This is a genomic window from Zeimonas sediminis (assembly GCF_023721795.1).
GTDB classification, from domain to species: domain Bacteria; phylum Pseudomonadota; class Gammaproteobacteria; order Burkholderiales; family Burkholderiaceae_E; genus Zeimonas; species Zeimonas sediminis.
On record NZ_JAMQYE010000001.1, the window covers coordinates 445,762 to 501,365 of the forward strand.

The window sequence follows — 55,604 nt, forward strand, 5'->3', positions numbered from 1 at the left end:
GCAATGGGCGCGCATTCGGCGAGCAGTTTCCGGCCCCAGTCGGCCACCCCGATCTCCTCGGACGCGGCGCCGTTCGCCCCCAGGCGCCTGAGCTTGAGCCCCGGGTCGCGGCCGTGCTGTGCGACCCGGTGCTGGTTGTACGAGATGCCGGCGATCTCGTCGGGCGTGTCCTTCGGACTCTCCGCGAGCAGGCAGTGCAGCAGGAACACGTCGAGGAAATGCATCGTGGCGGCGCCGATGCCGACCGGCTCGAACGGGTCGAGGTCCAGGCAGCGGACCTCGACGTATTCGACGCCGCGCTCGGCCAGCGCGTGCAGCGGTCGTTCGCCCGAGCGGATCCGCCGCTTGGGCCGGATCGTGCCGTAGAACTCGTTCTCGATCTGCAGCAGCGTCGTGGCCAGTTGCCGGTACAGCCCGCCGCCGTCGTGGATGCCGATCGCCTCGTAGGGCGGATAGGGCTCGCTCAGCGCGCGGCGCAGCGAGGCGGCGTAGCTGTCGAGGCAGTTGAAGCTCACCGCGAGCGAGGCCTGCGCGTCGCTCTGGTAGCCGAGCGGCCCCATTCGCAGCGAGGTCGCGTGCGGCAGGTACATCGTGCCGCCGGCGAGCGGCTGCAACCCGTGCTGCCGGCCCTCGACGAAGCTGCGGCAGACCGCCGGCGACGCCCCGAACAGGTAGAGCAGCAGCCACGAATGGCGCCGGAAGTTGCGGATCAGCGAGAAATAGGCGGCGCTGCGGTAGTCCTGCTCCCCGGCCCGGCTGCCGTCGGCCCGCATCAGCGCCGGCCAGGCCGAGGACGGCAGCGAGAAGTTGTAGTGGATCCCGGAGATCGTCTGCATCCGGCGGCCGTAGCGGTGCGAGAGCCCCTGCCGGTAGACGGTCTTGGCGCGCCCGACGTTCGAGCTGCCGTAGCGGCCGAGCGGGATCCGGTCCTCGTCGGGCAGGCCGCAGGGCATGCTCGCGCCCCACAGCAGCTCGTCGCCGATGTGGCGGTACACGAACTGGTGGATCCCGGTGATCTCGGCCACGCAGGCCTCGGCCTCGCGGTGCACGCCGGTGATCAGCTCGAGCTGCGATTCGCTGAAGTCGGTGGTGATGTTCGGGTGGGTCAGCGCCGACCCGAGCGCCTGCGGATGGGGCGTGTCGGCGAGCATCCCGTCGGGCCGGGTGCGCAGGCTCTCTTTCTCGATGCCGCGAAGCAGCCCCGTAAGGGCCTCGGGCGGCAGCGCGTTGAGGCGGGTGTCAAGAAGCGTCAAGGGGTGCTCCGATGGCCCAGGGGAGCCGGATCTCTGGAAGTCGGGGGCGCAATTCTGGCAGAGCCCGAGCGAGTCTGCCCGGATTGTCGCTCAGCCGCCGGCCGGTTGCCGCCCCGGCGTCGCTCGGCTGCCGGTCTGCGTCGCCTAGTTGCCGCCCCGGCGTCGCTCAGCCGGTGCGGGGCCGGCGGCCGAGGTGCGCCACCACGTCGTCCTTGCCGGCGAGCTGGCGGGCGTAGCGGTCGAGCAGCTTGCCGATCCGCTCGGTCGCATAGCCGAGCTGGCTGAAGGCCACGCCGCGGTCGAAGGCCTCCTCGTAGCGCGCGATCAGGCCGTCCTGCAGCTCGAAGCGGGCGATGCCTTCGAACACGATCGTCCGCCCCGCGCTCTCGGGCTCCTTCGAGCGGTAGCTGAACAGGTAGCCGGCGTAGCCCGAACGCCCGTCGCAGACCGGATTCCGGAACTCCCAGAAGAAGTCCTCACCGCCGACGTGGAATCGATCGAGCATCGCGGCGATCTCCTCGCGTCCGCGGTGCAGGCCGAAGAAGTAGTCGTCGTAGCAGCCGTCGGGCGTGAACAGCCCGGCCAGGCCGGCCGAGTCGTGCGCGCCGACGGCGCTGGCGAAGCGTTGCAGCAGGTTCTCGAAATCCATGCGTGTTCCTCTCGATCGGGGCGGCGAGCGCGCGATACTGGCGCGCGCCTTCCAGGCGCTCGATTGCGGCCCTCGCCGGCTCAGCGCATCCGCGACGCCAACTGCACCGTGGGGCCGGCCTTCATGAACGCGCCCCAGCCGCGATGGTGCAGCGTGCGCGCATTGCGGCGCCGCGGGTCGATCCAGGCCGCGACCACCTCGAGCACGAAGAAGTCGTAGCTTGCCACCATCTTCGTGTCGGCGATCCGGCACTCGAGGTTGGCGTGGCAGGCGTCGATCAGCGGCGCCTGGACCAGACTGGCCGGCGAGGTGCGCAGGCCGAACTCGGCGAACTTGTCGATCTCGCTCCCCAGCGTGTTGCCGCAACCGACCACCGCGTCGGCCAGCGCGGTCGACGGAATGTTGATCGTGCACGCGCGGCCGGCCCTGAGCAGCTCGTGGCTGTAGTGGCTGCGCGCGACCACGCAGCCCACCAGCGGGGGCTCGAACTCCATCATCGTGTGCCAGGACATCGTCATGACGTTGCGCCGGCCCTTGTGGGCGGTGGCGAGCAGCACCACCGGGCCTGGCTCGAGCAGGCCGTACGCGTCGGCGAGCGGCAAGGCTTCCTTCGTTCGCGACATCCGGATCCCCTCCTCCTGCGTTTCCCTCTACCCGTTCAGCCCGTCCAGTCCGTTCAGTCCGTTCAGTTCGGTCGCTGCCCGACGTAGCGCACGACCCTGGCCGCGCCCCTGTGCCCCGGCCCCTCGTCGAGCTCGACCTCGCCGGCCCAGGCCAGTTCTTCGCGCAGCAGGCCGTCGAAATCCTCGCGGATGTCCTCGAGCGGGGCGAGCATGTCCGGGTCCTTCGGCCCGCCGCTGGAGCGCCCGAGCTGGCTGCGGTCGAAGGCCTCCAGGATGAGCCAGCCGCCGGGGGCCAGCGCCCGGGCGAGCGCGCGATGGACGACGCGCCGCAGCGCCGACGGCAGGTGGACGAAGGTCAGTACGACCGCATCGGCGCTGCCGGGCTCTGCCCGCCAGTCGGCCAGGTCGGCCTGCAGCGTGGTGATCTGCGCGCCCTCGCCGGCCGCCAGCGCCCGCGCCTTTTCCAGGCCGACGCCGGACGAATCGATCGCCAGCACGTTGTGCCCCCGCAGGGCGAGCCACACGCTGTTTCGCCCCTCGCCGTCGCCGGGCAGCAGCACGCATCCGCCCGGTTTCAGGCGACTCGCCTGCTCGATCAGGAAGGCGTTCGGCGCGGTGCCGTACTTGTAGCCTGGTTCGGCATAGCGCTGGTCCCAGAAATCGCTCATCGAGGGGCGTCCTCCTCCTTCTGGTTCGCCGCGGCGCGCTCCGCCTGCTGGAGCGCGCGCAGCTTTCGATAGAGCGAACGTTCGCTGATTCCGAGTTGCCTGGCCAGTTCCGCTCGGCTGCCGTGGTGGCTGCGCAACTGCTCGCGAAGCGCCGCCAGTTCCAGGGCCTTCAGCGTGGAAGTCGCCGGCGCGGCCGGGATGGACGGGCCCGGGACGGACGGGCCCGGGACGGACGGGCCCGGGACGGACGGGCCCCGGGCGGGCGATTCCCACCCGGAGACCGGCTTGCAGGTCTCGAGCGCCTGCTCCACCTGGGCGAGCTCGATGCGCGGCCCGTCGCAGAGCAAAGCGGCGCGCTCGAGCAGGTTCCGCAGCTCGCGCACGTTGCCGGGGAAGTCGTATCCGGCCAGCCGTTCGAGCGCCGCGGCGGAGAGCCGCAGCCGGCGCGCCGGCGACACGCGTTCGAGCAGGGCCTCGGCCAGCGCCGGGATGTCGTCGCGCCTTTCGCGCAGCGCCGGCAAGTGGATCGGGAACACCGCGAGGCGGAAGAACAGGTCCTGACGGAAGCCGCCCTCGGCGATCATCGCCTGCAGGTCGCGATGGGTCGCCGACACGATCCGCAGGTCGGCATGGCGCAACTCGGTGCTGCCGACACGACGGTAGGTTCCCGATTCGAGCAGCCGCAGCAGCTTGACCTGCATCGTCGGCGGAATGTCGCCGACCTCGTCCAGGAATAGCGTGCCGCCGTCGGCAGCCTCGACCAGGCCCGCGCGGGCGGCCGTCGCGCCGGTGAAGGCGCCGCGCTCGTGCCCGAACAGCTCGCTCTCGAACAGGTTCTCGGCCAGGCTCGCGCAGTCGACCACGACCAGCGGTCGGGACGCCCGGGCGCTCGCCGCGTGGATCGCCCGCGCCACCAGCTCCTTGCCGGTGCCCGACTCTCCGTGCAGCAGCACCGCGGCGCTGGACGGCGCCACCCTTGCGACCAGCGCCATCAACTTGCGGAAGGCCTCCGACCGGCCGATCAGCTCGCCGCCCTCGCCCGGATCGCGAGAGACCTTCAGGGGCTCCATCTTCTCGACGAAATAGGCGATCTCGCCCGAGGCGTCTCGCACCGGCGTCAACTCGATGTCGACGTAGGCCTCGCCGCGCGGCGTGTGGTGCAGGTGCAGCACCCGCTCGCGCTGTCCGCTCTCTCGCGCGCGCGCCAGCGGGCAGGACTCGCCGGACTGGTCGCAGGGCGCCTCGAAGCGATGCGACACCGCGTGGCAGGTGCGGCCCAGCGCCGACCCGTCGGGGCTGAACTCGCGCCGGTAGGCGGCGTTGGCGGCAAGGATCCGGTAGCCACGGTCGAACAGGATGTGCGGCTCGGGCAGGCTCTCGAGAAAGGACACCAGTTCGGGCGACAGGGACATCGCTGCCTCGCGGGAGTCGGGAGCACGGCTTTCGATGATACGCCGGGACTGACGCCGGACTGCCAATTCTGGCGGTCGAGATCGCGAGCCTTCTCGTCCAGTAGTCATGCCAGAAATGGCGTACAGCGCTGCTCGTTTTGTCAGTCTCCAGGAAAATTTATGGAGAAACGAGCTTAAAACTTGTCTATAAGTATCTAATTAATATGAAGAGTACCTCCATTAACGAGAGGGTGCGATTCCTGAGTTCATCCGGACCAGATCTCGACACGAAGCAGGCCCGAGATGAACGAACGAAGCCGGCCCCCGCGAACCTGGAGGTGCCGCCTCACCGCTACCCGAGCGAGAACCGGCTGACGATCGGGGAGGACGATGCCGCCTGATCGTTGTATCGTCGCCCCGATACGCCCTCGAACCGGAGATGCCCCGTGAGCGCTACGCGCCTGCAGATCGAGACCTTCCTCGACGAAGACTCCTCGACCTTCACCCATCTGGTGCTGGATACGTCCACCGGCCAGTGCGCGGTCGTCGATCCGGTGCTCGGCTTCGACCCGGCCTCGGGCCGCACCGACGACTCGGGCGCGCGCAGGATCGCGCACCGGATCCATGAACTCGGCGCGAAGCTGCAGTGGATCCTCGAAACGCACGCGCACGCAGATCACCTGAGCGCCGCGCCCTTCCTCAAGCGGGCGCTGGGCGGAAAGATCGGCATCGGCGAGCGGATCCGGGAGGTGCAGAAGGTCTTCGGCGAGCTGTTCGGCGAGGGGCCCGGATTCGCCCGGGACGGCAGCCAGTTCGACCGGCTGTTCGCCGACGGCGATGGCTTCGCGATCGGCTCGCTGCCGGTGCGCGCGCTGCACACGCCCGGGCACACGCCCGCCTGCCTCGCCTACCTGATCGAGGACGGCGAAGACAGCGTGGCCTTCGTCGGCGACACGCTGTTCATGCCCGACTACGGCACCGCGCGCTGCGACTTCCCGGGCGGAGACGCGTCGGCCCTGTATCGCTCGATCACCCGGTTGCTGGCGCTTCCCGCGCGCACGCGGCTGTTCATGTGCCACGACTACCCGCCCGAGGGTCGGGCGCTGCGCTGGGAGACCACGGTCGCCGAGCAGCGCCGCGACAACATCCACGTGCGCGACGGCGTCGACGAGGCGACCTTCGTCGCGCTGCGCGAGCGTCGCGATGCCGGGCTGTCCACGCCCCGGCTGATGCTGCCGGCGATACAGGTGAACATGCGCGCCGGCCGCTTCCCGGAGCCGGCCCCCAATGGCGTCAGCTACCTGAAGCTGCCGATCGACGCGCTGGGCAGATCCCGCGCCTAGCACGCGGTCGACGGGAACCTCGACGAGGGAGAGGCGCGAATTGCCCGCCGGCCAGTTGAAGCTCTACATCGGCAACCGCAACTATTCGTCGTGGTCGATGCGTCCCTGGGTGCTGATGCGCCAGGCCGGCATTCCCTTCGAGGAGCGCCTGGTCCGCTTCGATTCCTTCGAGCCGGAATCCGCGTTCAAGCGCGCGCTGGCCGGCATCAGCCCGACCGGCAAGGTGCCGGTCCTGGAGGCGGAGATCGACGGCGAGTCGCTGCGGGTCTGGGACACGCTGGCGATCGCCGAGCTGCTCGCCGAGCGCTTTCCCGACCGGCGTCTTTGGCCGGTCCGGGCCGCCGAGCGCGCGATCGCCCGGTCGGTGGTCGCCGAGATGCACGCCGGCTTCACGGCGCTGCGAAGCTGCTTCCCGATGAACATCGAGGCCAGCCTGCCCGAGGTCGGGGCAAGGCTGCTCGCGGAGCGGGCGGACGCCGCGGCCGACCTCGCCAGGATCGGCGAGCTTTGGCGAAGCTGCCTGGCCGCGTCCGGCGGCCCTTTCCTGTTCGGCGAGTTCGGCATTGCCGATGCCTTCTTCGCGCCGGTGGTGATGCGGATCCGGACCTACGCACTGCCGCTGGAGGAGGTATGTCGCCTCTACGCGCAGCGCGTCGAGCGCTCCCCCGGCGTGGCCGCCTGGATCGAGCTGGCGCTCGCCGAGAAGGACTTCCTGCCCTTCGAGGAGCCCTACCGAAGCGCGCCCGGCTGAGGCCGGGGCGGCGCGCGCGGTGAGCCCGGCGGCGCCCCCGCCGGCGCTCGCTCAGCTCTCCAGTTGCTGCGCGATCCGCCCCTCCAGGTCGCGCCCCTTGAAGGACGTCAGGTCGATCGCGGCGCTGTGCGCCACCAGCTTCGCCGTGGGCGCGTCGAGCAGGCCGCGGATCGCGCCGAGCATGGCGGGCGCCGCGAACAGCACGATGCTGCCGCAGCGATCGGCGTGGGCGCCCTGCTGAACGTAGTCCGCGATCTGGCGGGCGAAGCGCTCGACCTCCTTGCCCTTGAGCTCGACCGCCGGCTGGTAGGCGGTGTGCCCGCCGCCCTGGGTCATCGTGCTGCCGGGCTGGTCGTCCGTGAGTTCGGCGCTCTTGAGCCGGCTCTCGGGGTGCACGTAGGACTCGAGCAACTGCAGCGGGTCCTTCGGCTTGGCCCGCTCGAAGATCTGGGCCTGGAACGCGTTGGCGACGACGATCCACGTGGGTTTCATGCTGGGTTCTCCATGGTCGGTGGTGTTGGTTCGACCGCGGGCATCGGCCGCGACGGCGCGGCCCGCGCCCCGGTCAGCGTTTCGAAGGGTGACGCGAGCGCCAGCGGGCGTAGAGCCAGGGCACGACGGTCAGCAGCAGGGAGCGGGCCGGCAGCGAGGTCGAGGCCGCTCCCAGCGATTCCCGCAGCAGCCGGATCGGGCGCGTCGTGTCGCGAAGCTCCTGCGCGAGCCGCTCGCGCATCAGCATCGACTCGGCCACCAGCAGCCGCTTGCGCAGCGCGCGCAGGTCGTCGGGGGCCCGGCTCATCGCTGCCCCGCGGCCGGTCGATCGACCTTGCCCGGCTCGGCCGAAAGCCGGCGGCGATCCTGCTCGAACTGCGCGACGGTCTCGGCGAACAACGGCGGCCGGTCGCCCGACAGCCGCGCGAGCCACCAAAGCAAGCCGCCGCCGGCCGCGCAGAAGACGATCGCGAAGGCCGCGAGCGCGAGCACGCGGTGGGTTTCCCAAAGCGCGACGATCACCGCGATCGCCCCGAAGGCCGCGCCGACGCTCAGCAGCAGCGCGGCGCCGATCGCGATCGCGATCGCGCGGACGAAGTGGTCGATCTCGTCCTGCAGCTCGAGGCCGGCCAGCTCGAGCCGGACGCGAACCGTGCCGAGCAGCGATGCGAGGATTCGCCGGATCATCGCGGGCGCGCGTGAGCCGGCTCAGCGCCGGTTCAGCAGAAGGCCGATCACGACCCCGATGCCGGCCGCGATGCCGATCGAGGTCCAGGTGTGCTCGCGCACGTACTCGTCGCCTGCCTGCGCGGCGGACTTCGCCTTGTCGGCGACACGGCCTTCCAGGTCGGACAGGGTCTGCCGCGCCGCATCGACCTGGTCGCGCAGCCTGCCCTTGAGCTCGACCAGGTCGTCGCCGACGTCGGACGCCGAGTCGCGGACCAGTTCGTCGAGCTCGGCCATCACGGTCTTGATGTCGGCGACCAGCTTTTCCTTCTGTTGCGCGCGTTGTTCGTTCATGGAAGCTCCCTTGATGCGTTGTAGCGGTCGGGCAGCGCCCGGCCACCTGCGCATGATGACCCTGACGGCAGTCTCAGGCGTTGTCCTGTCTCAATGTCCGTTCGCCTCGTCCGGCTTTCGGCATCAGCTGGATGCTGCGCCCTCGCAGCCTGAGCGGCACCGGATCGCCTTCCCGCAGCCCTTGCCGCTCGGCGATGTGGCGGGCCACGGTCAGCGCCATCGGCAGGCCCGGGCGGTCGAAGGGCTGCACGGTCACGTGCAGCTGCGCGCCGAGCGCGATGATCCGGGTGATGCGGGCGTCGAAGCGGGTGTCGCCGGGCGGCATCGGCCGGAAGGCCGACAACAGCAGCACGCCGTCGGCGGGGATCGCCCAGGCGATCTCGTCGCCGGGCGCCAGCGCCTCGGCCAGCGGCGCCTGCACCGCCAGCCCCTCCCAGTCGATCCAGGTCGACTGCGCGGCCGCGTCGTGGCGGATCACGCGCCCGCCGAAGATGTTCTTCATGCCGGCCAGCCGTGCCACCTCGACGCTGCTCGGCCGGTGCAGCACCTCGAGCGGCGCGCCCTGCTGCAGGATCCGGCCCCGCGACAGCAGCGCCAGCCGATCGGCGAGCAGGGTTGCCTCGTCGAGGTCGTGGGTGACCAGCAAGATCGGGATCTCGAGCGTGCGGCGCAGCTCGGCCAGCTCGCCATAGAGCTTCTCGCGGGTCACCTTGTCGACCGCCGAGAAGGGCTCGTCGAGCAGCAGCACCGAAGGCTCGCGGGCGAGCGCGCGGGCGACCGCGACCCGCTGTTGCTGGCCTCCGGAGAGCTGGCGCGGCAGGCGATCCTCGAGCCCTTGAAGGTTCACGCTGCGCAGGTGCCTGGCGGCGCGGGCCCGTCGGTCCGGGGCCGAGCGGGGGATCGCTTCGAGCACGTTGTCGATCGCGCTCAGGTGCGGGAACAGCGCGTAGCTCTGGAAGACCATGCCGACCGCCCTGCGCCGGGCGGGCAGGTGGATGCCGGCATCGGTGTCGAGCCAGCACTGGCCGGCACAGTCGACCTTGCCCCATGCCGGACGGTACAGCCCGGCCACCGAGCGCAGGATCGTCGTCTTGCCGCTGCCCGACGGGCCGACCAGCGCCAGCAGCTCGCCGGGCCCGCAGCGCAGCGACAGGTCGAGCGGGATCGGCCCGGCCTGCCGCAGTTCGAGTGCCAGCGCCGCCGGCGGCGGCGCTCCGGCCCCGGGGCCCGCGCCGGGCACGCTCGCCGCGACCGCGACCGCGACGCTGCGGGAGTCGGTCTCAGCCATGGCGCCTCGCGAGCCGGCCGCCGGCCACGTAGGAGACCGCGATCGCGGCGAGCGAGATCGCTAGCAAGGTGGCCGACATCCGCGCGGCCGCCGCGTCGTCGAAACCCTGGACCCGGTCGTAGATCGCGATCGCGATCGTCTGCGTTTCGCCGGGAATGTTGCCGCCGACCATCAGCACGATGCCGAACTCGCCGAGCGTGTGCGCGAAGGTCATGACCAGCGCGGTCAGGATCCCGGGCCAGGCGAGCGGCAGCTCGATCCGGCACAGCGCGCGCCACCAGGTCAGCCCGCAGCAGGCGGCCGCCTCGCGCACCTGCCGCGGGATCGCCTCGAAGCCGCGCTGCATCGGCTGGACCGCGAAAGGAAGGTTGAACAGCACCGATGCGGCGACCAGTCCCTCGAAGCTGAAGGCCAGCGGCTTGCCGAAGACCGACTCCCAGAGCGCGCCCGGCGCGGACTCGGCGCCGATGCCGACCAGCAGGTAGTAGCCGAGCACCGTCGGCGGCAGCACCAGCGGCAGCGCGAGCAGCGCCTCGATCCAGCCCTTGCCGGCGAAGCGGCTGACCGCCAGCCAGCGCCCCAGCAGCAGCCCGATCGGCAGCAGCACGACCAGGGTCCAGAAGGCCAGCCACAGCGAGAGTTTCAGCGCGACCCAGTCCAAGCCGCTCCCTCCCCGGTCTTCCCGCTGCCGGCCTTGCCGCCGCCCTGAACCTTCCCCCTTCCCCCTTCGCCCTTCCCTTCCTCTCCCCCTTCCCCCTTCCCTTCCTCCGGCGGCCCGTAGCCGTAGCGCGCCATCACCGCGCGCGCCGCCGGCTGCAACAGCCAGTCGTGAAACGCGCGCGCCGTCTCGCCGGCGCCCTTCAGCAGCACCATCCGCTGGTTCAGCGGCTGGTGCCAGGCCGCGGGAATCAGCGCGAAGTGGCTGCCGCCGGCCAGCGCCGGCGCGAGCGCCAGCGAATGCGCGACGATCCCGCCCTGCGCGCTGCCGGACGTGGCGAACTGCGCGGCCTGGGCGACGTTCTCGCCCATCACCAGCCTTGGCCGGATCGCCTCCCAGAGCCCGGCGTGCCTGAGCGCTTCCTCGGCGCGCTTGCCGTAGGGCGCATGCTCGGGGTTGGCGATCGCGAAGCGCTTCAGGCGCCCGTCGACCAGCGCCGCGGCCAGGTCGCGCAACTCGCCGTCCGGTTTCAGCGGCGAGCCGCGCGGCACGATCAGCACGAGGCGGCCGACCGCGTACAGCGTGCCGCGGTCGAGTGTCAGCCCCTTGTCGGCGAGCCGGAACACCATCGCCTCGTCGGCCGACAGGAAGAGCTCGAAGGGCGCGCCCTGCTCGATCTGCCTGGCGAAGTTGCCCGACGAGCCGAAGCTCAGCCGCAGCTTGCGGCCGGTTTCGCGGGTGAACGCGGCGGCGAGCTCCTCGATCGCGAACTTCAGGCCCGAGGCGGCCGCGACCGTCGGCACCGGCTCGGCGCGGCCGGGCGCCGGGCCGGCGGCGAAGGCGGGCGGTGCAGCCAGGCCGCCGGCGAATCCGCAGGCGGCCAGGCCTGCCAGGCGCCGCAGCAGGCGCCGGCGCCGGGGCTCGCGCCGCATGCTCAGGCGAGCGCCTCGACGATCGTCACGTTCGCCATGCCGCCGCCCTCGCACATCGTCTGCAGGCCGAGGCGCTTGCCGCCCTGCCGCAGGGCGTGCACCAGGGTCGTCATCAGCTTGGTGCCCGAGGCGCCCAGCGGGTGTCCCAGCGCGATCGCGCCGCCGCGCGGGTTCAGTCGCGCCGGGTCGGCGCCGGTGGCCTTCAGCCAGGCCAGCGGCACCGAGGCGAAGGCCTCGTTGACCTCGTACAGGTCGACGTCGCCGATCTTCAGGCCGGCGCGGGTGAGCGCCCGCTCGGTGGCCGGGATCGGCGCCTCCAGCATGATCACCGGGTCGTGGCCGAGCACGCTCATGTGGCGGATCCGCGCCAGCGGCTTCGCGCCCAGCGCCTTCAGCCCGCGCTCGCTGGCCACCATGAGGCCCGAGGCGCCGTCGCAGATCTGGCTCGCGTTGGCCGCGGTGATCACGCCGCCTTCGCGCAGCAGCTTGACCGAGCGGATCGCGTCGAGGCTCGCGTCGAAGCGGATGCCCTCGTCCACCCGGTGCATCTCGGCGGTTTCGGTGCCGTCGGCCGTCCGCACCGCCACCGGCAGGATCTCGTCGGCGAAGGCGCCCGCCTGCGTGGCGGCGATCGCGCGCTGGTGGCTCGCCAGCGCGTACTCGTCGAGGGCGTCCTTCGACAGGCCGTACTTCGCGGCCATCATCTCGGCGCCGTCGAACTGGCTGAACTGCGCGACGTCCGGATAGCGCTTGCGGATCGCCGGGCTCATGTATTCGCCCATGCCGGCCTTCGCGGCCAGCACGTGCGGCGAGAACATCGGCACCCGCGTCATGCTCTCGACGCCGGCCGCGATCACCACGTCCATCGTGCCGGCCATGACCGCCTGCGCGGCGAAGTGCAGCGCCTGCTGCGACGAGCCGCACTGCCGGTCGACCGAGGTGCCGGGCACCGATTCGGGCAGGCAGGAGGCCAGCACCGCGTTGCGCGCCACGTTGGTCGACTGCTCGCCGACCTGGCTCACGCAGCCCATGATCACGTCCTCGACCAGCGCCGGGTCGGCGCCGGCGCGCTCGACCAGACCGTCGATCACGCGGGCCGCCAGGTCGGCAGGGTGCCAGCCGGAAAGACGGCCGCCGCGCCGCCCGCCGGCGGTGCGCAGCGCGGCCACGATGTATGCGTCGTTCATGCTTTCGGATCCCCGATCTTCTTCGCAGCCTCGACGATACCCGACAGCGCGCCGGCCGCGACCTCGGTCGGGAACGGGAAGACGATCGTGGAGCTGTTCTGCGAGCCGATCACCGCGAGCGTGTTCAGGTAGCGAAGCTGCATCGCCTCGGGCCGCTGCGCCAGCACCTGGGCCGCCTCGAGCAGCTTCTGGGCCGCCTGTTGCTCGCCTTCGGCGCTGATCACCTTGGCGCGGCGCTCGCGCTCGGCCTCGGCCTGGCGGGCGATCACCCGGACCATGCTCTCGTCGAGGTCGATGTGCTTGATCTCGACGTTGGACACCTTGATGCCCCAGGCATCGGTCTGCGTGTCGAGCAGCTCCTGGATGTCGTTGTTCAGCTTGTCGCGCTCGGACAGCATCTCGTCGAGGTCGTGCTTGCCGAGCACCGAGCGCAGCGTGGTCTGGGCCAGCTCGCTGGTGGCCTGCCGGTAGTTCTCGACCTGGATCACGGCGCGCTCGGGCTCCAGCACCCGGAAATAGATGACCGCGTTGACCTTGACCGACACGTTGTCCTGGGAGATCACATCCTGGGACGGAACGTCGAGGACCATCGTGCGCTGGTCCACACGGACCATCTGCTGCACGTAGGGCACCAGCAGGATCAGCCCGGGCCCCTTGACCCCGGTGAAGCGGCCGAGCGTGAACACCACGCCGCGCTCGTACTCGCGAAGGATGCGGATCGATGCCGCGAGCAGCGCGACGAGCAGCAGCAGGATCGGCGCGAAGAAGGCGAGGTTCGCCATGGTGGTGTCTCCTTCAGGTCGTGTTCTCGTCGAGCCCCACGGTAAGGGTCAGTCCGTCGACCGCGAGGATCCTTGCGCGCTGGCCCGGGCCGAGCGGCCCGGAAGCAACGGCGTTCCAGCGCTCGCCGTCCAGGATCACGTGCCCGCGCCGTTCGGTCCAGTCGGCCACGACGACCGTCCTGCCCAGCATCGCCTCGCGGCCCGACACCTGCCGGCTGCGCCGCGAACTCAGCGCCAGCCGCCCGACCAGCAAGGTGAAGCCCAGGCTCGCCACGGCGAGCCCGGCGACCACCGGCCAGTACAGGTCGAAGCCGGGCGCGGCGCCGGTGTCGAACAGGATCGTCGCCCCGAGCGCGAAGGCGACGATCCCGCCTATCCCCAGGATGCCGAACGAGGGCGCGAAGGCTTCAGCGACCATCAGCGCCACGCCGAGCCCGACCAGCGCAAGGCCGGCGTAGTCGATCGGCAGCGCGGCCAGCGCGTAGAGCCCGGTCAGCAGGCAGATCGAGCCTATCGTTCCCGGATAGAGCGATCCCGGGTTCATGAACTCGAAGACCAGGCCGTAGATCCCGATCATCATCAGGATCAGCGCCACGTTCGGATTGGTGATCGCGCCGAGCAGGCGGGTGCGCCAGTCGGGCTCGAAGGCCTGGACGGCGATCCCGGCGGTGGCGAGCGTCATCGTGCGCTCGCCGACCTTCACCTCCCGACCGTGGGCCTGGCGCAGCAGATCGTCGACGCTGTCGGCCACGATGTCGACGACCTTCTTCGCGAGCGCCTCGCGGGCCGGCAGGCTCGCCGCCTCGCGCACTGCCGACTCGGCCCAGTCGGCGTTGCGCCCGCGCATGTCGGCCAGCGAGCGGATGTAGGCGACCGCGTCGTTGACCGCCTTCGCTTCCGTCGGGCTGCCGGGCGCCCGCCGGGCGGGCGTTGCGGCAGGCGAGTCATCGCGTCCGGGTCGCTCTCCTCGCTCGCCCGAATCGCCTCGTTCGCCCCGTTCGCCCGGTGCGGCGCCCTCCTCCTCGCGCCCGGGCATCTTCGGCAGCGCGCCGCCGCCGATCGCGACCGGCGTCGCCGCGCCGAGGTTCGTGCCCGGCGCCATCGCCGCCACGTGGCTGGCGTAGAGGATGTAGGTGCCTGCGCTCGCCGCGCGCGCGCCGCTCGGGCCCACCCAGGCGAGCACCGGAAGCGGCGCGTTGACGATCTCGCGGATCATCTCGCGCATCGAGGTGTCGAGGCCCCCCGGCGTGTCCATCTGCAGCACGAGGGCCGCCGATCCGCGCTCCCGCGCCTCTTCGAACGCGCGCGACAGGTAGTCGGCCGACGCCGGCCCGATCGGTCCCTCGATCGTGACCAGCAGCGCGTGGCGCGGCTCCGTACCCGGCTGCGCGGACGCTGCCGCGACGAGCAGCACCGCGGTCGCGGCCGCGAGCAGCGCGATCACGCCAGCGGCGAGCCTGCGGCCGAAGTCTGCGATCGAGGAACTGCCTGCCATCGCCGGATTCCCGAGCCCGCCTCAGCCGCCCAGCGCGCGGGCGTGATGCCGCAGGTGGTCGTCGACGAAGCTCGCGATGAAGTAGTAGCCGTGATCGTAAGCCTCGTGCCGGCGCAGCGCGAGCGGCTGCCCCACCGCCGCGCACGCCGCCTCGAAGGCTTCCGGGTGCAGCTGCTCGTCGAGGAAGCGGTCCGCCAGCCCCTGGTCGACCAGGATCCCGTCGGGATACGGGGCGCCCGACTGCGCGCGCATCAGCTCGGAGGCGTCGTGGGCCTTCCAGCTGCCGCGGTCGTCGCCGAGATAGCCGGAGAACGCCTTCTCGCCCCAGGGGCAGAGGCTGGGCGCCGCGATCGGCGCGAAGGCCGAGACCGAACGGAACCTGCCCGGGTGGCGCAAGGCGAGCGTCAGCGCGCCGTGACCGCCCATCGAATGGCCGAAGATCCCGGCCCGGTCGAGGTCCACCGGCAGCTGCGTCGCGACCAGGGGCAGCAGCTCGTCGAGCAGCCAGCTCTCCATCCGCCAGTGCCGGCTCCAGGGCTCGCGGGTCGCGTCGAGCCAGAAGCCGGCGCCGACGCCGAAGTCCCAGGCATCGGCCTCGCCCGGCAGGCCCGCGCCGCGGGGACTGGTGTCGGGCGCCAGCAGCGCCAGCCCCAGTTCGGCCGCCAGCCTCTGCGCGCCCGCCTTCACCGGGAAGGTCTCCTCGGTGCAGGTGAGCCCGGCCAGGTAGACGAGCAAGGGGACTCGCCCCTCGCGCGCCCGAGGCGGCAGGAACACCGAGAACCGCATCGGCAAGCCCACCACCGAGGAGTCGTGAGCGCAAAACCGCTGCACCCCTCCGAAGCAAGCATGTTCGCCGAGCAACCGCATCCTGCCTCCTCCCTTGTCCGTTGTCCCTTCCCCCTTCCCTCAATAGACGACCACCGATCGGATCGACTCCCCCCGCTTCATCAGGTCGAAGCCCTCGTTGATCTGCTCGAGCTTCAGCCGGTGCGTGATCAGCGGATCGATCCGGATCTTTCCGTCCATGTACCAGTCGACGATCTTCGGCACGTCGGTGCGGCCGCGCGCGCCGCCGAAGGCCGAGCCCTTCCAGACGCGGCCGGTGACCAGCTGGAACGGTCGGGTGGAGATCTCGGCGCCGGCCTCGGCCACGCCGATGATCACGCTCTGGCCCCAGCCCTTGTGGCAGCACTCGAGCGCCTGGCGCATCGTGGTCGTGTTGCCGATGCACTCGAAGCTGTAGTCGGCGCCGCCGTCGGTCAGCTGCACGATCGTGTCGACGACGTTGTCGACCTGCTTCGGGTTCACGAAGTGCGTCATTCCGAACTCCCGGGCCATCTTCTCGCGCGCCGGGTTGATGTCGACCCCGATGATCCTGTCCGCGCCGACCATCTTCGCGCCCTGGATCACGTTCAGGCCGATGCCGCCCAGGCCGAACACCACCACGTTCGCGCCCGCCTCGACCTTGGCGGTGAACAGCACGGCACCCACGCCGGTGGTCACGCCGCAGCCGATGTAGCAGACGATGTCGAAGGGTGCGTCGTCGCGGATCCTGGCCAGCGCGATCTCGGGCACCACGATGTGGTTGGCGAAGGTGGAGGTGCCCATGTAGTGCAGGATCGGCTCGCCGTTCAGCGAGAAGCGCGAGCTGCCGTCGGGCATCAGCCCCTTGCCCTGCGTGGCGCGGATCGACTGGCACAGGTTCGTCTTGCGCGACAGGCAGAACTTGCACTGGCGACACTCGGGCGTGTAGAGCGGGATCACGTGATCGCCTTTCTTCAGCGTCGTCACGCCAGGGCCGACGTCGACCACCACCCCGGCGCCCTCGTGACCCAGGATCGCCGGGAACAGGCCCTCGGGATCCGCCCCGGACAGCGTGTACCAGTCGGTGTGGCAGATGCCGGTCGCCTTCACCTCGACCAGCACCTCGCCGAACTTCGGTCCCTGGAGGTCGACCTCCTCGATGGTCAGGGGCTTGCCTGCCTGCCAGGCGACGGCCGCGCGGGTCTTCATGGGGGCTTCTCCTCGTTCGATGGACAGGGATTCCTGCCGGGCTTCCGCCGGCGGGCATTTCGAGTCTAACGCGCACTCTCCGGGGCGAGTCGGGCTCTCCGGGCCGAGGCGCGGATTCCGAAGTCGGCGGCGCGGTTTTGATGACGGGGCAGCCGCGCGCTACTCTCGGCACAGGCGACAGGTATCGCAGAACGGCGCCGGCCGGCTCCTCCGCGGGGTCGCGCCGCCGCGCCGCCCGACCCGGCAACGAGACCGGGCGGGCCGCTCACCGGAGGAAGACGTTGAACGCCACCGCACACACCGGCAGGGTCCTCGCCCGGGTCTCGAGCCGCCTGCCGTCCGACGGCGCCCCGCCGCTCGAGGCCCGGATCGTGTCGTCCTGGGAGCGCTGCCTGAACCGCTACGGCCTGCAGCCCGACCGGGTCGCGCCGCCGACCGTGCTCACCTCGACCGAGCTCAAGGACCACTGTGCCCCGATCGAGGACCTGATCGCGCTGTCGCGAGGCGAGATCGAGCGCCTGCACGCGCGGCTCGCCGACCAGGGCTACATGGTGATGCTCAGCGACGCCAACGGGCTGGCCGTGCAGTTCCTGTGCGGCGAGTCGCTGGCCGACGAGTGCGCGAGGGCCAGCGTGCTGCCGGGATCGATCTGGTCCGAGGCGATGCAGGGCACGAACGGGATCGGCCTGTGCATCGCCGAGCGCAAGCCGGTTTCGGTGGTGATGGACGATCATTTCGCCGCCTGGCTCACCGGGCTGAGCTGCACTGTCGCGCCGATCTTCGGTGCCGAGGGGCGCCTCGCGGCGGTGCTGAACGTGACGACGCTGCACTCGACCGATCACGGCACCCAGTCATTCGTGCGCGACATCGTCTGCTCGTCGGCGCGGCGGATCGAGAACCTCCATTTCGACCGGATGCACGCGCGGCGGCAGGTGGTCAGACTGTCTCCCTACGACGACTTCTGCGATTCGGCCGCCGAGGCGCGGCTCGCCCTCGACGCCTCGGGCAGGATCGTGGACGCGACGCCGGAGGCGGCGCGCCTGCTGGGCGCGCGCGGCGAGATGCTGATCGGCACCGCGCTGACCGGGGTCGGCAGCGTCGAGGACGACTCGCTGTCCCGGGTGATGCGCGACGGCCGGGCCTCGATCGGCCAAGGCGCGCGCAGGCTGTTCCTGCGGCTCGCGGAGACGGGGTCCTCGCCAGCGCCAGCGCCGGCGCGGGCGCCGGCATCCGCACGCGGCGGCCTTCGAGCGCGCGATGCCGGCGAGGCCCGGGCTCGCGTGTCAGCCGCGCCACCTGGCCTCGTCGATCTGATCGGCGGCGATCCGGCGATCGCCGAACGGGTCCGGATGGCCCAGCGCTTCGTCGACCGCCGCCTGCCGGTGCTGCTGCAGGGCGAGACCGGCACCGGCAAGAGCGCGCTCGCGCGCGCGCTGCACGACTGCAGCGCGCATCGCTCCGGCGCCTTCGTGTCGATCAATTGCGCGGCGATCCCGCGCGAGCTGATCGAGAGCGAGCTCTTCGGCCACCGGCCGGGCGCCTTCACCGGCGCCGCGCGACAAGGCGCCCGCGGCCGCTTGCTCGAGGCCGACGGCGGCACCCTGTTCCTGGACGAGATCGGCGACATGCCGCTCGAGCTGCAGAGCCGGTTGCTGCACGTGCTGTCCGACGGCGAGTTCGTGCCGCTGGGGGCGAGCAGCCCGGTCAGCGTGCGCTTCTCACTGGTCTCCGCGAGCCACCGCGACATCGGCGAGCTGGTCGCCCTGGGGCGCTTTCGCGAAGACCTGTTCTACCGCCTGGCCGGCGCGACGCTGGCGCTGCCCGCGCTGCGCGACCGGAGCGACCGCAGGCGGCTGATCGAACGGGTGTTCGCCGAGGAGGCCGCGGCGGTCGGCCAGCCGGAGCCGGTGCTCGACGCCGGCACCCGCGCGCTGCTGGCCTCGCACGCCTGGCCGGGCAACCTGCGCGAACTCAGGCACGTCGCGCGCTTCGCCCTGGCGATGTCCGTGGACGGTTTCGTGGATGCCGGATGCCTGCCACCGCCGATCGGTGAGGCGGGCAAGGCCGCCGGCGGGCCGGCGGTCGGCCGCGACCGGACCGCGATCGAGGCCGCCCTCGCGCGTGCCCGCTGGAACGTGTCGCTCGCGGCGCGCTCGCTTGGCGTGTCGCGCGCGACCCTGCATCGGCGCATCGCCGCCCTCGGGCTCGAGCGGCCCGCGCGCTCGCGCGGCTGACGGCGGCGGAGGCCGCGAACCTGTCGCTCTGCGCCACCGAACTGTCGCAACAGCTCTCGGTGCGACAGTCGGGGCAGGGCCAAGCCACTGATTTTCAAGGACCTGCCTGCTGGCACGCTGCTTGCCCTTGTTCGGATGGTCCCGCATGCCGGGAGAGGTCACGAACGACAGGGAGACAGCAGGTCATGTCGCGACTCAGCGAAGCCACCGCCGCCACGGCCGTCGCCGGCCCGTCCGGACAGCAAACCGATCGCCTTGCCGAACCGTTCCGGGCGGCGATGCGCCGCATCGCCTCGACGGTGACGCTGGTGACCGCCGCCGACGCAGACGGCAAGCCGCACGGCATGGCGGCATCCGCAGTGATCTCGGTGTCGATGGCGCCGCCGTCGATGCTGGTTGCGGTCAACCGCGACGCCGGCATCCATCCGGTCCTGCTGGCGAGCCGCAGCTTCTGCCTGAACGTGCTGGGCCGTGATCAGCTCGACCTGCTCGCGCCCTTCTCCAGCACCGCGCTGCGCGAGCGGCGTTTCGAGTCGGGCGAATGGCGCCGCGGTTTCGCGGGCCTGCCCTACCTCGCCTCGGCGCCGGCGGCGATCTTCTGCGAACTCGACCACGTCGTCGAGTACGGCACCCATACGCTGTGCATCGGCCAGGTCCGCGACCTGGCCTTCGGCGCCTCCCCCGAACCCCTGATCTGGCTCGACGGCGCCGCCCGCTGATTGCCCGCAGGCGTCCCGCCCCAGCTCCCTTCCCCCTTCCCTCTCTACTCACCCACCCCATCACTCACAACGAGGAGACACGAATGAAACTCGGCCTGTTCGGCATGCCCCTGCACCCGCCCGCGCGCCCGCTGGCTGACAGCTACGAGGAGAACGCCCAGAAGCTGATCTACGCCGACGAGATCGGCTTCGACGAGGCGTGGATCGGCGAGCACATGTCGTGCACGACCGAGCCGATCACCTCGCCGCTGATCTTCATGGCCTCGGTGATCCGCCAGACCAGGCGCATCAGGTTCGGGACCGGCGTCATCGCGCTGCCGAACCACCACCCGGCGGTCGTCGCCGCGGAGTGCGCGATGTTCGATCACATGGCCGGCGGCCGGTTCATGCTCGGGATCGGCCCGGGCGGGCTGGCCAGCGACATGGAACTCTTCCAGGTGCTCGACAACGCGTACCGCACCGAGCGGATGATGGAGTCGATCGACACGATCCTGAAGCTGTGGTCGCAGGACCCGCCCTACGTCGTCGAAGGCAAGCACTGGCAGATCTCGCTGAAGGACATGGTGATGCCGCAGCTCGGCGTCGGCTTCATCCCGAAGCCGCTGCAGAGGCCGCACCCGGAGATCACGATGACCGCGATGTCGCCGTTCTCCGACAGCGTGAAGACCGCCGCGATGCGAGGCTGGGGCCCGATGAGCGCGAACTTCTGCCCCGAGTACGTGATCGCGAGTCACTGGAAGAAGTACCTCGAGGGCTGCGAAGCTGCGGGGCGCAAGCCGAACGGCGCCGAGTGGCGGGTCGCGCGCAACATCGTGATCGCCGAGAACGACGCCGAGGCGCGCGACCGGGTCATGAACCCCGAAGGCAGCAACTACTACTATTTCGACTACCTGTGGCAGGTGCTGAAGTCGGTGAACTACACGGCGGTCATGAAGGACGACCCGAAGAAGCCCGACGACGCCTACACGGTCGAGAAGCTGATCGACAGCATGGTCGTCTACGGCTCGCCGAAGACAGTGACCGAGAAGCTGCTCGCCTTCCGGGAGCGCACCGGCCCCTTCGGCGGTCTCCTGATGGCGTCGATGGACGGTTCGGGGCCGAACCACGACTGGGAGTGGGAGTCGATGAGGCGGCTCGCTACCGAGGTGATGCCGGCGCTGCGCAAGGCGCTGGAAGGCGAGCGCGCCGCGGCCTGAGCGCGCCGACCGGCCGGCGGCGGCGCCCGCGGGGCGCCGTTCGTCCGGCCGGGGATCCCGCGGCCACGCCGCCGGGACTAGAATCGGGGAGACACGACGCGTCGCCGCCACGCGGCCGAGCGACGCCACGCCTCCTCCCGCTGGTGCCGCCGGATGACAGTTGAAGGGCCGGACAGACGAATGCCGAAGCCGCCCGGCAGGGCCCGTGCTTCGCTGTCGCCCGACGCGCGCTCGCCCGCGCAGCGGCACCTGGAGGCGCTCGCCGCGTTCAGTCATGCGCTGCAGTCGGCGGGCAGCCTCGCGCAGGCGCTCGAGCTGATCGAGGCGGCCCTTCCCGGCCTGTTCGACGCGCGCGGCGCGGCGATCTACCTGTTCGACGAAGCCCACGAGGTCCCGCGCAGGGCCTGCGCCTCGGGGCGCGCGCCGTCGCTGCCCCCTTCGCCGGAGCCGTGGCTGGCCCGGATGCGCGCCGACGAGCCCGCCGCGCGCAGGCGCCGGGGCTCGGTCTGGTTGCCGCTGCGCATCGAGGACCGGGTCGCCGGCCTGCTCGGCCTGTCCTGCCCGGCGGCGGAGGCCGACGCGCTACTCGCCAGCCCCTTCACGGCGGTGGCGCTCGAGCAGATCGCGCTCGAGATCGGCAACATGAGGTCGCGCGATGCGTTGCGCGAGCAGTCGATCCGCGACCCGCTCACCGGCCTGTTCAACCGCCGCTACCTCGAGGAATCGCTCCAGCGGGAGATCCTGCGGTCCGGGCGCAAGCCGGGCGGCAAGGCCCGGCTCGCGGTGCTGATGATCGACGTCGACCGCTTCAAGCGGTTCAACGACGAGCATGGCCACGAGGCCGGCGACCTGGTGCTTGCGGCAATAGGCGCTCGGCTCAGGCGCCTGGTCCGCGGGAGCGACATCGCGAGCCGCCACGGCGGCGAGGAGTTCGTCGTGGTCATGCCCGAGGTCACGCCGGCGCGCGCGCTGGCCCGGGCCGAACAGATCCGCGCGGCCGTGGCCGCGCAGCGCCTGACCCATGGCGACGCGCCGTTGCCGACGGTGACCGTGTCGATCGGGGTGGCGGTCTACCCGCAGCACGGCGAGACCGTCGAATCCCTGGTGCGCGCGGCCGACATGGCGCTTTACTGCGCCAAGCGCGAGGGCCGCGACCGGGTGTGCAGCGCCACGGCCGAGGCGCTTCACGATCCCGACTACCGGACGGCGATCTTCGGCGACTCGGCGCGCCCCGGCCGTTCCGGCGAGGGCTGAAGGATCGGCCGCGCGACGGCGGGATCGCGTACGATTCCCGGCATCGCCGATCCCCGCCCTCGAACATCGTGACCCAGACCTCCCTTCCCGGCTTCGCCGACGTCCAGCTCGCGGCGAGCCGCCTGGCCGGCATTGCGCACCGCACGCCGGTTCTCCGCTCGGCGACCGCCGACGCGCTGACCGGCGCGCAGCTCTTCTTCAAGTGCGAGAACCTGCAGCGGATGGGCGCGTTCAAGTTCCGCGGCGCCTACAATGCGATCGCCGCGCTCGATGCCGAGCGGCGCCGGGCCGGCGTGCTGGCCTTCTCGTCGGGCAACCACGCGCAGGCGATCGCGCTGGCCGCGCGCCTGCTGGGCGTGAAGGCGACGATCGTGATGCCGGCCGACGCGCCGGCCGCCAAGCTCGCCGCCACCCGGGGATACGGCGGCGAGGTGGTCACCTACGACCGGTTCACCGAGGACCGCGAGGCGATATCGCGGCGGCTCGCCGCCGAGCGCGGCCTGACGCTGATTCCCCCTTACGACCACGCCGACGTGATCGCCGGCCAGGGCACGGCTGCGCTGGAGCTGTTCCAGGACGCCGGGCCGCTCGACGCGCTGTTCGTGTGCCTCGGCGGCGGCGGCCTGCTGTCGGGTTGTCTTCTGGCGGCATCGGCGATGGCGCCGGGCTGCGCGGTGTTCGGGGTCGAGCCCGAGGCCGGCGACGACGCGCGGCAGTCGCTGCGCGCCGGGCAGATCGTGACGATCCCGGTCCCGAAGACGATCGCCGACGGCGCGATGACCACTCACCTCGGCCAGCTCACCTTCCCGATCATCCGCGAGCACGTTCGAGACATCCTCACCGTGCCCGACGCGAGGCTGATCGACACGATGCGCTTCTTTGCCGAGCGGATGAAGCTGGTCGTGGAGCCGACCGGCTGCTTGGCAGCGGCGGCGGCCTTCGACTCGGCCGCCGAATGGCGGGGCAAGCGGGTCGGCGTGATCGTGAGCGGCGGAAACGTGGACCTGGCGGCCTACGCCCGCTTCCTGGCGGGCTGAGGTCCTACCGGAGCGCCGCGCCGGCCGCTCAGGCCGGCCGCTCGCGAGTCGGCGCGCCGCCCTGCCGCCGTCCCTGCCCCCACCAGATCGCCGCCACCAGCAGCAGCGCCGGCAGGTAGATCCAGTAGATCGCCGGCCGGTCGGTTGGCACCATGACCGCGGCCACGTCCCAGCCGGCCTCGAAGCCCGACTTGCGCGCCCGGCTGCCGAAGGCCACGTTCGCCACCTGCACCGAATCGCCCAGCGCGACCACGGTGAGGCCCGCGTCGCGCAGACGCTTGCGGCCGTCGCCCGGCGCGCCCTCGAGCTGCACCGCGACCGTCTTGCGGATCTCGTCGCCTTCCAGGTTCACGCCGTGGATCTGCAGGACCAGTCGGTCGCCCTTGCCGAGCTCGCCGGCCACGTCGAAGATCTTGCCGGCCGGCGCCTCGGTGTACGGCTCCTTCAGCCTGTCCATGAAGAAGTCCGGCCGGAACAGCGCGAAGGTGGCGAGCAGCAGCAGCGCCACCTCCCACCAGCGGCACTTCTCGCGAAACCAGGCCATCGAGGCCGCGGCGAAGGTCAGCGAGGCCACGGTGGAGGCCGCCGCGACGATCGCCACCTCGTGCCAGCCGTGCACGTCGATCAGCAGCAAGGCCGGGTTGAACACGAACACGAAGGGCAGCACCACGGTGCGAAGCGCGTACAGCGCGCCCTGTATCCCGGTGTGGATCGCGTCCTCGCCGGAGATCGCGGCGGCCGCGAACGAGGCCAGGCCCACCGGCGGCGTGATGTCGCCCATGATCCCGTAATAGAAGACGAACAGGTGGACCGCGATCAGCGGGATCACCAGCCCGTTCTGCGCGCCCAGCTCCACGATGACCGGCGCCATCAGCGAGGCCACCAGGATGTAGTTCGCCGTGGTCGGCACGCCGATGCCCAGCACCAGGCAGACGAAGGCGGTGAACAGCAGCATGATGAAGACGTTGCCCTGCGACACCACCTCGACGAAGTCGGTCATCCGGAAGCCGAGGCCGGTCAGCGTGATGCCGCCGACGATGATGCCGGCCGTGCCGGTCGCGATGCCGATGCCGATCATGTTGCGGGCGCCGTCGTTCAGGCCCCCGACCACCTCGCGCCAGCCGGCCGCGAACGCCTCGGCCACTCGCCCGTGCCCGCGGAAGATCGCGATCAGCGGCCGCTGGGTGAGCATCAGCGCGACCAGGGCCACGGTGGCCCAGAACGCCGACAGCGCGGGCGACATCTCCTCGATCATCAGGCACCAGATCAGCGTGCCGATCGGGATCAGGAAGTGCAGCCCTGCTCGCACCGTGGGCCAGGTGTCGGGCAGCACCGGATTGTCGACGTCGATCGAGTCCGGCAGGTCCGGGTAGCGCGCAGCGACCTTCAGCAGCGCCACGTGCAGCGCGAGCAGCAGCCCCCCGACGATCCACGGCGCTGCCGCGCCGAACAGCATCTGCGCGCCCATGGCTATCCAGTAGATCAGCGCCAGGACCACGATCGTGCCGGACAGCCCGAGCCCCCAGCGGACCAGCTTCTGGCTCACGCTGCGCTCGCGCTGGGAGGCGGTGGCTTCCAGGCCCAGCTTCAGGGCCTCGAGGTGCACGATGTAGAACAGCGCGATGTACGAGATCGCCGCCGGCAGGAAGGCGTGCTTGACGATGTCGGTGTACGGGATGCCGACGTACTCGACCATCAGGAAGGCGGCCGCACCCATCACCGGCGGCATGATCTGGCCGTTGACCGACGAGGCGGTCTCGATCGCGCCGGCCTTCACGCCGCCGTAGCCGGCCTTCTTCATCAGCGGGATCGTGAAGATGCCGCCAGACACCACGTTGGACACCGACGAGCCCGAGATCAGCCCGTTCAGGCCCGAGGACACGACCGCGACCTTGGCCGGCCCGCCGCGCAGATGGCCGAGCGCCGCGAACGAGACCTGCATCATGTAGTTGCCGGCGCCGGCGCGGTCGAGCAGCGAGCCGAACAGCACGTAGATGAAGATGAAGCCGACCGACACGCCCAGCGCCACGCCGTAGACGCCCTCGGTGGTCAGCCACATGTGCGAGATCATCCGCTCCAGCGAGGCGCCCTTGTGCGCGATCACGTCGGGCAGGTGCGGACCGAGGAACACGTAGGCGATGAAGATGATCGCGAGGATCGCCATCGGCGTGCCGACCGCCCGGCGAGTGGCCTCGAGCAGCAGTGCGATGCCGACCGTGGCCACCGCGATGTCGAAGCCGGTGGGCTGGCCAGGCCGCTGGGCGAGCTGGTCGTAGAAGAGCAGCAGGTAGGCGCCGGCGAAGCCGGCCACGATGGCCAGCACCCAGTCGTAGGCGGGCACCGCGTCGCGCATGCCGCGGCGCGAGGCCGGGAAGGCCAGAAAGGCGAGGAACAGCGCGAGGCCCAGGTGCAGCGCCCGCGCCTCGGTGTCGTTGAGCAGGCCGATGCCCAGCGAGAACGGCAGCGGCGACGCGTACCAGAGCTGGAACAGCGCCCAGCCGATCGCCGCCACGAAGATCGTCGCGCCGGCAGCGCCGCCCGCCGCCCTGCCCCCGGTGTCGGTGTCGGCGACCAGCTGCTGAAGGTCTGCGGGCGCCTTGTCGATGTCGCTCATTGCTCTCCCCCTTTTCTTCTGCGCCTATCCTAACGGGTCGCCGCGCGCGGCCGAAACGAAAAAGCGGGCCCGAGGGCCCGCTCCGATCGATCCGCCGTCGATCAGGCCACGATCACTTGACCCAGCCTTTTTCCTTGTAGTAGCGGAGCGCGCCGTCGTGCAGCGGTGCCGAGAGGCCGTCCTTGATCATGTTCTCGGGCTTCAGGTTGGCCAGCGCCGGGTGCAGCTTCTTGAAGTCGTCGAAGTTCTCGAAGACCGCCTTGACCACCTGGTACACCGTGTCGGCCGGCGTCTTGGACGAGGCCACCACCGTGGCGAGCACGCCGTAGGTCTGGGTCGGGTCGGGGTTGCCCGGGTACATGCCGCCGGGGATCGTGGCCTTCGCGTAGTACGGATTGTCGGCGACCAGCTTGTCGATCGCCGGGCCGGTCAGCGACACCAGCTTGGCGCCGCAGGACGTGGTCGGGTCCTGGATGTTCGCCGACGGGTGGCCCACGCCGTAGAAGAAGCCGTCGATCTTGCCGTCGCACAGCGCCGGGCCGTGCTCGTCGGCCTTCAGCTCGGCGGCCAGGCCGAAGTCGGACATCTTCCAGCCCAGGGCCGCGATCAGCTGCTCGGCCGAGGCGCGGGTGCCAGAGCCCGGGTTGCCGACGTTGAAGCGCTTGCCCTTGAAGTCCTCGAAGCTCTTGATGTTGGCTTCCTTGCGGGCCACCACGGTGAACGGCTCCGGGTGCACCGAGAAGACCGCACGCAGGTCGCCGTAGGGGCCGGCGTCCTTGAACTGCTTCTCGCCCTTCAGCGCGTTGTAGTGGATGTCGGACTGCGCGAAGCCCAGGTCGAGCTCGCCGGCCTTGATCGTGTTGATGTTGAACACCGAGCCGCCGGTCGATTCGACCGAGCAGCGGATGCCGTGCTTGGCGCGGTCCTTGTTGACCAGGCGGCAGATCGCGCCGCCCGCGGCGTAGTACACGCCGGTGACGCCGCCGGTACCGATCGTCATGAACTTGGACTGCGCGACGGCCGGCGCGCTGAACGCCGCGGCCGACAGCGCGGCGCCGACGATCATCGTGGTCCTGGCGAGGGTCGGGATCTTGAACATCGTTCTCGTCTCCGTGGAAGGTGTGATGGCGGACATTTAACCAGAAACCCGGTGTCGGGTACGGAAAACCGGCCGCGGGCCGGCAATTTCGCCGTGAACTGTCCGGGTCGTCAGGACTGGCCGATCGCCGCGTCGACCGCCTCGCCGAGCCGGTCGACGACCATGTCCAGCTCGTCGTCGGACACGATGAACGGCGGCGCCAGCAGCACGTGGTCGCCGACGCGGCCGTCGATCGTGCCGCCCATCGGGTAGACCATCAGCCCCCGGTCCATCGCGCCCTGCTTGATCTTCGCGTGCAGCTTCAGCGCGGGGTCGAAGGCCTGCTTCGACGGGCGGTCGGACACCAGCTCGATCGCCTGGAACAGCCCGCGCCCCCGGATGTCGCCGACGTGCGGGTGCTGGCCGAAACGCGCGACGAGCCGCTCTGTCAGCTTGCGGCCCTGCTCGCGAACCCGCTCGAGCAGGCGGTCGCGGCGGATCACCCGCTGCACCGCCAGCGCCGCCGCGCAGGCCACCGCGTGGCCCAGGTAGGTGTGACCGTGCTGGAAGAAGCCGCTGCCCTGCGCGAACGCGTCGACGATGCGCTGCCCGGCGAGCACCGCCCCGATCGGCTGGTAGCCGCCGCCCAGGCCCTTGGCGATCGTCATCAGGTCGGGCGACACGCCCTCCTGCTCGCAGGCGTGCAGCGTGCCTGTGCGGCCCATGCCGCACATCACCTCGTCGAGGATCAGCAGGATGCCGTGCCGGTCGCACAGCTCGCGCACGCCCTTCAGGTAGCCGGGCGGCGGGGTCAGCGCGCCCGAGGTGGCGCCGCCGACCGTCTCGGCGACGAAGGCGATCACGTTCTCGCCGCCGAGCCGCGCGATCGTGTCGGACAACTCGGCGACCAGCCGGATGCCGTAGTCGGTCGGCGTCTCGCCGGGCTGCATGTCCCGATAGGCATAGGTCGGCGACACGTGCTCGACGTCGATCAGCAGAGGCGCGAACTGGGTGCGGCGCCAGGCGTTGCCGCCGACCGCCAGCGCGCCCAGCGTGTTGCCGTGGTAGCTCTGCCGGCGCGCGATGAAGTGCTTGCGCTGCGGCTGGCCGATCTCCACGAAGTACTGTCGCGCCATCTTCAGCGCCGCCTCGACCGCCTCGGAGCCGCCGGAAACGAAGTAGACGTGGCTGATGCCCTCGGGCGCGTCCTCGACCAGGGTCTCGGCCAGCGTTTCGGCGACCTCGGTCGTGAAGAAGCTGGTGTGCGCGTAGGCGAGCCGGTCGATCTGCGCGTGCATTGCGGCGTTGATGTCCGGATGCCCGTGACCGAGGCAGGACACTGCCGCGCCGCCCGACGCGTCGATGTAGCGCTTGCCGTCGGCATCGTGGATCCACACGCCCTGGCCGCCGACGGCGACCGGGAAGCGCTTGTTCAGGCTGCGATGGATGATTCGGGTCATGGCTGGCTTCCGGCGGCATTCGGTGCGATCGGCGAATTCTACGACCCTGCGGTGGGGTTGCCGGACGAAGTCGGCGCTCGCGCTTATCCTTGGAGTTCGTTTCTTCGCACTGCGACCGCGCCTTGCACCGACGCTGCCCCACGGACATGGAACCAGCCCAGCACCGAGATTCCCGCCCCGACGCAGATGCCCGACCCCTGCCCGCCCGCCGCAAGCTTCTGGCCGCCTGCCTCGCCCTGCCCGGCCTCGGCGCGCCGGCGCTGGGGGGATGCGCCGCGCCCGGCGGCGGCTCGGGACCGTCGCCAGGCCCGGCAGCGGGATTGGCAGGCTCCGGGCGAGTCCTGGCTGCCCGGTTGCGGGCAGCGCCGGGGCAGGCTCCGCTGGTCGGGAGTCTCGCGCCGCCGACCGAGGTGTGGCAGTACGACGGGCAGGTGCCGGGCCCGCTGCTCAGGCTGCCGCAGGGCGGCACGCTCGCCGCCGTGCTGGACAACGCGCTGCCCGAGCCGACCACGATCCACTGGCACGGCATCCGCGTGCCGAACGCGATGGACGGCGTGCCCGGGCTGACCCAGGCGCCGGTGGCGCCGGGCGCGCGCTTCGACTACCGCTTCGCGGCCGCCGACGCCGGCACCTACTGGTACCACCCGCATCTTTCGACGCCCGAGCAGGTCGATCGCGGCCTGCACGGCGTGCTGATCGTCGACGAGCCCGATCCGCCGGCGGTCGACCGCGACATCGTCTGGCTGCTCGACGACTGGCGGCTCGACCAGCAGGCGCGGATCGTCGACGACTTCCTCGCCTTTCGCGACGTGTCGCACGCCGGCCGCATCGGCAACACGGTCACGATCAACGGGCGCCTGGCCGATCGCGAAGCGGTGCGCCCCGGCGAGCGGATCCGCTTGCGGCTGGTCAACGCGGCCAACGCCCGGATCTTCGGGCTGCGATTCGAGGGGCTGGCGCCCTGGCTGCTCACGCTCGACGGCCAGCCGCTGCCCGCGCCGCGCCGGCTCGCCGGCGAGCATTCGCTGATGCTCGGCCCCGGCATGCGCGCCGACCTGCTCATCGACATCCCGCGCGAGGGCGGCCCCTGGCGGGTGCTCGACGTATCGCAGATCCGCAGGGCCTGGCGTCTGGTCGACCTGGTTGCCGACAGGGGCGTGCCCGATGCAGGCGCCGTGGCCGGTCGCGCGGCGGGTGGGCGCCGCGACGCGCCGAGGCCGATCGCCCCGAACCCGCACGCCGAGCCTGACCTGCGCGATCCGCTACGCGTGTCGATCGACTTCGGCGGCGGCATGATGGGGCGCGGCTGGCCGGCCGACACGCCCGAGGCCAGGGCGGCGCGGCGCGAGCGCCGACTGCAAGGGCATCGCGAGGCCGATCCGGTCTGGAGCGTCAACGGCCATGCCCATCTCGAGCACGGCGCCGGCCACGGTTTCGAGTTCGTCGCCGATCGCGGCCGCACCGTGCTGCTGGAATTCCACAACGACACCGCCTGGTGGCACCCGATCCACCTGCACGGTCACAGCTGGCGCGAGCTCGAACGCGACGGGCGGCCGGTGCCGGATCGCCCGTGGCGCGACACCTCGCTGATGGCGCCCGGCGAGCGGCTCCAAGTCGCCTTCGTCGCCGACAACCCGGGCGACTGGCTGCTGCACTGTCACGTGCTGGAGCACCACGCCGGCGGCATGGGCACGCAGTTCAGGGTGCGCTGAGCCCTCCGCCTGCGTCCGCGCTTCTCTTTCAGCCGCTCTTCAGCCCGGCGAGCTTCACCAGCGCGATCGCCACGAACGGCAGCACCAGCGCCAGGGCCACGGTCAGCAGCATCAGGTCGCCGAGCTGCGAATAGTCGGCCGGCACGGTCACGACCCCGGTGGCCGTGTTGCGGACCTCGCGGGTCACGACGAAGGCCTCGTTCAGGTACTTGGTGCCGAGCTGCGAGGCCGACAAGGCCAGGTTGGTGAACGAGGCCATCACCGCGAAGAAGGTCGCCTTCAGTTTCTCGGGCGCGCTGTTTGCGATCCACGCCAGCATCGGGACCATCGCGATCTGCCCCAGCGGCGACTCCAGCGCGGTGTCCACCAGGGCGATGAAGTGCGCATTGACGATGCCGCCGGTCCGGGCGGCCGTCCATTCGTGCAGGCCGTAGTACATGCCGATGATCGGCGCGGCGAGCAGCGCGCCGACCACGGTCAGGATGGCCACGATCCGGTAGATCGAGGCCTCTGCCATGAATCGCCGGAACACGAACAGGCCGGCCAGCGTCAGCGCGCTGGCGATCAGGGAGAGGATCGCCAGGAATTGCTGGTCGAACTTCAGCACGTCGATCATCCACCAGGTCTGGCCCGCCCCCGGCGTGGGTAGCGCCCGGAACACGAAGATCACGATCGCGGTGCCGAGCAGGGTCTGGCGGGCGTGCGGCGCGAGCTCGCGCGTGAGCCGCCACATCAGCGTGAGCACGATCGCCATCGACACCGCGAACACGGTCTCCTGCGCCCAGCGGAAGTGGCCCAGGCCCACGGTCAGCGACAGCGCGGCGAAGCCCGCCCCGCCGCCCAGCACCCACCAGTTGACCGGCGGACGCTCGACCTGGACCGCGAGCCGGGCGTCGGCCTCGGCGGGCGCCAGGCCGCCGGCGATCAGCTTCGAGCGCTCCCGCCGGCGCAGCCACCACGCGAAGACGACCCCGCTGACCGAGATCGCCGGGATCGCCAGCGCGATCTCGTGTAGCAGTACGTAGACGCGGACCCGCTCGGCCTCGGGCAGCTCGCCCACCCCGCCCAGCACGCCGACGTTGAGCAGCGCCACCAGCATGCCGCCGCCGATGATCGCGACGCGCCCCAGGGTCTGCATCGTGGTGTGCATGCCCTTGAGGCGGTCCGCGTCGTAGGGCACGCCGGCCGGGTCGCGGTGAGGCACGGCTTCCACGGTCATCGCATCGGCCACGCAGTCCTGCATCACGTAGCCGATCGGCGACAGCAGCACGGCCAGCACGTACCAGGCCTCGACCGGCATCACGCTGCCCATCGCGGCGGGATCGGCCAGCAGGCCGATCATCACCACCAGCTCGACCGCGATCAGGCTCGCGCCGGCCAGCACCAGCCAGCCCTTCCATCGCCAGATCAGGTCGACCAGGTGACCGAGCGGCATCTTGAGCGCCCAGGGCAGGCCGGCCCAGAAGCCGAGGGCGGCAAGGAACTCGGCCGAGAGGCCGAGGTACTCCTTGACGAAGAAAGTGCCGACGATCGCGGTGAGCCCCGAGATGCCGGCCGCCATGTAGACCATCAGCGGCGGCAGGTAGGACAGCCGCATCTCGCGGGCGAGCGACATCGCTGCGCGGTGCGGGCGGCTCAGGGCTTCGTGAAGGGGCATCGATCGGCGCGGACTGGCGTGGGGGCAGCGGACGATCGATATCATCCCCACTTTCCGGCCGCTCGTGCACGATGTCCGCCCCCTTTTCCGACGAAATGCCCGCTCCGGGCGCCCGCGAGGGTCTGGCCGCCGGCCCGCTCGCCGCGGACGCGTTCGCGCCCCATCCCGGCCTGGCCTTCGACGAGTCCGGCTCGCCCTTCGATCCGGTCTATCGCGACGTCTTTCGCAGCCGCGCCGGCGCCTGGACGGAGGCCGAGGGGGTCTTCGTCGACGGCTGTCGCCTGCGCGAGCGCTGGCGCGGCGCCGAGCGCTTCTGCGTGCTCGAGCTCGGCTTCGGGCTCGGCGTGAACTTCCTGGCCACGCTCGCCGCGTGGCGGGCGGATCCGGCGCGCAGCCGCTCGCTGCACTTCGTGTCGGTCGAGGCGCATCCCTTGTCGCGCGAGGACCTCGCTCGCGGCCTGGCCGCGCTGTCGCAGGCGGCGCCCGCCGCCGACCCGGTCGCCCTGCTGGCCGGCTGGCCGCTCGCGCTGCCCGGGCTGCACCGCCTGCGCTTCGCCGGCGGCGCGGTCACGCTGACCCTGGCCTTCGGAGACGCCGCGCGGATCGTGCCGCGGCTGCAGGTCGCGGCCGACGCCTTCTATCTCGACGGCTTCGCCCCCTCGCGCAACCCGGCGATGTGGCGGCCGGAGCTGATGCGCGCGCTGGCCCGTCTCGCGCGGCCGGGCGCCAGGCTCGCCACCTGGTCGGCCGCCGCGCCGGTCCGTGAGGCGCTCGCCGCCGCCGGCTTCGCGGTCGAGCGGGTGCCCGGCGTGGGTACCAAGCGCCACCGGATCGAGGCGACCTGGGCGCCGCGCTGGCGCAGCTGGCCGCCGCCCGAGGAGCCGGCGCCGCTCGCGCGCAGGCACGTGGCGGTGATCGGGGCCGGGCTGGCCGGTGCCGCGACGGCCGCCGGCTTCGCGCGGCGCGGCTTCTCGGTCGAGCTGCTCGATGCGCGGCCCTCGCCTGGCGGCGAAGGCTCGCTGCAGCCGCTGGTCGCCGACCATCTTCACCTGTCGCCCGACGACAATCCGACCGCGCGCCTGACCCGGGCGGCGCTCCTGCTTCGCGATGCCCGCTGCGTGGACGGCGAGCGCGGCGCCGGCGGCAGCCATGCGGGCCGCGACGACGCGGCGCGAATGCGGCCGATCGGGCGCCTGGTCGTCGACGCCGACGCTCGGGACGCGCAGCGCAACGCCGCGATGCTCGCCCGCCTCGGCTTCCCGGCCGGGTTCGCGCGGCAGGTCGATCGGGACCAGGCGGCGGACCTCGCCGGCGTCGCGCTGCCGCGGGGCGGCCTGTGGCTGCCGGGCTGCTCCGCGCTGTCGCCGGCCGAGGCGATCTCGGCCTGGCTCGCCGGGGCCGGCGAGGCGGTGCGATTCCGGGGCGGCGCGCGCGTCGCGGCGCTGGAGCGGGACCCGGCCGACGGCGAGTGGCTCGCGAAGGACGCTTCCGGCCGCGCGATCGCGCGCGCCCCGCTGGTCGTGCTCGCCAACGCCGGCGACGCGGCCCGGCTCGGCGCGCTGGCCAGCCTGCCGCTTCGCCGGATCCGCGGCCAGACGACCTGCCTTCTCGACCCGCGCCTGGCAGGCCTGCGCGCCGTGCTCGGGGGCGACGCCTACGCGGCGCCGACCGGCACGCCCGACGGCCGCGTGCTGGTCGGCGCCAGCTTCGACGAAGGCGACTCGCTGCTGCCCGATCCGCGCGACGACCTGGGCAACCTGCGCCGGCTCGGCCGGATGCTCGAGCTCGAGCCCGAATCGATGCTCGCCGGCGCGACCTCGGCCGCGGTGGGTTTCCGCTACGTGCTGGCCGACCGGCTGCCCGCGATCGGCGCCCTGCCCGATGAGGCCGGCGCCCGCGCGATGGCGCACGAGCTGCTGCGCAACGACAGGCTGCCGATCCCGGCGGCGCCCGGCCTGTACGGGGCCTTCGGCTACGGCTCGCGCGGCCTGCTGTGGGCGGCGCTTGCCGCCGAGTTGCTGCCTGCGCTCGCCTGCGGCGAGCCGGCGCCGATCGAGCGCGAGCTGATCGCGGCGGTCGCGCCGTCGAGACTGCTGCGGCGCAGGCTGCGGCGCGCGCTTCGCTGACCGGCGCGCGATCGGCCGGCGGCGGACGCGCGATCGGCGCCGCGGCCCGCGCTACACTTTCGGCTTTCGAGCGCGGCCCGCGCGCGCTGCGCGCGGCGCGGCTCCAAGCTCGCAGCCCTTCCCGGACCACCCATGCCCACGCCAGCCCCCCGCATCCGCTACGACTGCTCGAAGTGCCCCGGCTACTGCTGCAGCTACCCGCGCATTGAGGTCAAGGACAAGGACCTGAAGCGGCTGGCGAAGCACTTCGGGCTGCCCGTCGAGGAAGCCGAGAAGAAGTTCACCCGCCGCTACAAGGACGACGACAGCGACGAGCGGATCCTGCGTCACCACAAGGACGCGATCTACGGCACGATCTGCCGCTTCTTCGAGCGCAAGGAGCGTCGCTGCACGGTCTACGCGGCGCGGCCCGACGTCTGCCGCCAGTACCCGAACGGCAGCACCTGCGGCTATTACGGATTCATCCAGTTCGAGCGCAAGCACCAGGGCGACCCGGACTTCATCCCTTCGGCCTGATCGCGCCGGCGCGGGCCGCTCGCCTGCGGCGACGCCCACTTCCATCGACTTCACGCCATGACCCTGAAACATCCGCCCGTCCTCGGCACCCCCCTGTCCCCCTCGGCCACCCGCGTCATGCTGCTCGGCTCCGGCGAGCTCGGCAAGGAGGTCGTGATCGCGCTGCAGCGCCTCGGTGTCGAGGTGATCGCGGTGGACCGCTACCCGAATGCCCCGGGCCACCAGGTTGCGCACCGCGCCCACGTCATCGACATGACCGACGGCCAGGCGCTGCGCGAGCTGATCGCCAGCGAGAGGCCCGACCTGGTAGTGCCCGAGATCGAGGCGATCGCCACGCCCACCCTGGTCGAGCTGGAAAAGGAAGGCGCGGCCCGGGTGATCCCGACCGCGCGTGCGGCCTGGCTCACGATGAACCGCGAGGGCATCCGCCGGCTGGCCGCCGAGACCCTGGGCCTGCCGACCTCGCCCTATCGTTTCGCGAGCAGCCTGGCCGAGATGCAGGCCGCGATCGACGGCACCGACGGCCAGCCGGGCATCGGCTATCCCTGCTTCGTCAAGCCGGTGATGTCGTCCTCGGGCAAGGGCCAGTCGAAGGTCGACGGCCCGGAAGGCGTGGAGGCCGCGTGGAAGTACGCGGCTGCCGGCGGCCGGGTCGACGCCGGCCGGGTCATCGTCGAAGGGATGATCGACTTCGACTACGAGATCACGCTGCTCACGGTGCGCGCGCGCGACGCGTCCGGGGCGGTCGTCACGCATTTCTGCGACCCGATCGGCCACGTGCAGGTGGCCGGCGACTACGTGGAGAGCTGGCAGCCGCAGGCCATGAGCGCGGCGGCGCTCGAGCGCGCCCGCGACATCGCCAAGAAGGTCACCGACGACCTCGGCGGCACCGGCATCTTCGGCGTCGAGCTGTTCGTGAAGGGCGACCAGGTCTGGTTCTCGGAAGTGAGCCCGCGACCGCACGACACCGGCATGGTCACGATGATCTCCCAGCACCAGTCCGAGTTCGAGCTGCACGCGCGCGCGATCCTCGGGCTGCCGGTCGACGTGTCGCTGCGCACGCCCGGCGCCAGCGCGGTGATCTACGGCGGCGTCGAGGGAAAGTGGCTGGTGTTCGAGGGCGCGGCCGAGGCGCTGGCAGTGCCGGGCACCGACCTGCGGCTGTTCGGCAAGCCCGAGTCCTTCGCGAAGCGCCGGATGGGCGTTGCGCTGGCGCGCGCGGCCGACGTGGACACCGCGCGGGCCAACGCGAAGCTGGCCGCGTCGAAGGTGAAGCCGCGGCTCGCCTGAGCCCGGTCGCGCCGGGCAGGCCCGGACAGGGCCACCCGGCGGCGGCCGGTCGGAGTCAGTTCGCCAGCAAGGCCTCGATCGTCTTCTGCACCTCGAGCGCCACGCCTGCGTCGGGAATCGGGTGCGGCTCGCCGCGCGCCATCTTCGCCAGGCTGTCGAGCTGCGACTGGTAGGCCGCGGTGCGCGGATCCGGCCGGTCGGGGCCCAGCCCGCCGTGCGGCAATTTCGACCAGCGCGCGCCGTCGCTCTGAGACAGCTCGAACCAGTTCTCCAGCCGCAGCGCGCCGGTGTCGCCGCGCAGCGTGAACTCGACGACGTCGGGCCCGGCCGCGCCCGCCGAGGCGCTGACCAGCACCGGCACGCCGCCGCAGGACAAGCGCGCCAGCGCCGAGCGTTCGCAGAGCGCCGGGTCTTCCTGCCAGCCGATCGTCGCCGACTCGATCGCGGCCGGGCCGAGCAGGCGCCGCAGCAGGTACACGTAGTGCGAGAGCACCTCGCGCACGAAGCCGCCCTCTTCCCGGTAGGCCAGCCAGCCCGCGTTGGCCTGCCAGTCGCGGGGCCAGCGGGAGAAGAACAGGCGGATCTCGACTTCGCGCGGGCTGCCGATCGCGCCGGCGTGCAGCCGCGACTCCATCTCGGCGACAGCCGGCGCCGACGCGAACACGTAATTGACGCCGTTGGCCGTGCCCGAGGCCTCGAGCGCGTTGACGATCGCCTCGCCGTCGGCCAGGCTGACCGCGAGCGGCTTCTCGCAGAACACCTTGCGGCCGGCCGCGATCGCCATCTCGACGTACTGGCGGTGGAAAGCCGGCGGCGTGCCCACGTAGACGAGATCGACGCCGGGCGCCTCGATCGCCGCGCGCGCGTCGGCCGCGAGCGGCACGTCCGGGAAGTCGGCCGCGGCCGCACGCATCGCCTTGTCGCTGACGTCCCACGCGGCGACGACATCCAGGTCGCTGCGGTTGCGGGTCTGGTCGAGCATGCGGCGTCCGATCACGCCGAGTCCGATCACTGCGATGCCGTGGCTCATCGGGGAATCCTCGCTGGAAGACGAGGCTCCATTATCCACGCCGCGCAAGCGCGATCGCGGCCGGGCGTTCCGCCGAGCAGGGGGCCAGCGCATCGAGCGACGGCCGGTAGGCGCCGGTCTCGATGTGCATCAGCCCGAGCACCGAGTGAAAGAGGTTGTCGTGCGACAGCGGCTCGGCCGAGCGAGCGCGCAGGCAGTCGACGCTGGCGCGACTTCGCGCCTGCATGCCGGGCGAAAGCCACGCGACCATCGGCACCTCGATCTGCTCGGCGGGCGCGATCGCGAACGGCAAGCCGTGAAGGTACAGGCCGCCTTCGCCCAGCGACTCGCCGTGGTCGGACATGTACAACAGGGCCGTGTCGTAGGCGCCGCTCGCCGCGCGCGCCTGCAGCCACCGCAGCGACAGGTCCAGGAACCGGTCGGTCTCGGCGATCGTGTTGTCGTAGGCGTTGACCACGTGCTCGATCGGGCAGTCCGACAGCATGTTGTTCGTGCATTCCGGCTGGAAGGGCTTGCGGTCCGGGGGCGTGCGCTTGAAATAGGCCGGCCCGTGACTGCCCATCTGGTGCATGACGAGCACGACGCCGCGGGCACGGCGCTCCGGCTCCAGCGCCGCGATTCGCGCGTCGAGCCCTTCGAGCATCGCCTCGTCGAGGCACTCGCCCGAGTCGCAGAGTCCGGGAACCGGCGCGTCGCGCATCGTGACGCCGGACACCCGCGCGCACACGCCCTTGCAGCCCGACTGGTTGTCGATCCACAGCACGGCCAGCCCCGCCCGGTGCAGCACGTCGAGCAGGTTCTCGTGCACGGCCGCGCGGTCCCCGCCCTCCTCGCGCGTCAGCGGCGAGAACATGCAGGGCACCGACACGTGGGTGTTCGTGCCGCAGGACCGGACATTGCTGAAGTTGACCAGATCGCCTTCGGCCTGCCAGCGCGCCAGCGCGGGCGTCGTCTGGCGCGCGTAGCCGTTCAGCCCCCAGTTCCGGGCCCTGGCGGTTTCCCCGACGACGATCATCAGCAGCGGCGGCCGCGCCTGCGCGTGGTAGCTGGCGCCGAGCCTCGCGTCTTCGCCGACCGGCTCGAGCGATCTCGTTTGCGCCGGAAGGCTGTCCAGCGCCAGCCGGGTGCCGGCGTAGACGGCGTTGAGCGGGTTGATCATGTAGCGAAGCGACTTCTGCTCGCGCACGAGCGGCGCGAGATCCTGGAAGCCCAGCATCACCGAGGCCGCCACCACCGCCATGCCGAACAGCGCGCCGGCCGCGTTGCGCCACGCGTGGTGGAACCAGGCCCGCGCCGGCAGCGGACGCCGCCAGATCCACCAGAGCGGCGGACCGGCCACGAGCAGCACGGTCAGCGGCAGCGACCACGACATCAGGTCGCGGACCTCGCGCACGTCGGTGTTGACCACGTTGGCGAGCATCGTGCTGTCGATCACGGCCCCGTACTGCCACATGAAGTGGCTGTTCACCGCGGCGATCACGGCCAGCAGGCTCGCCACGGGCCGGAACACCCGCGGCCAGGCGGCCAGCGACAGCAGCGCCGCGGTCGCGCCGGCCACCAGCAGGCCGATTCCGGCGAACAGCAGGGGCTGCCGCGAAGAGCCGACGGTCAGTTCGTGCAGCCGCTGCCACAGGGGCAGGTTACCTGCGACGGTCAGCCACAGCGCGAGGCCCCAGACGGCGACCGCGGGGCGATGCGGACGCACCATGCGGGCGGCGCGCCCCGCATTCTGCGGGCCGCTCATCGGACGACCGCCTCGCGACCGAGGCTCGCGTGGGCCGCGTCGCCCGCCGGCGGCGCGGCGCGAAGGCGGCCGTCGCGCAGCAGCGAGTCGGCGAACTGGTAGTCCGCGATGGCGTGCTCCGCCTTGTCGGGGTCCACCGGCACCGGACGGGCGCTGCCGTCGGCGTCGATCCGGTACTGGCTGACGCTGCGCTTCGGGGCGAGCACCACCAGGTCGCGCGTGCCGAGGGCGCCCGGGGTGAGCCGTCCGACCTCCTGGTAGTTGCCGAGCCAGGCCCTTTCGACCGCGTCCGGCGACAGCAGGTCCTGCCCGAAGAATCGGCCGTGGTCGTCGAAGCCCAGCCACGACAGCAACGTGGGCACCAGGTCGATCTGGCTGGCCATCCGGTCGTGCACCGCGGGCTGGAGGTAGCGCGGCGCGTAGAAGATCGCCGGTATGCGGTAGCGGTCGGGCGGGATGCGGGTCTTGCCGGCCACCGAGGCGCAGTGATCGGCCACGATCACGAACAGGGTGTCGTCGAAATACGGGCGGCTGCGCGCCTGCTCGATGAAGCGGCCGATCGCCCAGTCGGTGTACTTGACCGCGCCGTCGCGGCCGGTCTTCGACGGGATGTCGATGCGCCCGTCGGGATAGGTGTAGGGCCGGTGGTTGGAGGTCGTCATCAGGTGGAAGAACTGGCGCTTGCCGCCGGCGACGGCCCGGTCGATCCGTTCCAGCGCGAAGTCGAACAAGTATTCATCCGACACGCCCCAGATCGTCGAGAATCCCACGCGCTCGTCGGGGATGGCCGTGCGATCCAGGACCTGGTAGCCGTTCCCGCCGAAGAACGCGTTCATGTTGTCGAAGTAGCCGTAGCCGCCGTAGAGGAAGCTGGTCTCGAAGCCCTGCTCGCGCAGCACGGCGCCGAACGTGAGCACGCCCTCGCCTTCGGGGCGTCGCACGACCGACTGCCCCGGCAGCGGCGGCAGGCCCACCGACAGGGCCTCGAGTCCCCGCACCGTGCGGGTGCCGATCGCGTACAGCTCGGAGAACAACAGCCCCTGGCGCGCCAGCGCGTCGAGATTCGGGGTCAGGCCGCGGGGATTGCCGAAGCTGCCGAGGAAGCTCGCGCTGAGGCTCTCGACCTGGATCACCACGACGTGCTTCGGCCGCGCCTCGCCCTTCTGCAGGTGCCGCTGCCGGGGCCAGGGCCCGGCCAGCTCGTCGGTCCGGGCGGGGTCCACCGTGGCGTAGAAGCGGCGGAAGGACAGCGCGTTGTCGCGCAGGGCAGCCAGGAAGGCCACGCCGCCGTTTCGCGCGATCTCCTGGTCGACCGTGTTCGCGCGCAGCGACCGCGCGTTGCCGGTCGAGGCGTCGATCGCCAGGGCCAGGCGCCCTGCGCCGATCATCGAGACGGCCGCCACCGCGGCCACGCCCAGGCGCATCGGCCACGGCCAGCCGCGGTGCCCGGCCGCCGCCTGCAGGCGCGCCGAGCGCCGCTCGAGCAGCCAGGCGATCAGCAGGCCCGCGGCGCCCAGGCCCGCGAGGATTGCCCCCACCGGGTACGACTCGCGGATGTTGCCGATCACCTCGTTCGTGTAGATCAGGTAGTCGACCGCGATGAAGTTGAACCGCGCGGTGAACTCTTCCCAGAAGAGGATCTCCGAAACGGCCGAGAAGCCGACCGCCGCCACCACGCCGGTCGTGACCGCGAGCCGCCAGCCGCGCCGCAGGCGTCCGGGCGCCCGCCCGCGGTGCGCGAGCGCGCCCACGAACAGGACCGGGGCGGCGCAGGCGAACGCGAACAGCATGTCGGCGGCGGTGCCGCGCAGCAGGATGTCGAGGACGGCGCCGGGGCTCAGGTCGAGGTCCTGCCAGGCGAGCGTGGCGAGCACCAGACGGGTGAGGGTCGACGCGGCGACCATCACGAGCCAGACGATCCACGCGCTTCTGAGCGCGGGGTGCGAGCGGAGCAGGAGCAGGCGTTGCATTCAGCGGATCCGGACGGGAGTCGAAGCCCGGAGGATGCCTGCGGCGCGATGAGCTTCGCGCGGCGGTTTCGTGAGGAAATCGTGAGGCGGGGTTGCCCGGCCTCGCGCGCGGATCAGCCGCCCGCGACCCGCACCCGGGCGAGGGTTCCGCCGCCGGGCCGGGGCTCGATCGCGAGGCGCCAGCCGGCGGCGTCGCAGATGCGCTCGACGATCGCGAGCCCCAGCCCGAGGCCGTGCGCCTCGGCGGCCCGCGGCCTTTGCGGGGTGAAGGCTTCCCGGTCGATCCCGACGCCGTCGTCCTCGACGAAGACTTCGCCTTCCCGCCAGCCGACCCTGACCCGCGTGCCGCCGCTGTGACGGATCGCGTTGCGGACCAGGTTCGCGAGCACGATCCACAGCGCGCTGCGGTCCAGCCGCAGGCGGGGCGCCGCCGCGGGGTCGGCGGACAGCGCGATCCCGCGGGCCTGCGCTTCCGCCGCCAGCTGCGCGACGACCTCGGCGAGCAGCTGGCCGACGTCGGTGTCGGTCGCGGCCTCGGCGCTCTGGCCCCGGGCCACGCGCAACAGCGCAGCCGTGAGCATCGTCATCTCGTCGAGGCTGGCCTGCACGTTGTCGACGAGCCGGCGCTGCCGCGCGTCGAGCGCTCCGGTCCGCAGCAGGTCGAGCGAGGATCCGGCCCGCATCAGCGGCGTGCGCAACTCGTGATTGGCCGCCGCGGTGAACGCGCGCTCGCGCTCGAGGGCCTCGCGCAGGCCGTCCCGATAGGCATCGAGCGCGTCGGCCAGCATCGCCGTCTCGGCGTGCGCCGCGATCGCGCCGAGCCGCGCCCGGGCGCCGGCGTGGCTGCCCGGCTCGCTCACCGCCTCGGACAGGCCTTGCAGGTCGCGGGTGAGCTTGCCGGCCATCCGGCCGCTCAGCAGCAAGGCCAGCACGCCGATCGCCAGCACCGACAGGGCCAGCGCGGCGAGCTCGTCGTGCTGGCGGGCCTCGTGCTCGGCCGCGTCGTAGGCCAGGAGGAACCAGGCGTCGCGGTCGCGGGCGATCGCCACGTGGTACTCGAGCCCCTCGCCGGGATGAAGCTCGTACGTGCCCGCCCGCCGTGGCAAGGCGCGCAGCCACGCCGGCAGCACGGCTTCGGCGGACGCGTCGCCGTCGGGCAGCACGTAGAGGCTCATGTCGGGCGTATTCGGCGCCGCGAGCGCCGGCTGCTGTCGGTACAGCGCGATGCTGCGGTCGAGCTGCTCGGCCAGGATCCGGTCGATCAGCTGTTCTTCCGCGTGATAGCCGATGATCCACACGAAGCTCGCTTGGGCGAGCGCGATCAGCAGCGCCAGGCCGGCGAAGGCGGTGCCGAGCCGACGGCGCAGCGACGGCGGCCGTCGCGTCGCGGCCGCACCGCCCTCGCGCGTCGCGGCGGGACCGGGCGCCGCGTCAGTCGGCCGCGAGCCGGTAGCCATGGCCGTGCATCGTCGTGATCGGGTCGAAGTCGCAGCCCGCCTGCGCGAAGGCCCTGCGCGTGGCCGCCACCAGCGTGCGCAGCGCGTCGCCCTGCTCCCGCTCCTCCCCCCAGATCGCCTGCTCCAGCTCCTCCCGGCCGAAGGTCTTGTCGGGCCGCTCGGCGAGCAGCTCGATCAGCCTGAAGGGCTTCGGCGGCAGGCGCACCTGCACGCCGTCCACCACCACGCGGCGGCCGGCCCGGTCCACCAGGATCCGTCCGGCACGCAGGTTCTCCGAGGAAGGCCGCCCCTGCGCCCGGCGCAGCAGCGCATCGAGCCGCACCGCCAGCTCGGGCAGCTGGAAGGGCTTGACCAGGTAGTCGTCGGCCCCGGCGTCGAAGCCGGCGAGCTTGTCTTCGAGCTCGTCGCGCGCGGTCAGCATGATGACCGGCGCGTCGCTGCCGAGCTCCTCGCGGAAGCGCCGGCACCAGGTCAGGCCGTCGACGCGCGGCAGGTTCAGGTCGAGCACCACCGCCTCGGGCGCTTCGCGCGCGGCGAGCGCCATCGCGACGAAGCCGTCCGGCGCCCAGTCGCACCGGTGCCCCCTGCCCTGCAGGTAGTCGCAGACGTTGCCCCCGATCACGGGGTCGTCCTCGACGACCAGGATCCTCGCCATGCGCGGCCTATTGCACCCCGATCGAGTCGAGGTACTCCTCGTAGCCGCCGCGCCAGTCGGTGATCTTGCCGTTGCCGTGGACGACCAGCACGCGGGTGGCCAGCGCGTCGATGAACTGACGGTCGTGCGAGACGATGAACAGCGTGCCCTCGAACTTCTCGAGCGCGAGCTGCAGCGACTCGATCGACTCCATGTCGAGGTGGTTGGTCGGCTCGTCCATCATCAGCACGTTGTGCCGTCCCAGCATCAGCCGGCCGAAGCTCATCCGGTGCTTCTCGCCGCCGGACAGCACCTTGACCTGCTTGATCACGTCGTCGCCCGAGAACAGCAGCCGGCCCAGGATGCTGCGCACCGCCTGGTCGTCGTCGCCCGCCTGCGTGTAGCGGCCGATCCACTCGGTCAGCGTGTCCTCGGACTCGAAGTCCGGGTACACGTCCTGCGCCATGTAGCCGATGTCGGCGTTCTCGGCCCACTTGGCGCTGCCGCCCGAGGTGATCAGGCCGCCCGGGTGGTTGGCGAGCAGCGCGCGCAGCAGGGTAGTCTTGCCGGCGCCGTTGGCGCCGACGATCGCGACCTTCTCGCCGGCCTCGATCGTGACCGAGAAGTCGTCGATGACCAGCGGGCCGTCCGGGTCGTAGCGGTGTTCGAGCTTCTCGGCCTCGACCGCGAGCCGGTGCAGCTTCTTCGCCTGCTCGAAGCGGATGTACGGGTTCTGGCGCGACGAGGGCTTGACCTCGACCGCCTCGGACTTGATCTTGGCGATCAGCTTCTGGCGCGAGGTGGCCTGGCGGGCCTTGGCCTTGTTGGCCGCGAAACGCTGCACGAACTCCTGCAGGTCGGCGATCCGTTCCTTGGCGCGGGCGTTGGCCGCCATCTGGCGCTGGCGCGCCTGGGCCGAGGCCAGCATGTAGTCGTCGTAGTTGCCCGGGTAGATCCGCAGCTCGCCGTAGTCCAGGTCGGCCATGTGCGTGCAGATCGCGTTCAGGAAGTGCCGGTCGTGCGAGATCACGATCATCGTCGAGTCGCGATCGTTCAGCACGTTCTCGAGCCAGCGGATCGTGTCGATGTCCAGGTTGTTGGTCGGCTCGTCGAGCAGCAGCACGTCGGGGTTCGAGAACAGCGCCTGCGCGAGCAGCACGCGCAGCTTCCAGCCCGGCGCGATCGCGCTCATCGGCCCCTGGTGCTGCTCGACCGGGATGCCAACGCCGAGCAGCAGCTCGCCGGCCCGCGCCTCGGCGGTGTAGCCGTCGTACTCGGCGAACTTCGCCTCGAGCTCGGCGGCCTTCATGTAGTCGTCTTCGGTGGCCTCGGGGTTCGCGTAGATCGCGTCGCGCTCGCTCATCGCGGCCCACATCTCGACGTGGCCCATCATCACCACGTCGAGCACGCGGTGCTCCTCGAACGCGAACTGGTCCTGGCGCAGCTTGCCCAGGCGCACGCCCGGGTCGAGCATCACGTGGCCGCCGGTGGGCTCCAGGTCGCCGCCGAGGATCTGCATCAGCGTGGACTTGCCCGAGCCGTTGGCGCCGATCAGGCCGTAGCGGTTGCCCTCGCCGAATCGGACGGTGATGTTCTCGAAAAGGGGCTTTGCCCCGAACTGCATCGTGACGTTGGAGGTGGAAAGCATCTGGTTCCGTTGCGTTTCGGGCCGGCGCTCGGCCGGCCCAGGTGTTCGTCGTGGCGCCCTCGGGCCGCGCCCTTGCTCAGCCGACCCAGACGCGCGCGTTGCGGAACATCCGCATCCACGGCGAGTCCTCGCCCTGGGCGGGGTCGCGCCAGCTCATCTGGATCGTGCGGAACACGCGCTCGGGGTGCGGCATCAGGATCGTGGCCCGGCCGTCGGCGGTGGTGAAGGCGGTCAGGCCGCCCGGCGAGCCGTTCGGATTGGCCGGATAGGTCGCGGCCGGCGCGCCGTCGTTGTCCACGAAGCGCATCGCAGCGATCGCGGCCTTCGCGCCGGCCTCGCTAGCGAAGGCCGCGCGGCCCTCGCCGTGCGCCACCGCGATCGGGATACGGCTGCCGGCCATGCCGGCCAGCAGCACCGACGGAGACTCGAGCACCTCGACCAGCGACAGCCGCGCCTCGTACTGCTCGGAGCGGTTGCGCAGGAAGGCCGGCCAATGCTCGGCGCCCGGGATGATGCCCTTCAGCTGCGACATCATCTGGCAGCCGTTGCACACCCCCAGGCTGAAGGTGTCGCCGCGCCCGAAGAAGCGCGCGAAGGCCTCGGCCAGCTTCGCGTTGAACAGGATCGAGCGCGCCCAGCCGCTGCCGGCCCCGAGCACGTCGCCGTATGAGAAGCCGCCGCAGGCCACCAGCCCGCGGAACGAGGCGAGGTCGTGCCGGCCCTCGATCAGGTCGGTCATGTGCACGTCGAAGGCCTCGAAGCCGGCGCGGTCGAAGGCGGCCGCCATCTCGACGTGGCTGTTCACGCCCTGCTCGCGCAGGACCGCCACACGCGGCCGCGCCCCCTTGCCCACGAAGGGCGCGGTCACGTCCTCGGAGGGATCGAAGGAGAGCTTCAGGTGCAGGCCCGGGTCATCGTCGCGCAGCAGCCGGTCGAATTCCTCCTGCGCGCAATCGGCGTTGTCGCGCAGCGCGGCGATCCTGTAGCTGGTCTCGGTCCAGGTGCGCTGCAGTTGCGCGCGCGGGGCGCTCCACACGCAGCGGCCGTCCCGGTAGAACGCGATCTCGTCCTTGTCCTGCGGCTTGCCGATCGTGTGCGAATGGGCCGACAGGCCCAGCTCGCGCAACTTGCCCATCACCGCGTCGCGGTCGGCGGCGCGGACCTGGACCACCGCGCCGAGCTCTTCGTTGAACAGCGCCTTCAGCGTGAGCTCGTCGCGCTGCACCGACACCTGCTCGGGGCGGATCTTGTAGTCGCCCCAGTCGGCCGAGTGCGGGTCGATGGTCAGCAGGTCGAGGTTCACCGCGACGCCGCAGCGCCCGGCGAACGCCATCTCGCAGACGGTCGCGAACAGGCCGCCGTCGGAGCGGTCGTGATAGGCGAGCAGCTTGCCGTCGGCGTTCAGCTGCTGGATCGCCGCGAAGAAGCGCGCGAGTTGCGCCGGCTCGGCCAGGTCGGGCGCCTCGCCGCCGATCTGGCCGGTCACCTGCGCGAAGGCCGAACCGCCGAGGCGCTGCCGGCCTTCGCCCAGGTCGACCAGGATCAGTACCGTGTCGGTGGAAGCCTGCAGCTGCGGCGTGAGCACCCTGCGCGCGTCGGTGACCGGCGCGAAGGCCGACACGATCAGCGAGGTCGGGGCGCGGACCTCGCGGCGCTCGGCGCCCTCCTCCCACACGGTGCGCATCGACAGGGAGTCCTTGCCGACCGGGATCGCGACGCCCAGCTCGCGGCACAGCGACGCGCAGGCGTTCACCGCGTCGAACAGGTCGGCGTCCTCGGCCGGGTCGCCGCAGGCGGCCATCCAGTTCGCCGACAGCTTGATCGCGTCGATGGATTCGATCGGCGCGGCGGCGATGTTGGTGATCGCCTCGGCCACCGCCATCCGGGAGGCGGTCGCCGGGTCGATGACCGCCAGCGGCGTGCGCTCGCCCATGGCCAGCGCCTCGCCGCGATACGACTCGAAGTCGACCAGGCCGACCGCGCAGTCGGCCACCGGCACCTGCCAGGGGCCGACCATCTGGTCGCGCGAGCTCATGCCGCCGACGGTGCGGTCGCCGATCGTGATCAGGAAGGCCTTGGAAGCCACGGCCGGCAAGCGCAGCACCCTTTCGGCGACGTCGGCCAGCTGGAAGCCGACCGCGTCGACCGGCGGCAGCGCGCGCGCGCGGCGCTTGCCGGTGCGGTGCATGCGCGGCGGCTTGCCGAGCAGCACGTCGATCGGCATGTCGACCGGATGGCCCACCGCATCGCCGCCGCCGTCGGACTTCTCGACGACCAGCTGGCGATCGTCGGAGACCGTGCCGACCACCGCGTAGGGGCAGCGCTCGCGCTCGCACATCGCGTGGAAGGCCGGCAGCGACTCCGGCGCGATCGCGAGCACGTAGCGCTCCTGCGACTCGTTGCACCAGATCTCGGCCGGCGACATGCCGGTCTCCTCGACCGGCACGCGGGCCAGGTCGAAGCGCGCCGCGCGATCGGCGCCGTGGACGATCTCGGGAAACGCGTTCGAAAGGCCGCCGGCGCCGACGTCGTGGATCGACAGGATCGGGTTCGCGTCGCCGAGCGCCTGGCAGCGATCGAGCACCTCCTGCGCGCGGCGCTGGATCTCGGGATTGCCGCGCTGGACCGAGTCGAAGTCGAGCTCGGCAGTGTTGGTGCCGGCGCCCATGCTGGAGGCCGCGCCCCCGCCCAGGCCGATTCGCATGCCGGGGCCGCCGAGCTGGATCAGCAGCGTGCCGACCGGCAGGCCGTGCTTGGCGGTGTGCCGCGCGTCGATGCTGCCGACGCCGCCGGCGATCATGATCGGCTTGTGGTAGCCGCGCACCAGCCCGGCCACGTTCTGCTCGTAGGTGCGGAAGTAGCCGTTCAGGTTGGGCCGGCCGAACTCGTTGTTGAAGGCCGCCCCGCCGATCGGACCCTCGATCATGATCTGCAGCGGCGTGGCGATGCGCGACGGCGCGCCGTAGGGCCTCTGGCTCTCGGGCGCGGCCGGGTCGCGATCGGCGAGCGGCGCGGTCACGTCGGCCGCGTTCTCCCAGGGCTGCACGAAGCCTTCGATGTTCAGGTTCGAGACGGTGAAGCCGGTCAGCCCGAACTTCGGGCGCGAGCCGCGGCCGGTGGCGCCCTCGTCGCGGATCTCGCCGCCCGAACCGGTGGCCGCGCCCGGGAACGGCGCGATCGCGGTCGGGTGGTTGTGGGTCTCGACCTTCAGCAGGCTGTGGATCAGCAGCTGCTCGCCGGCGTAGCTGCCATCCGGGCGGGCCTGGAAGCGCCTGGCCGGCCCGCCTTCCAGGATGGCCGCGTTGTCCGAGTAGGCGACGACCGTGCCGCGCGGATTTGCCGCGTGCGTGCTGCGGATCATCCCGAACAGCGAGGTGTCCTGCTCGGCGCCGTCGACGGTCCAGCTCGCGTTGAAGATCTTGTGCCGGCAGTGCTCGGAGTTGGCCTGCGCGAACATCATCAGCTCGACGTCGCTCGGGTCGCGGCCGGCCTGTCCGAACGCTTCGAGCAGGTAGTCGATCTCGTCGTCGGAAAGCGCCAGGCCGAGCTCGCGGTTGGCGCGCTCGAGGGCCGCGCGGCCGTCCTTGCCCACCGGGATGCGCTGCATCGGCTTGCCCGGCAGCGACTCGAACAGCTTGGCGGGCTCGGGCGCATCGAGCAGCAGCGACTCGGTCATCCGGTCGTGCAGCGCCGCGCCGAGCTCCTCGAGGTCGGTGCGATCGAAGTCGCGCTTGCCGGTGATGCCGGCCAGCAGGCCGCCGCGCGGCGAGATCGCGTAGACCAGCCCGCGCTCGATCCGGTGCACGTGGGCCATGCCGCAGTTGTGAGCGATGTCGGTGGCCTTGCTGGCCCAGGGCGACACGGTGCCGATGCGCGGCACGACCCACAACCGTGGCGCGCGCGTGTCGTCGCCGGCCTTCGAGGGCGCGGCGGCCACCGAGCCGCCGGCCGTGTCGGACGGCGCGTCGAGCAGCGCCACCAGGCGCGCCTGCTCGTCGGCGGTGAGCGGCCGGTCGGCCCAGACGTAGTGGACGTATCGCGCGTCGACGCCGGCGACCCGGACGTCGATCTGGCGGAGGCGTTCGAGAAGGCGCGAGAGACGGAACTCGGACAGCGCCGGCTGTCCCGGGAGCGTCAGATAGGCGGACATGGTGGGACGGGCGGAAGGCAATCCGCAATTATACGGGGCCAGCCGGCATCGAGACCGACGGCACGCCCGCCCGAACCGCGAGCCCGGCGCAGCCTGGTCAGCGCGCGGCGGCCCACTGCCCGGCAGCCGAGCGCGTGCTCCAGCTGCCCTGCATCTCCCTGCCTTGCTTCACGACCCGGCCCTCGAACTCGGCCTTGCCGAGGCGCCCGGTCGCGAAGCCGAAGCGGACGATCTGGCCGCGCACCGAGCCGTTCACCTCGCCCTTCAGCTGCGGGCAGCGGCGCGGGTCGCGCGAGGCCTTCGTGGCGGCCGCCGAGCCCTCGCCGGTCAGCACGGCGGCCTTCTCGTCCAGGCGGACCTCGCCGACCCAGTCGCAGCCGGTGGCGGGCTGGACGATGCGCACGGCCCAGAGGCCGGTCAGCCGCGGGGGCGGTGGCGAGGGCGAGCCTGCCGCCTGTGCCGTCGGCAACGCGGCGAGCGCGAGCCAGAACCCGGCAGGCAGCCTTGCCCAGGCCGGGAGGCGATGTCGAGCGTGCGCGATTCCCATTCGGGAACGATATATCGACAAAGCGCCGAGCGGCGAACATACTGAACCGGACAACGCAGGTCGGACGATCACAGCCTCGGGGAGGCTTCGATGCTCGGCATGAGCGGAAGGCGCTGCGCCCTGGCGCTGCTGGCGATGTCCCTGCTCGCAGGATGCGGCGGCGGGGGCGGCGAGAGAGAGGTTTCCGATCCCGGCTACGTGCTCGGCATCGACGGAGCCGAGATCCAGAGCAGCACCGACCCTCAGTACGCCAACTGGCTCGACGATGCGTCCCGGTGGTACCTGTCGGGCAGCGGTTTCCTGCCGCCGGGCACGACCTGCGGCGTTTCGCAGTGTCGGGACCAGTTCGGGTTCATGTCGAGCGCGTACCTCGGCGCGTACGAGATGACCTGGCGCAACGAGACCACCGGAGCGTCGGGTCGCATCGACAACCTGAGCTGGTTCTGCTGGTGCAGCAATCCGCCGCAGTGGTCCATGTTCGTGCCCGTGGTCCCGGGCAACAACCTGATCGTCGTGACCCAGCGCGCCGGCACCAAGGTGCAGACCGACACGGTCACGGTGATCGTGCAGTGAAGCGCGGCGGAACAGCCGAACACAAGGGAGCAGCGAGATGGCGGCCTACCTGATCTTCGACGTCGAGATTCACGACGCGGCCGAGTACGGCAAGTTCATGGCCGCGGTGAAGCCGGCGATCGAGGCGGCCGGCGGCCGGTATCTGGTGCGCGGCGGCGAGCACAAGGTGCTCGAGGGCGATTGGCGCCCCTCGCGACTCGTGCTCTTCGAGTTTCCCTCGATGCAGGCAGCCGAGGACTTCTACAACGGGCCGGCATACCAGGGCATGAGGCCGATCCGCCTGTCCAGCAGCACTGCCAGGGCACTCGTGCTGGTCGAGGGGGCACAGGCGGCGGCGACGCCGCTTCCATCCTCGGCCCCCGGCGCCTCGCACAGGCTCGACGAAACGGGGCATCCGCCATGAGAATCGCCGAAGTGACCTGCGCGGACGAGTCGCAGCGCGGCGCCGCGATCAGCGTCATCGCACTGGCGTTCGTGAACGATCCCCTGACCCGCTGGGCCGTGCCGAGCGCGGCCAGTTACCTGGCGGCGATGCCTGCGTTCATCGACGCCTTCGGCGGCAACGGCCTCGCCCACGGGGCAACCTACCTGGCAGACGACGGCATGGGCGCGGCGATGTGGCTGCCCCCGGGCATCCAGCCCGACGAAGAGCGAATGGGCAGCCTGATGCAGGAACATGTCGCGGGACAGACGCTCGAGGACTTGCTGGCGGTTTTCGAGCAGATGGGGCGATATCACCCGGAAGTCCCGCATTGGTATCTGCCGCTCATCGGAGTCGACCCCGCCTGCCAGGGGCGCGGTCTCGGGTCGGCCCTCATGCGTCATGCGCTGGAGCGATGCGACGCCGACGGAGTGCAGGCATACCTGGAGTCGTCCAATCCACGCAATGTGCCGCTCTACGAACGACATGGATTCGAGGCACTGGGCGTCATCCAGGTGGGCGGATCGCCGCAGGTCATCCCGATGTCGAGGCGTCCGCGCTGACGGTCGTCGGTCCGGTTCGCTTCGCGCTCTTCCGGGTCGTGGCGGGAAAGCGCACGCGGCCGGAAAAGGCGAAGGGCCAGCCCCTTGCGGAAGCTGGCCCTTCGATTTGGTCGGGGCGGCGGGATTCGAACTCGCGACCCCTTGCACCCCATGCAAGTGCGCTACCAGGCTGCGCTACGCCCCGAAGCTTCAAAGTATATCAGGTTCGCGGGGCCTCCCCGGCCTCGCCCGAGAGCAGCACGATCGCTCGTTCCAGATCGCCACGCAGCGCGGCCAGGTCGAGCTCGAGCGGGGCGGGAACGTCGCCGATCGGCAGCTCGGCTTGCGCTGCGTCGCTCGCCTCGACTCCCTCCGCTGCGTTGACCCCATTGCCCGCGCGCGCCCGCGCCTGCATCTCGCCCAGCCGGTTGCGCGCGCCGCTGATCGTGAAGCCCTGCTCGTAGAGCAGCTCGCGGATGCGGCGCACCAGCAGCACCTCGTGATGCTGGTAGTAGCGGCGGTTGCCGCGGCGCTTCATCGGCTTGAGCTGGGTGAACTCCTGCTCCCAGTAGCGCAGCACGTGCGGCTTGACACCGCAGAGCTCGCTGACCTCGCCGATCGTGAAGTAGCGCTTGGCGGGAATCGGCGGCAGCACCGCCTTCGTATCGGGCCGGGTGCTCAATCCTCGACGCCCTCGATCTGCGCCTTCAGCTTCTGGCTCGCGTGAAAGGTGACCACGCGCCGCGCGGAGATCGGGATCTCCTCGCCGGTCTTGGGATTCCGGCCCGGGCGCTGCGGCTTGTCCCGCAGCTGGAAGTTGCCGAAGCCCGAGAGCTTCACGCATTCGCCGCGCTCGAGCGCGCCGCGGATCTCGTCGAAGAAGGTCTCGACCATGTCCTTGGCTTCGCGCTTGTTCAGGCCGACCCGCTCGAACAGCATCTCGGCAAGCTCCGCCTTGGTCAGCGTGAACTGCTCGGCGGACGGGCCGCCGGCGTCGGCGATCGCTGCAACGCCGGCTTCGGCGGCGGTGCCCGCCACGGCGCCGCTGCTCGCGGGCTCCAGCCTTTGCCCCTCGAGGGGCTGGCCAATCGGGATCATCGGGTTCGCCAATTCTTCGTTCGACACGGGATCTCTGGGTCCTGCCTGCATCGGCCTGTCGGGTCGGTCCGCGACGGCGTCAGCCGCGCAGTCGCGCCCCGATCCTGTCGGCCAGCCAGCCGACGATTCCCTGCACCGCCTCGGTCGCGTCGGCGTCGCTCAGCGTCCGGGCAGTATCTTGCATCCACAACCTGAAGGCAAGACTTTTTTCCTTATTTTCCAATCCCTTACCGCGATATTCGTCGAAAATCCTGACGTTTTTCACGACCGCGGCGGCAGGCACCGAGGCGATCGCCGCGCCGATCTCGTCGAGCACCCGGGCAGCCGGAAGATCGGTCGAGACCACCACCGCCAGGTCGCGGATCACCGGCGGAAACTTCGAAACTTCGCGGTAGCTCGGCACCTTCGCGGCGAGCAGCGGATCCAGTTCGACCTCGGCGAGGACCGGCGGCTGCGGCAACTCCAGCGCCTGCTGCAGGGCCGGGTGCATCTCGCCGATCCAGCCGATAGGCTCGCCGTCGAGCAGCACGCGGGCGCTGCGGCCCGGATGCAGCGCCGGGTGCGCGGCGGCCTGCACGGTGAGCGCGGCGCCGGCCAGCGCTTCGAGGTCGCCCTTGACGTCGAAGAAGTCGATCGCGCGCGGCGAGGCCGACCAGTGCTCGTCGATCGCGGGCCCCCACGCGAGCAGGCCCAGCCGCCGGGGCTGCGCGATGCCGTGCACCTGGGCGGGCCCGGCAGCGACACGCGGATCGGCGAAGAACACGCGGCCCACCTCGAACAGCCGCACCCGGCTCGCCTTGCGGTTCAGGTTCGCGCGCAGCGTCTCGACCAGGCCGCCCCACAACGTGGTGCGCATCCGGTCCATCTGCGCGGCGATCGGATTCAGGAGCTTGATGGCCGACAGGCCCTCGGCCGCCAGGCCGAGCTTGTGGTCGAGCTGGCTGTCCACGAAGCTGTAGTTGATGACTTCCTGGTAGTCGCGCGCGGCCACCGCGCGCTTCAGGCGCGACACGGTGCGCCGTGCCTCCGGCCAGGCCATCAGCGCGGCCGGCGCGCGCGGCGGGCGCTGGGGCAGCCGGTCGTAGCCCCAGACGCGGGCGACTTCCTCGATCAGGTCTTCCTCGATCTGCAGGTCGAAGCGCCAGGACGGCGGCGTGACCACGATCCGGTCGCCCTGCAGCTTCGCGTGCAGGCCCAGGCGCTCGAAGGCGTCGGTCAGCGTGGAGTCGGCCAGGTCGACGCCGATGATCTTGCGGGCCCGCGCGGTGCGCATCGACACCGGCTCGCGCGCCGGCAGCCCGGTGACCTGGTCGTCGACCGGGCCGGCCTCGCCGCCGCAGATCTCGACGATCAGCCGGGTCAGGTACTCGATGTGTTCGACGGTGGTGGCAGGGTCGACGCCGCGCTCGAAGCGCGCGCCGGCGTCGGTCGCGAAGTTGTAGCGGCGCGAGCGGCCGGCCACCGCGGCCGGCCACCAGAACGCCGCCTCGACGTAGATGTTGCGGGTGTCGTCGGACACCGCGGTGGCGTCGCCGCCCATGATGCCGGCCAGGCTCTCGACTTCCTTCGCGTCGGCGATCACGCCGACGTCCTCGTCGAGCTCGACGGTCTGGCCGTTCAGCAGCTTCAGCGTCTCGCCCTTGCGCGCCCAGCGCACGTCGAGCCCGCCGTGGATCCGGTCGAGGTCGAACACGTGCGAGGGCCGGCCGAGCTCGAGCATCACGTAGTTCGAGATGTCGACCAGCGCCGAGATGCTGCGCTGCCCTGCCCGCTCGAGCCGCAGCCGCATCCAGTCTGGCGTGGGCGCCTTCGCGTTCACGCCGCGGATCACGCGGCCCGAGAAGCGGCCGCACAGGTCGGGCGCGGAGATCTTCACCGGCAGCTTGTCGGCGATCGCCGGCGCCACCGCGTCGTGCGCCGGCATCTTCAGCTCGGCGCCGGACAGCGCGGCGAGCTCGCGCGCCACCCCGAACACGCTCATGCAGTGCGCGAGGTTAGGCGTGAGCTTCAGCGTGAAGACCGTGTCGTCGAGCTTCAGGTAGTCGCGGATGCCGGCGCCGACCGGGGCGTCGGGCGCGAGCGCCAGCAGGCCGGAGTGGTCCTCGGACAGGCCCAGCTCGCGCGCCGAGCAGAGCATGCCCGCGCTCTCGACGCCGCGCATCTTCACCGGCTTGATCGCGAAGCCGCCGGGCAGCACCGCGCCGGGCACCGCACAGGGCACGCGCATGCCGGCGGCCACGTTCGGCGCGCCGCAGACGATCGTGCGCAGCGCGCCCTCGCCGGCGTCGACCTCGCAGACCGACAGCTTGTCGGCGTTCGGGTGGCGCTCGACCTTGCGGACTTCGGCGACCACCACGCCGCTGAACGGCGGCGCGGCGGGGGAGGCTTCCTCGACCTCGAGGCCGGCCATCGTGAGCCGGTCGGCGATCTGCTCGGAGGTCCAGTCGGGGGAAACGAAGCTGCGCAGCCAGCTCTCGGGAACTCGCATCTGGGGACTCTCTCAGCGGTTGAACTGCTGCAGGAAGCGCAGGTCGTTTTCGTAGAACAGGCGCAGGTCGCCGACGCCGTAGCGCAGCATCGCCAGGCGCTCGATGCCCGAGCCGAAGGCGAAGCCGATGTAGCGCTCGGGGTCGAGGCCGAAGTTGCGCACCACGTTCGGGTGCACCTGGCCCGAGCCGCTGACCTCGAGCCAGCGCCCGGCCAGCGGGCCGTCGGCGAAGCGCATGTCGATCTCGGCCGAGGGCTCGGTGAACGGGAAGTACGAGGGGCGGAAGCGCACGTCGAGGTCGTCGCGCTCGAAGAAGCGCCGCAGGAAGTCGGTGTAGACGCTCTTCAGGTCGGCGAAGGAGACGTCCTCGTCGATCCACAGCCCCTCGAACTGGTGGAACATCGGCGAGTGGGTGGCGTCGGAGTCGACCCGGTAGGTCTTGCCCGGCGCGATGACCCGGATCGGCGGCTTGTGGGCGCGCGCGTAGCGCACCTGCACCGGGCTGGTGTGGGTGCGCAGCAGCAGGCCGTGGCCGTTCGCGTCCTGCGCGTCGACGTAAAAGGTGTCGTGCATCGAGCGCGCCGGGTGGTTCTCGGGCGTGTTCAGCGCGGTGAAGTTGAAGAAGTCTTCCTCGATCTCGGGGCCGTCGGCCACGTCGAAACCGATCGACTGGAAGATCGCCTCGATCCGCTCGATCGTCAGGCTCACCGGATGCAGGCCGCCGGCGCCGGTGCCCCGGCCGGGCAGCGTGACGTCGATCGCCTCCTGGGCCAGGCGGGCGTCGAGTTCGGCCCGGGCGATCGCCGCCTCGCGGGCGCTCACCGCCGCCTCGATCGCCTGCTTGGCGAGGTTCAGCTCGCGGCCGGCCGCGGCGCGCTCGGCGCCGGTCAGCGCGCCGAGCTTCTTCATCTCGGCCGTCAGCGCGCCGTCGCGGCCGATCGCGCGTGCCTTGGCGTTGGCCAGCTCGGCCGGGTTCGCGGCGGCCTCGATGTCGGCCGCCAGGCGGGCGACCAGTTCGGCGAGGCGTGAGGATTCGGACATCGGTCGGGTTCCTGCTGAGGTCGATGTGGGCAGAAGGCGCGAGAAACGCGAACGGGGCCGCGAAGGCCCCGTTCGGTTGCCGGACCGGAGCGCGATGTTACGCGAGCCGGGCGGCAGTCCGGGCGGCGGCGGGCCGCCCGGGCGACGCTCAGGCCGTGCCGAGCGAGGACTTCACCTGCGCGACGATCGCGGCGAACGCCGGCTTGTCGTTGACCGCCAGCTCGGCCAGGACCTTGCGGTCGAGACCGATCGCGGCCTTGTTCAGGCCCGCGATGAAGCGGCTGTAGGTGATGCCGTGCTCGCGCGCCGCGGCGTTGATCCGGGCGATCCAGAGCGAGCGGAACACCCGCTTCTTGGTGCGACGGTCGCGATAGGCGTACTGGCCGGCACGCATGACCGCCTGGACGGCCACGCGATAGACGTTGCCGCGGCGGCCGCGGTAACCCTTGGCGCGGGCGAGGACCTTCTTGTGGCGGGCGCGAGCGGTGACTCCGCGTTTTACTCGGGGCATGGCGCTCTCCTTATGCGTACGGCAGCATGGCTTTCACGCTGACGACGTCGGAGGCGTGCACCTCGGTCATCCCGCGAAGCTGGCGCTTGTTCTTGGTGGTCCGCTTGGTGAGGATGTGGCGCTTGTACGCCTGTCCACGCTTCACCGAGCCGGAACCGCGGACGCGAAAGCGCTTGGCGGCGCTTTTCTTCGTCTTCATCTTCGGCATGTTGGCCTCGACTTCTCTCTTCTAATGCCTTGTCGGGTGTCCGGCGCCCCTGCGCCAGAACTTTCGATCGACCCGCTCGGCTTTTTCGGCGCCCCGAAGGGCGC

The 55,604-nt window shown here is 71.4% G+C and carries 49 protein-coding genes, 1 tRNA gene and 1 pseudogene (1 of these 51 running past the window's edge); 15 read left to right on the plus strand and 36 right to left on the minus strand.

What is annotated here, in order from left to right; all coding sequences use genetic code 11:
- From gshA to M6I34_RS02115, 5 genes are all read right to left on the minus strand, one after another.
- Positions 1-1,253: the 5' portion of a glutamate--cysteine ligase gene (gshA, locus tag M6I34_RS02095; RefSeq protein ID WP_272484065.1), read on the minus strand. 343 nt of this gene lie to the left of the window's left edge; only the first 1,253 of its 1,596 coding nucleotides appear in the window; it begins with the start codon at positions 1,251-1,253; its stop codon lies beyond the left edge, outside the window.
- Between the two features lie 166 nt (positions 1,254-1,419).
- Entirely contained in the window at positions 1,420-1,902 is a 483-nt protein-coding gene (locus M6I34_RS02100; protein WP_272484066.1) for a nuclear transport factor 2 family protein, read from the minus strand.
- A gap of 80 nt (positions 1,903-1,982) precedes the next feature.
- Positions 1,983-2,525 (minus strand): flavin reductase family protein, encoded by a 543-nt coding sequence (locus M6I34_RS02105; protein ID WP_272484067.1) that lies wholly within the window; start codon positions 2,523-2,525, stop codon positions 1,983-1,985.
- A gap of 62 nt (positions 2,526-2,587) precedes the next feature.
- Positions 2,588-3,193, minus strand: coding sequence for a class I SAM-dependent methyltransferase (locus M6I34_RS02110; protein ID WP_272484068.1), 606 nt, complete (start codon positions 3,191-3,193; stop codon positions 2,588-2,590).
- The gene (locus M6I34_RS02115) at positions 3,190-4,605 is read right to left on the minus strand and encodes a sigma-54 interaction domain-containing protein (RefSeq protein ID WP_272484069.1); all 1,416 of its coding nucleotides are present in this window, start codon (positions 4,603-4,605) and stop codon (positions 3,190-3,192) included. The genes M6I34_RS02110 and M6I34_RS02115 overlap by 4 nt, the downstream gene beginning before the upstream one ends.
- 287 nt (positions 4,606-4,892) lie before the next feature.
- On the opposite strand from M6I34_RS02115, the pseudogene M6I34_RS02120 reads away from it, so the two are divergent.
- From M6I34_RS02120 to M6I34_RS02130, 3 genes and pseudogenes are all read left to right on the plus strand, one after another.
- A pseudogene (locus M6I34_RS02120) lies at positions 4,893-4,985 on the plus strand (ubiquinol-cytochrome c reductase iron-sulfur subunit); the annotation flags it as partial.
- A gap of 45 nt (positions 4,986-5,030) precedes the next feature.
- Complete coding sequence (locus M6I34_RS02125; protein WP_272484070.1) at positions 5,031-5,927, plus strand: MBL fold metallo-hydrolase; 897 nt, start codon at positions 5,031-5,033, stop codon at positions 5,925-5,927.
- 40 nt (positions 5,928-5,967) lie between these two features.
- Positions 5,968-6,678 carry a glutathione S-transferase family protein gene (locus M6I34_RS02130; RefSeq protein WP_272484071.1) on the plus strand — a complete coding sequence of 237 codons (711 nt, stop codon included), beginning with the start codon at positions 5,968-5,970 and terminating at the stop codon, positions 6,676-6,678.
- 51 nt (positions 6,679-6,729) lie between these two features.
- On the opposite strand, the gene M6I34_RS02135 is transcribed toward M6I34_RS02130, so the two are convergent.
- From M6I34_RS02135 to M6I34_RS02190, 12 genes are all read right to left on the minus strand, one after another.
- The gene (locus M6I34_RS02135) at positions 6,730-7,170 is read right to left on the minus strand and encodes a host attachment protein (RefSeq protein ID WP_272484072.1); all 441 of its coding nucleotides are present in this window, start codon (positions 7,168-7,170) and stop codon (positions 6,730-6,732) included.
- Positions 7,171-7,243: 73 nt separating this feature from the next.
- Positions 7,244-7,477, minus strand: coding sequence for a hypothetical protein (locus M6I34_RS02140; protein WP_272484073.1), 234 nt, complete (start codon positions 7,475-7,477; stop codon positions 7,244-7,246).
- Positions 7,474-7,857 (minus strand): phage holin family protein, encoded by a 384-nt coding sequence (locus M6I34_RS02145; protein ID WP_272484074.1) that lies wholly within the window; start codon positions 7,855-7,857, stop codon positions 7,474-7,476. Before M6I34_RS02145 ends, M6I34_RS02140 begins: the two co-directional genes overlap by 4 nt.
- 21 nt (positions 7,858-7,878) lie before the next feature.
- Positions 7,879-8,190, minus strand: a complete 312-nt coding sequence (locus M6I34_RS02150; protein WP_272484075.1) for an ElaB/YgaM/YqjD family protein — start codon at positions 8,188-8,190, stop codon at positions 7,879-7,881.
- Positions 8,191-8,263: 73 nt separating this feature from the next.
- Positions 8,264-9,478, minus strand: coding sequence for an ABC transporter ATP-binding protein (locus M6I34_RS02155; RefSeq protein WP_272484076.1), 1,215 nt, complete (start codon positions 9,476-9,478; stop codon positions 8,264-8,266).
- Complete coding sequence (modB, locus tag M6I34_RS02160; protein ID WP_272484077.1) at positions 9,471-10,139, minus strand: molybdate ABC transporter permease subunit; 669 nt, start codon at positions 10,137-10,139, stop codon at positions 9,471-9,473. Before modB ends, M6I34_RS02155 begins: the two co-directional genes overlap by 8 nt.
- Positions 10,121-11,068: a molybdate ABC transporter substrate-binding protein gene (gene modA, locus M6I34_RS02165; protein ID WP_272484078.1), complete on the minus strand. Its 948-nt coding sequence runs from the start codon at positions 11,066-11,068 to the stop codon at positions 10,121-10,123. Before modA ends, modB begins: the two co-directional genes overlap by 19 nt.
- A 2-nt stretch (positions 11,069-11,070) precedes the next feature.
- Positions 11,071-12,255, minus strand: a complete 1,185-nt coding sequence (locus tag M6I34_RS02170) for an acetyl-CoA C-acetyltransferase (protein ID WP_272484079.1) — start codon at positions 12,253-12,255, stop codon at positions 11,071-11,073.
- Entirely contained in the window at positions 12,252-13,037 is a 786-nt protein-coding gene (locus M6I34_RS02175; protein WP_272484080.1) for a slipin family protein, read from the minus strand. Before M6I34_RS02175 ends, M6I34_RS02170 begins: the two co-directional genes overlap by 4 nt.
- Positions 13,038-13,050: 13 nt before the next feature.
- On the minus strand, positions 13,051-14,532 hold the full coding sequence (locus tag M6I34_RS02180) for an NfeD family protein (RefSeq protein WP_272484081.1): 1,482 nt from the start codon (positions 14,530-14,532) through the stop codon (positions 13,051-13,053).
- 21 nt (positions 14,533-14,553) lie between these two features.
- A complete protein-coding gene (gene fghA / locus M6I34_RS02185; RefSeq protein ID WP_272484082.1) occupies positions 14,554-15,399 on the minus strand; it encodes an S-formylglutathione hydrolase in 846 nt (281 codons plus the stop codon).
- 39 nt (positions 15,400-15,438) lie between these two features.
- Positions 15,439-16,545 (minus strand): S-(hydroxymethyl)glutathione dehydrogenase/class III alcohol dehydrogenase, encoded by a 1,107-nt coding sequence (locus tag M6I34_RS02190; RefSeq protein WP_272484083.1) that lies wholly within the window; start codon positions 16,543-16,545, stop codon positions 15,439-15,441.
- Between the two features lie 281 nt (positions 16,546-16,826).
- Here M6I34_RS02190 and M6I34_RS02195 point away from each other — a divergent pair, with 281 nt between their 5' ends.
- The 5 genes from M6I34_RS02195 (at position 16,827) to M6I34_RS02215 (ending at position 22,985) form a co-directional block, all read left to right on the plus strand.
- Complete coding sequence (locus M6I34_RS02195; RefSeq protein WP_272484084.1) at positions 16,827-18,779, plus strand: sigma-54-dependent Fis family transcriptional regulator; 1,953 nt, start codon at positions 16,827-16,829, stop codon at positions 18,777-18,779.
- A 185-nt stretch (positions 18,780-18,964) separates the two neighbouring features.
- Positions 18,965-19,498 carry a flavin reductase family protein gene (locus M6I34_RS02200; RefSeq protein WP_272484085.1) on the plus strand — a complete coding sequence of 178 codons (534 nt, stop codon included), beginning with the start codon at positions 18,965-18,967 and terminating at the stop codon, positions 19,496-19,498.
- Between the two features lie 83 nt (positions 19,499-19,581).
- Positions 19,582-20,694 carry an LLM class flavin-dependent oxidoreductase gene (locus M6I34_RS02205; RefSeq protein ID WP_272484086.1) on the plus strand — a complete coding sequence of 371 codons (1,113 nt, stop codon included), beginning with the start codon at positions 19,582-19,584 and terminating at the stop codon, positions 20,692-20,694.
- A 180-nt stretch (positions 20,695-20,874) separates the two neighbouring features.
- The gene (locus M6I34_RS02210) at positions 20,875-21,948 is read left to right on the plus strand and encodes a GGDEF domain-containing protein (protein WP_272484087.1); all 1,074 of its coding nucleotides are present in this window, start codon (positions 20,875-20,877) and stop codon (positions 21,946-21,948) included.
- Positions 21,949-22,016: 68 nt separating this feature from the next.
- Positions 22,017-22,985 carry a threo-3-hydroxy-L-aspartate ammonia-lyase gene (locus M6I34_RS02215; protein WP_272484088.1) on the plus strand — a complete coding sequence of 323 codons (969 nt, stop codon included), beginning with the start codon at positions 22,017-22,019 and terminating at the stop codon, positions 22,983-22,985.
- 28 nt (positions 22,986-23,013) lie between these two features.
- Here the strand turns inward: M6I34_RS02215 and M6I34_RS02220 are convergent, their stop codons facing one another.
- The 3 genes from M6I34_RS02220 to M6I34_RS02230 all read right to left on the minus strand — a co-directional run bounded on the left by M6I34_RS02220 (position 23,014) and on the right by M6I34_RS02230 (position 28,137).
- Complete coding sequence (locus M6I34_RS02220; RefSeq protein ID WP_272484089.1) at positions 23,014-25,599, minus strand: TRAP transporter permease; 2,586 nt, start codon at positions 25,597-25,599, stop codon at positions 23,014-23,016.
- A gap of 112 nt (positions 25,600-25,711) precedes the next feature.
- On the minus strand, positions 25,712-26,665 hold the full coding sequence (locus M6I34_RS02225) for a TAXI family TRAP transporter solute-binding subunit (RefSeq protein WP_272486579.1): 954 nt from the start codon (positions 26,663-26,665) through the stop codon (positions 25,712-25,714).
- Positions 26,666-26,808: 143 nt separating this feature from the next.
- Positions 26,809-28,137, minus strand: a complete 1,329-nt coding sequence (locus M6I34_RS02230) for an aspartate aminotransferase family protein (protein WP_272484090.1) — start codon at positions 28,135-28,137, stop codon at positions 26,809-26,811.
- A gap of 353 nt (positions 28,138-28,490) precedes the next feature.
- Here M6I34_RS02230 and M6I34_RS02235 point away from each other — a divergent pair, with 353 nt between their 5' ends.
- Positions 28,491-29,849: a multicopper oxidase family protein gene (locus tag M6I34_RS02235; protein WP_272484091.1), complete on the plus strand. Its 1,359-nt coding sequence runs from the start codon at positions 28,491-28,493 to the stop codon at positions 29,847-29,849.
- 28 nt (positions 29,850-29,877) lie between these two features.
- On the opposite strand, the gene M6I34_RS02240 is transcribed toward M6I34_RS02235, so the two are convergent.
- On the minus strand, positions 29,878-31,506 hold the full coding sequence (locus M6I34_RS02240) for an MFS transporter (RefSeq protein WP_272484092.1): 1,629 nt from the start codon (positions 31,504-31,506) through the stop codon (positions 29,878-29,880).
- A gap of 71 nt (positions 31,507-31,577) precedes the next feature.
- Between M6I34_RS02240 and mnmC the strand changes: the two genes are divergently transcribed.
- The 3 genes from mnmC (at position 31,578) to purT (ending at position 35,438) form a co-directional block, all read left to right on the plus strand.
- The gene (mnmC, locus tag M6I34_RS02245; RefSeq protein WP_272484093.1) at positions 31,578-33,632 is read left to right on the plus strand and encodes a bifunctional tRNA (5-methylaminomethyl-2-thiouridine)(34)-methyltransferase MnmC2/FAD-dependent 5-carboxymethylaminomethyl-2-thiouridine(34) oxidoreductase MnmC1; all 2,055 of its coding nucleotides are present in this window, start codon (positions 31,578-31,580) and stop codon (positions 33,630-33,632) included.
- A 132-nt stretch (positions 33,633-33,764) separates the two neighbouring features.
- Entirely contained in the window at positions 33,765-34,148 is a 384-nt protein-coding gene (locus tag M6I34_RS02250) for a YkgJ family cysteine cluster protein (RefSeq protein WP_272484094.1), read from the plus strand.
- A gap of 57 nt (positions 34,149-34,205) precedes the next feature.
- The gene (gene purT / locus M6I34_RS02255) at positions 34,206-35,438 is read left to right on the plus strand and encodes a formate-dependent phosphoribosylglycinamide formyltransferase (RefSeq protein ID WP_272484095.1); all 1,233 of its coding nucleotides are present in this window, start codon (positions 34,206-34,208) and stop codon (positions 35,436-35,438) included.
- A 55-nt stretch (positions 35,439-35,493) separates the two neighbouring features.
- Here the strand turns inward: purT and M6I34_RS02260 are convergent, their stop codons facing one another.
- From M6I34_RS02260 to M6I34_RS02295, 8 genes are all read right to left on the minus strand, one after another.
- On the minus strand, positions 35,494-36,468 hold the full coding sequence (locus tag M6I34_RS02260) for a Gfo/Idh/MocA family protein (protein WP_272484096.1): 975 nt from the start codon (positions 36,466-36,468) through the stop codon (positions 35,494-35,496).
- Positions 36,469-36,499: 31 nt separating this feature from the next.
- Positions 36,500-38,212: a phosphoethanolamine transferase gene (locus tag M6I34_RS02265; RefSeq protein ID WP_272484097.1), complete on the minus strand. Its 1,713-nt coding sequence runs from the start codon at positions 38,210-38,212 to the stop codon at positions 36,500-36,502.
- Complete coding sequence (locus M6I34_RS02270) at positions 38,209-40,182, minus strand: LTA synthase family protein (RefSeq protein WP_272484098.1); 1,974 nt, start codon at positions 40,180-40,182, stop codon at positions 38,209-38,211. The genes M6I34_RS02265 and M6I34_RS02270 overlap by 4 nt, the downstream gene beginning before the upstream one ends.
- Before the next feature lie 113 nt (positions 40,183-40,295).
- Positions 40,296-41,639, minus strand: a complete 1,344-nt coding sequence (locus tag M6I34_RS02275) for a sensor histidine kinase (protein ID WP_272484099.1) — start codon at positions 41,637-41,639, stop codon at positions 40,296-40,298.
- Entirely contained in the window at positions 41,614-42,294 is a 681-nt protein-coding gene (locus M6I34_RS02280; RefSeq protein ID WP_272484100.1) for a response regulator transcription factor, read from the minus strand. Before M6I34_RS02280 ends, M6I34_RS02275 begins: the two co-directional genes overlap by 26 nt.
- Positions 42,295-42,301: 7 nt before the next feature.
- A complete protein-coding gene (locus M6I34_RS02285) occupies positions 42,302-43,921 on the minus strand; it encodes an ABC-F family ATPase (protein WP_272484101.1) in 1,620 nt (539 codons plus the stop codon).
- 76 nt (positions 43,922-43,997) lie between these two features.
- Entirely contained in the window at positions 43,998-48,071 is a 4,074-nt protein-coding gene (purL, locus tag M6I34_RS02290) for a phosphoribosylformylglycinamidine synthase (protein ID WP_272484102.1), read from the minus strand.
- Between the two features lie 97 nt (positions 48,072-48,168).
- A complete protein-coding gene (locus tag M6I34_RS02295) occupies positions 48,169-48,618 on the minus strand; it encodes a hypothetical protein (protein WP_272484103.1) in 450 nt (149 codons plus the stop codon).
- Positions 48,619-48,717: 99 nt separating this feature from the next.
- Between M6I34_RS02295 and M6I34_RS02300 the strand changes: the two genes are divergently transcribed.
- Genes M6I34_RS02300 through M6I34_RS02310 form a run of 3 tightly spaced genes read left to right on the plus strand, consistent with a single transcriptional unit; the run spans position 48,718 to position 50,175 of the window.
- The gene (locus tag M6I34_RS02300; protein WP_272484104.1) at positions 48,718-49,191 is read left to right on the plus strand and encodes a hypothetical protein; all 474 of its coding nucleotides are present in this window, start codon (positions 48,718-48,720) and stop codon (positions 49,189-49,191) included.
- Positions 49,192-49,228: 37 nt separating this feature from the next.
- Entirely contained in the window at positions 49,229-49,594 is a 366-nt protein-coding gene (locus M6I34_RS02305) for a DUF1330 domain-containing protein (RefSeq protein ID WP_272484105.1), read from the plus strand.
- Positions 49,591-50,175 (plus strand): GNAT family N-acetyltransferase, encoded by a 585-nt coding sequence (locus M6I34_RS02310; protein WP_272484106.1) that lies wholly within the window; start codon positions 49,591-49,593, stop codon positions 50,173-50,175. Before M6I34_RS02305 ends, M6I34_RS02310 begins: the two co-directional genes overlap by 4 nt.
- A 107-nt stretch (positions 50,176-50,282) precedes the next feature.
- On the opposite strand, the gene M6I34_RS02315 is transcribed toward M6I34_RS02310, so the two are convergent.
- The 7 genes from M6I34_RS02315 to rpmI form a co-directional block, all read right to left on the minus strand.
- Positions 50,283-50,359, minus strand: a tRNA-Pro gene (locus M6I34_RS02315).
- Positions 50,360-50,374: 15 nt separating this feature from the next.
- Positions 50,375-50,836, minus strand: a complete 462-nt coding sequence (locus M6I34_RS02320) for a MerR family transcriptional regulator (RefSeq protein ID WP_272484107.1) — start codon at positions 50,834-50,836, stop codon at positions 50,375-50,377.
- Complete coding sequence (locus tag M6I34_RS02325; protein ID WP_272484108.1) at positions 50,833-51,252, minus strand: integration host factor subunit alpha; 420 nt, start codon at positions 51,250-51,252, stop codon at positions 50,833-50,835. Before M6I34_RS02325 ends, M6I34_RS02320 begins: the two co-directional genes overlap by 4 nt.
- A gap of 79 nt (positions 51,253-51,331) precedes the next feature.
- Complete coding sequence (gene pheT, locus M6I34_RS02330) at positions 51,332-53,740, minus strand: phenylalanine--tRNA ligase subunit beta (protein WP_272484109.1); 2,409 nt, start codon at positions 53,738-53,740, stop codon at positions 51,332-51,334.
- 12 nt (positions 53,741-53,752) lie between these two features.
- Entirely contained in the window at positions 53,753-54,781 is a 1,029-nt protein-coding gene (pheS, locus tag M6I34_RS02335) for a phenylalanine--tRNA ligase subunit alpha (protein WP_272484110.1), read from the minus strand.
- A 148-nt stretch (positions 54,782-54,929) separates the two neighbouring features.
- Positions 54,930-55,292 (minus strand): 50S ribosomal protein L20, encoded by a 363-nt coding sequence (gene rplT, locus M6I34_RS02340; protein WP_272484111.1) that lies wholly within the window; start codon positions 55,290-55,292, stop codon positions 54,930-54,932.
- A 10-nt stretch (positions 55,293-55,302) separates the two neighbouring features.
- Positions 55,303-55,500, minus strand: coding sequence for a 50S ribosomal protein L35 (rpmI, locus tag M6I34_RS02345; protein ID WP_272484112.1), 198 nt, complete (start codon positions 55,498-55,500; stop codon positions 55,303-55,305).
- Positions 55,501-55,604 lie beyond the last annotated feature (104 nt).

What these genes read in the sequence shown, in the direction of transcription:
- M6I34_RS02285 (WP_272484101.1), bottom strand. Translation starts at nt 43,921, where the DNA reads ATGCTTTCCACCTCCAACGTCACGATGCAGTTCGGGGCAAAGCCCCTT.
- M6I34_RS02155 (WP_272484076.1), bottom strand. Translation starts at nt 9,478, where the DNA reads ATGGCTGAGACCGACTCCCGCAGCGTCGCGGTCGCGGTCGCGGCGAGC.
- M6I34_RS02110 (WP_272484068.1), bottom strand. Translation starts at nt 3,193, where the DNA reads ATGAGCGATTTCTGGGACCAGCGCTATGCCGAACCAGGCTACAAGTAC.
- M6I34_RS02150 (WP_272484075.1), bottom strand. Translation starts at nt 8,190, where the DNA reads ATGAACGAACAACGCGCGCAACAGAAGGAAAAGCTGGTCGCCGACATC.
- M6I34_RS02260 (WP_272484096.1), bottom strand. Translation starts at nt 36,468, where the DNA reads ATGAGCCACGGCATCGCAGTGATCGGACTCGGCGTGATCGGACGCCGC.
- M6I34_RS02280 (WP_272484100.1), bottom strand. Translation starts at nt 42,294, where the DNA reads ATGGCGAGGATCCTGGTCGTCGAGGACGACCCCGTGATCGGGGGCAAC.
- M6I34_RS02275 (WP_272484099.1), bottom strand. Translation starts at nt 41,639, where the DNA reads ATGGCTACCGGCTCGCGGCCGACTGACGCGGCGCCCGGTCCCGCCGCG.
- M6I34_RS02175 (WP_272484080.1), bottom strand. Translation starts at nt 13,037, where the DNA reads ATGGCGAACCTCGCCTTCTTCGCGCCGATCCTGCTGCTGCTCGTCGCG.
- M6I34_RS02270 (WP_272484098.1), bottom strand. Translation starts at nt 40,182, where the DNA reads ATGCAACGCCTGCTCCTGCTCCGCTCGCACCCCGCGCTCAGAAGCGCG.
- M6I34_RS02200 (WP_272484085.1), top strand. Translation starts at nt 18,965, where the DNA reads ATGTCGCGACTCAGCGAAGCCACCGCCGCCACGGCCGTCGCCGGCCCG.
- rplT (WP_272484111.1), bottom strand. Translation starts at nt 55,292, where the DNA reads ATGCCCCGAGTAAAACGCGGAGTCACCGCTCGCGCCCGCCACAAGAAG.
- M6I34_RS02310 (WP_272484106.1), top strand. Translation starts at nt 49,591, where the DNA reads ATGAGAATCGCCGAAGTGACCTGCGCGGACGAGTCGCAGCGCGGCGCC.
- M6I34_RS02295 (WP_272484103.1), bottom strand. Translation starts at nt 48,618, where the DNA reads ATGGGAATCGCGCACGCTCGACATCGCCTCCCGGCCTGGGCAAGGCTG.
- M6I34_RS02300 (WP_272484104.1), top strand. Translation starts at nt 48,718, where the DNA reads ATGAGCGGAAGGCGCTGCGCCCTGGCGCTGCTGGCGATGTCCCTGCTC.
- M6I34_RS02210 (WP_272484087.1), top strand. Translation starts at nt 20,875, where the DNA reads ATGCCGAAGCCGCCCGGCAGGGCCCGTGCTTCGCTGTCGCCCGACGCG.
- M6I34_RS02180 (WP_272484081.1), bottom strand. Translation starts at nt 14,532, where the DNA reads ATGGCAGGCAGTTCCTCGATCGCAGACTTCGGCCGCAGGCTCGCCGCT.
- M6I34_RS02140 (WP_272484073.1), bottom strand. Translation starts at nt 7,477, where the DNA reads ATGAGCCGGGCCCCCGACGACCTGCGCGCGCTGCGCAAGCGGCTGCTG.
- M6I34_RS02240 (WP_272484092.1), bottom strand. Translation starts at nt 31,506, where the DNA reads ATGCCCCTTCACGAAGCCCTGAGCCGCCCGCACCGCGCAGCGATGTCG.
- mnmC (WP_272484093.1), top strand. Translation starts at nt 31,578, where the DNA reads ATGTCCGCCCCCTTTTCCGACGAAATGCCCGCTCCGGGCGCCCGCGAG.
- purT (WP_272484095.1), top strand. Translation starts at nt 34,206, where the DNA reads ATGACCCTGAAACATCCGCCCGTCCTCGGCACCCCCCTGTCCCCCTCG.
- M6I34_RS02220 (WP_272484089.1), bottom strand. Translation starts at nt 25,599, where the DNA reads ATGAGCGACATCGACAAGGCGCCCGCAGACCTTCAGCAGCTGGTCGCC.
- pheS (WP_272484110.1), bottom strand. Translation starts at nt 54,781, where the DNA reads ATGTCCGAATCCTCACGCCTCGCCGAACTGGTCGCCCGCCTGGCGGCC.
- fghA (WP_272484082.1), bottom strand. Translation starts at nt 15,399, where the DNA reads ATGCGGTTGCTCGGCGAACATGCTTGCTTCGGAGGGGTGCAGCGGTTT.
- M6I34_RS02225 (WP_272486579.1), bottom strand. Translation starts at nt 26,665, where the DNA reads ATGATCGTCGGCGCCGCGCTGTCGGCCGCGGCGTTCAGCGCGCCGGCC.
- purL (WP_272484102.1), bottom strand. Translation starts at nt 48,071, where the DNA reads ATGTCCGCCTATCTGACGCTCCCGGGACAGCCGGCGCTGTCCGAGTTC.
- M6I34_RS02250 (WP_272484094.1), top strand. Translation starts at nt 33,765, where the DNA reads ATGCCCACGCCAGCCCCCCGCATCCGCTACGACTGCTCGAAGTGCCCC.
- M6I34_RS02205 (WP_272484086.1), top strand. Translation starts at nt 19,582, where the DNA reads ATGAAACTCGGCCTGTTCGGCATGCCCCTGCACCCGCCCGCGCGCCCG.
- modA (WP_272484078.1), bottom strand. Translation starts at nt 11,068, where the DNA reads ATGCGGCGCGAGCCCCGGCGCCGGCGCCTGCTGCGGCGCCTGGCAGGC.
- M6I34_RS02190 (WP_272484083.1), bottom strand. Translation starts at nt 16,545, where the DNA reads ATGAAGACCCGCGCGGCCGTCGCCTGGCAGGCAGGCAAGCCCCTGACC.
- M6I34_RS02170 (WP_272484079.1), bottom strand. Translation starts at nt 12,255, where the DNA reads ATGAACGACGCATACATCGTGGCCGCGCTGCGCACCGCCGGCGGGCGG.
- M6I34_RS02105 (WP_272484067.1), bottom strand. Translation starts at nt 2,525, where the DNA reads ATGTCGCGAACGAAGGAAGCCTTGCCGCTCGCCGACGCGTACGGCCTG.
- M6I34_RS02230 (WP_272484090.1), bottom strand. Translation starts at nt 28,137, where the DNA reads ATGACCCGAATCATCCATCGCAGCCTGAACAAGCGCTTCCCGGTCGCC.
- M6I34_RS02325 (WP_272484108.1), bottom strand. Translation starts at nt 51,252, where the DNA reads ATGATCCCGATTGGCCAGCCCCTCGAGGGGCAAAGGCTGGAGCCCGCG.
- M6I34_RS02115 (WP_272484069.1), bottom strand. Translation starts at nt 4,605, where the DNA reads ATGTCCCTGTCGCCCGAACTGGTGTCCTTTCTCGAGAGCCTGCCCGAG.
- M6I34_RS02265 (WP_272484097.1), bottom strand. Translation starts at nt 38,212, where the DNA reads ATGAGCGGCCCGCAGAATGCGGGGCGCGCCGCCCGCATGGTGCGTCCG.
- M6I34_RS02135 (WP_272484072.1), bottom strand. Translation starts at nt 7,170, where the DNA reads ATGAAACCCACGTGGATCGTCGTCGCCAACGCGTTCCAGGCCCAGATC.
- rpmI (WP_272484112.1), bottom strand. Translation starts at nt 55,500, where the DNA reads ATGCCGAAGATGAAGACGAAGAAAAGCGCCGCCAAGCGCTTTCGCGTC.
- M6I34_RS02305 (WP_272484105.1), top strand. Translation starts at nt 49,229, where the DNA reads ATGGCGGCCTACCTGATCTTCGACGTCGAGATTCACGACGCGGCCGAG.
- pheT (WP_272484109.1), bottom strand. Translation starts at nt 53,740, where the DNA reads ATGCGAGTTCCCGAGAGCTGGCTGCGCAGCTTCGTTTCCCCCGACTGG.
- M6I34_RS02100 (WP_272484066.1), bottom strand. Translation starts at nt 1,902, where the DNA reads ATGGATTTCGAGAACCTGCTGCAACGCTTCGCCAGCGCCGTCGGCGCG.
- M6I34_RS02145 (WP_272484074.1), bottom strand. Translation starts at nt 7,857, where the DNA reads ATGATCCGGCGAATCCTCGCATCGCTGCTCGGCACGGTTCGCGTCCGG.